Raw genomic sequence first — 49,185 nt, 5'->3', positions numbered from 1 at the left:
CTGTGTCTAGCTCTGTGTCTAGCTCTGTGTCTAGCTCTGTGTCTAGCTCTGTGTCTAGCTCTGTGTCTAAGTCTGTATCTCAGTTTGTGCTCTGGGTTTTGCTATTCTAATATTGCATCTAAGCTGCCCTGCCCAGGTTGGTTTACTAAGTTGATTCGCCTTCTAAGCAAAAATCTGTTTCTGAGCGTGTGGGAGAATGAGTAAAAGGTGATGAAGATGAGTACGGTAGCTGACGAGCTGGCGGGATGTTATTTGATGTTTATAACCTCTAACGGAGTGAGATGTGACGAGCGACAGAGCATTCATTGGAAAATGTGCAGTGGTTTCCCCTGCTTTAAACTGGCAATCTTCATTCCATTGGAAAACCTCCAGTCAAATCGGGCGGATTTCTGTTTTTCAGCCTTGTTGGGCGGAGCTGGCTGGATGAAATCCAATGACTTTCATACAAGACTCGCATTCGTCCCCGTCTCATTGGACAAAATCCAATGAAATCAAGAAATATAAAGATTCGCTGAAGCTAGGGGGCTCATAAGGCTCAGATGCATCATAAGTTCTATGCTCATTGTGCTCAGCAACAGACTTCCTTATCTTAACAAGTCGAACGGCAAAAAAAGAGCATACCCGCAGCGGCATGCCCCTTAAATAAAGCTTTTATAATGCTCTATACCCTAAGCTCTCTGTACTATAACGCGACCGGCTGGCCCAGCTTCACGGATTCATACGCTGCAAGCGCCACCTGCGTGGAACGCAAGCCGTCTTCGCCCGTGACCGGCACCGGCTCGCCCTGCAGCAGCGCGCGGACGAAGTCCTTCACCATGTACGCATCCATGTCGTCGCCCCAATACGTCCACAGTCCTTTGCCCGCTTCATCGCTGTACAAATCGTTATGCTGCGCGAAGCCATCGACGGAAATAACCCCTTTCGTGCCGACAATCTCCATCGTCACATCGCCCCAGGTCGGGAACGATTTCGGACGCGACCAGCTCGTATCGAGTGCGGCAAAGACGCCGTTCTCGAATTTGATGTGAACCATGCCGGCATCGTCCACCCCAAGGTCCTCTTGGAACAATGTAGCCGCATAAGCGTACACTTCGGTCACCTTGGACTGCAGCAGCCAATTCATCAGATCCATAACATGCACCGTATGGTCCATGGCTGCCCCCCCGCCGGACAGCTGCTTGTCAATGAACCAGGAGCCTGGATTGCCGCCGTGATTCGTGCCTTTGATGGCGACGATATCGCCAATGTCGCCCCGCTCCACCGCTTCCTTGGCGCGGACAACCGCCGCCAAGTACCGGCATGGGAACGCTGTCATTAGTTGAACGCCGTTGTCCTTGCAGGCAGCAATCATGCGCTCCATCTCTTCCAGTGTCGTGCCGAGCGGCTTCTCGCAGAGCACATGCTTCTTAGCGTTAGCCGCATCGATTGCCATTTGCGCATGATGTGCGTTCTCCGAACAAATGACGACGGCATCCACGTCCTGCGCGAGCAATTCGCGATAATCAGCAAAGTACGGCACCCCATATTCGCCGACGATGCTGTCTACGCGGCTGCGCACCTCATCGGCAATTCCGACGATTTGCACTTCAGGTATTTGTCTCAGGCTATGAAAATAGCTGTACGCATGTCCGTGCGCGAAGCTAATCATCCCTACCTTCAATCCTTTCATGTCACGAGCCCTCCCCCATTGAATTGCGGTTGCTTACAACAGAACCGCCTTGCCGGTGCGTATCGATTCCTGAGCAGCTGCTGCGATTGTGAGCGCCCTGCAAGCATCCCGCGCCGTTACAATCGGCTCAATGCCATCGCGAATGCATCCGATAAAGTGCTCCAGCTCCACTGTGTACGGATTGCGGTATCCCGGACTTTGCGGAATTTCAACGAAATTGCCTCCGTCCGCCTCCGCCTCGCTATTACGAATTTGCAGCGATTGGGTCTTCAGGCTATCACTCTGTACCAGTCCTGCAGTACCGGCGAATTCCGCCGTATAGTGAAACGATCCGGGATATCCCCAGAATGCTTCCAAATTGGCAACGGCGCCGCTCTCAAAGACGAGCGTTACTAGCGCATAATCCATGTCGTCATCATATTTGTTCATGCCGTATACTGACTTGACCTCGCCAAGCGCCCAACGCATGAAGTCGATGTCGTGCACCATCAAGTCAACGATGACGCCGCCACTTTTGTCCGCTTCCTTGTACCAGGATTTGACGTTGCCAGGGTGAGCGCCCACCCGTTTCGCGTTCGCGACACCGACTTTGCCTATCTGCCCGGCATCTATTTGATGCTTTATTTGCGCATATTCCGGGAAAAAGCGCACCACATGTCCAACGAACAACTGCACTCCGTTCGCTTCGCACACGCGGACCATCTCCTCGGCATCCTCCACATTCAGCGCAATCGGCTTCTCACAAATGACATGCTTTCCCGCTGCAGCAGCTTGAATGACAAGCTCTTTATGCAAATAACTCGGCACCGCCACACTAACAATGTCCGCTTCCACGGACGACATCATCGCATCGAACGAGGTGAACGCGGACGTTCCCGTCTGTTGCGCCAACGATTCCGCCAACTCGGGTACGATATCGCATACGCCGACCAGCTCGACGTTCGGCATTTTTGCAAACTCAAGCGCATGCACGTGCCCCATGCCTCCGCAGCCAACAACCGCTATTTTCATATGTGACTCGCTCCTTGTCTGAATTCGACCTGCTAGAGCAATTCTATGCGCAGACCGTCGTTTCCTTCCCGGAACAAGTAAAATGTTCCACCTGAAGCAGAAAAAAAACGAGTAGACCTTTGTCGTTGATGACAGGTTTACTCGTTAGCGGATGAGCGCATGCTCATCCTCATTCCACATATATTATTCAAAGCGCTTCATAATATCGTCCAGCAGCAAGTTTGCTGCTTTGATGCCGCCTGCGGTATTCCAGATCGTTTCGTTCACCTGAAATACTTGGTTCGTCTTGGCGACATTCAAGCTTTTGAAGACGGGGCTATCCATCCATTTCTTCGCATTGTCAGACACTTCCGTCTGTCCTTTCGATTCAGAAATCCAGTAGAACAAAATATCGCCGTCCATTTCATTCATTCCCTCTTCCGACAAAAACTCGGCGAAGTTGTCCTTGTCCTGCGAAGCCGGACGAGCCATGCCAAGCTGATCGAGCAGCACGCCGCTGAAGGTATCCTTCTGGTAAATTTGAACGCCTTTCATCGAGAATTTGACCACCGATACTTTCGTCGCCGTTTTCGAACCGAGCTTCGCTTTCGCGTCGGCCACACGCTGGTCGAACTCCGCCATAACCTTTTCTCCTTCGGCCTGCTTGTTCAACGTCTCGGCATACAGGTTGAAGTTCACCTTCCACTGACCAGACAGATCCTCGGAAAATACGGTCGGCGCAATCTTCGCCAATTGATCGTAAATTTTTTCATGACGCACTTTGTTCCCGATAATCAAATCGGGGTTCAGCTCGAGAATCGCTTCAACGTTCGGCTGGCTCTCATAGCCAAGATCCTTAACCCCTTGCATTTCATCTTTAATATGATCGTGCCATGGCTCGCCTTCCCATGATTGAATGGCTCCAACCGGCTTCACGCCCAACGCAAGCAATGCTTCAGTGCCTTCATTGGTCAAAATGACGACACGCTGCGGCGTCCCCTTTATTTTCGCTGCACCCATAGCATGTTTGATCTCCCGCACTTCATCTGCCTTAGGGGCAGCGGTGTCCGCAGCAGCTGGGGCAGATGCAGATGACGGCTGCACCTCGTTCGGCTTGCTTCCACACCCCACGAGTACAAGCACTATAGCTGCAAGCAACATGCATGTCATTTGATTTCGAGTCAGACTAGATCCCCTTCTTCTCTTCATCTCTATAAGCCTCCATACTGTTAATGATAATCATTATCAATGATTATTGTATAGAGAAGCACCCAGCTTTTCCATACACTGCATTGCCCGTTTTATATGGAGGCTATTGTCACCTGCATTGCTGCTGAAAATATTTTACGCTTTCCCGAATCATATGCGCCTGGCCGAACGGCCCCCACGGATCCCATTCGAAGCTATCCGGAACATAGACCCGGTTCTCTCGGGCAGCACGTAATTCCCTCCATAAAGGATTGCTCTGCAATTTCATCACATCATCCCGTTGGCTCCAGAGAATAATTATCCTTTCTGGGTTCAGTTCAACCAACTCGGAAAGCGCAATACATTTGTAAAAGGAGTGCGTCACCTCGGCTTCCGGTTGAAATCCGAAACTGCCGTAAAACAAATCATTGATGGCATGTCCGCTAACCCCTTGGATCCGCAAATCATTTTCATGAATACGAACGATGGTCCATTTGCCAGTGCGGGTTATCGGCCTCAATATCTCTTTAGCCTGCTCCTCCATGTAAGCGATGTTGCGGATGACCGCTTCCGCTTCCTGCTCCTTGCCGACCATCTTGGCGATATAACGCTGATAGCCATGCCAGCTGGCAAAGCCGTCAAAGCTTATCGTATTGGCAGTCATGTCGGTCCATACTTGATTATCTTGATTGAGCTTGAAGTTCATCTTGAGAATATAATCAGGCGCCATCGTCAGAACTTCGCGCGGGTGAATATGCTGTTCCGCATTCAGAGGCTTCGTGCCGTGAAGAAGATGATGCAGATAGACCGGGAAGCCAGATGCTGTCGAGCAATAATTCGGAAAAGACGGCGCTGCGATTGGCTTGATGCCTAAAGCAAGCAAATGATCCTGCAGAAACAGCTTGCTCACGACGGCTATTCGTTGCCCGTATTTTTTCATATAAATGGTCGGAGATAATCCGGCCGATTTTTTGAAGACGCGGCTAAAATATAGCTCGTCTTGAAATCCGACGCCTTGAGCGACATCTTTAATAGAATGGTGCGACATGGACAGCAAGTCCTTGGCCCGCTGCACGCGCACATTGGTCAAATATTCGCCCGGTGTCATCCCCGTCTTTCGTTTGAAGGCACGGCAATAAGAGCTCGATGTCATGCCGGCCATGTCAGGCAGCTTGCCTACCTGCACTCTCTCCATATAACGCTGTTCCATGAAGTCAATCGTGCGCTGGATCGATTCATTCCGATTCTGTTTCTGTGATTCATAATCCGAATGAAGGACATAGAGAAGCTCATACAACATCGCCTGTCCACACAGCCATGCCCCATGCCCGCGCTCCAGCATCAATTGCTCAAGCTGCTCCAACACAGATAAGACCGTAACTTGAGCCACGACAAGGAACGCAATAGGCCGGGATTCCCCATGCTGCGGATCAGCTGGCTTGATACGAATATTTCGCTCCGGGACAGGCAGCTTGACTTCGATGTATTGCAACAGGAAGAAATGAACATCGTTGTCTTGCGCAGCACTTGCTTCGATGAACATGCCCGGTTGAAGCATGAAGCATGCTCCGGGTTCGATATCATGCGGCGTATCATCGATCAACACGGTGCCGCTGCCCTTAGTTATATAACACAGCGCTACCGTATGCGGCCGGATCGGTCTTAGTCTGAAGCCTGCTTGAAAACTATGTCTTTTGCACGAAACAAGAGCGTAGGAGAATTCGAACGGTGCTCTCATCCTATTCACTTCCTAACCCGGGCGCGCCGGAATATACAACGTTCTTCCATCACTTAAGAGCTTCATCAAATGCGCCATCAATTATAGCAGCATCTTTTGATACGACGAACAAAATATAGTTATCTTTCATTTTTAACACGTGCTTCTCGATTAGAAAGTACTCATCTGGAAGAATAGCTATAATTTTAAACAAACGAGTAAGCCTTGAAGTAGTTCCACACATTTTTTATATGTCCCACACTTTTTCCTCAGACACAAATTACCTGCCTTTAATGTCTCTGATCAGTGTTAACCTAGTTACCATACCAAGTCCACTACTAAACCCTTGATCCATCAACATTCTGACGAATCAAGGGCCCAGCCTTGTCTCAAACATGTATTGTAAATAGTCTCATTTATTAACCAAATTAGTCTCAACTATAGCTGCTACTCACACCTACCACATCGCCCTTAAATCTTGTACGCCTTCATCGCCTTGCGAATTTCTTTCCATGATGGGCGCTTACCGTACATGAGCACGCCAGTGCGGTAAATCTTCGCGGACAGCCAGCCGAAGAAAACGACCGACACGAGCATAATCAGGACGCCGACCCAGAATTCCCACCATGCCGAGTTGCCGATTCCAATCCTCAGCAGCATCGACGTTGGTATGAAGAACGGGATGTAGGAGGTGACTTTCACCAGCATCGAGTTCGGCGTAGATACGCTGAAGATCGCGATGTAGAAAGCAGCCATCGTCAGCATCGTAATTGGCATAATTGCCTGTGCCAAGTCTTCCGTACGGCTCACGATCGAGCCGACTGCGGCGAACAACGTTGCGTAGAGGAAGTATCCCAAGACGTAGAGCAGCAATCCCCCGCCTACTACCGACCAATCAATCATGGAAATGTCGAAGTTAAGCTCCTTGAGCGGGCCTGCATTGTGCGGCAGCATCAGGTTCAAAAGAACGACCGCAAGGAAGATTCCAATCTGCAGCAATCCTAGCAGGAACATGCCGATGATTTTACCGAACATTTGCGCAAGCGGCGACACGCTCGTAATGAGAATTTCCATAACGCGTGAGCTTTTCTCCTGTGTTACCTCGGATGCAATCATGTTGCCGGTCATCGTATTGGTCATGAACAAGAGGACGATAAGCACCATGACGACCACAATGGATATGCCTTTGTTCGCCGGGTTCTCTTCCGCTTCTTCTCCTGCCTTCGCGATCGTCTTCGAGTCCAGCGAGACCGGCTTGCTCAGCTCCGCGATTTGTTCCGGAGTAAGTGAATCTTTCACGAGCCACTCCGTCTTAATTAACGTCAACGCGTTCGTCAACGTCGACTGCTTCTCCATACCGAGTTCATCTTCCCCGTGATATATAACCTTCGGAAACGACCCGGCTTGCTCTGCTTCCAATGTCAAATAGCCTTCTATCTTGCCGTCTTCCACCTGCTTGTTCAGCTCTGCTTCGGAAGTATTGGCATAAGGAACGATTTTGAGATCACTCTTCTCTTGTTTCGCAAAATACTGCTCCAGCGACTGCTCGATTTTCGTATCCTTTCCTTGCATCAGTCCAATGGAAGTCGGCTCGTCACTCGAAAACAATGAAATGATGTAAGGCAAGTTCACACCTAAACTAATGATGAGCGCCAAAATAATCGTAGTGACGAAAAAAGCTTTCGTCATCATCTTCGTGCGCAGCGTAAATCCGATTACGGTCCGTACATTATGCATTTGATTCACTCCCAACCGCCTTAATGAAGATTTCGTTCAATGTCGGCTCCTTCAGCTCGAACTGCTGTACATTCACTTGTGTCATAGCCGTCTGCAAAATATGCTGAGCAGATCCTTCATCGGTAATGCGGATACGGTATCCATCATCTGTCCGCTGCACATCACTCACGCCTGCAATGCTCTGCAGACCTTCCACCGCTCCACTTGTGCGCAAGACGACATGCTCACGCGGATAACGGGACTTCAAATCGCGAAGCGAACCTTGCAGGACCGCTTTTCCTTTTTGCAAAATAGTCAGGTTGCGGCACAATTCCTCGACATGCTCCATCCGGTGCGTCGAGAACAGAATGCTCGTGCCTTGATCGCGCAGCTCCTTGACCGTCTCCTTCAACAGCTCCACGTTCACGGGATCAAGACCGCTGAACGCCTCATCCAGAATGAGCAGCTTCGGTTTATGAACAATGGAAGCGATAAAGCCGATTTTTTGTTGGTTCCCTTTGGAGAGCTCTTCAATTTTCTTATTATAATTTTCCGGAACGTTGAATCGCTCCAACCAGTACTTCAGGTTGCTGTCAGCATCTTTGCGTGACATTCCACGCAACTGGGCCAAATAAGTAACCTGCTCACTTACCTTAATCTTCGGATACATCCCGCGCTCCTCTGGCAAATAGCCGAAAATTCGGGATAAACCGCTATGGAATGGTTTGCCGTCATATTGGATAGTTCCCCCATCAGGATAAATGAGTCCGAGCACCATCCGCATCGTCGTCGTCTTGCCGGCCCCGTTCGCCCCGAGCAACCCGTACATTTCGCCCTCTTCCACATCAAAGCTAAGACCATTAACGGCGGTCTTGTCACCGTATTGCTTGACGACTTCTTGTAATTGTAACGGCTTCATCGATTTGTAGCTCTCCCTTCGTTATTCAGCTCAATCAAATAGGCTAATATATCATCCAGCTCCAGACCTTTGGTCTGCAGTGTGGGTATATCATTCTCCTGCAAAAAGGCCTCAAGCTGGGCCGCATCCTTCGCAATGAGACGTACGCCATACCGCTCCTGAATCGCCTTCGCCAGGCCAGGAATGCGGTCATAATCTGCAGCATCGCCATCAACGAGGAACTCTTTCCAAGCGTCGAACATCGCATCCTTCTCGACCATTTGCAGCACCTGTCCCTTATTCATGAACAGGATATAATCTGCAAGGCGCTTCACTTCTTCAATAATGTGTGTAGCGATAACAATCGAACGCTGACCATCCTGCAAATAGCGGTGCATGTCCTCGATCATCATGCGCCAGGATAATGGATCCAAGCCTGACGATGGCTCGTCGAGCAGCAGCAATTCAGGCTGGGGGCTCATGGCGATAATCAAGTCCAGCTTTCTGCGCATCCCCTTCGACAGTTTGCTCAGCTTCTGCTTCGGCGGGATTTCGTATTTCGCCATATAATGCTGGTAAAATTGCCAATCCCACTTCGGATACCACTGTGCCGTAAATGAAGCCAGCTGATCTGCTGTCAAATCGCTATCATCCGGATTCGGATGTTCACCGACGAATCCGATGCGTGCTTTCAACGCGGCATCGTACTCTGGTTGAACCTTCTCTTGAAAGATGGTGATGCTTCCTTGCTCCGGGTGAACGAAGCCCATGCACATGCTTAACAACGTCGTCTTCCCCGAACCGTTCGTGCCGACAATCGCCGTGACACAGCCTTGCGGTATGTGGATATTTAGCGGACCTATTTTTATATTTTCCCGCGTCTTCACAATATCTTGCAATGTAATGACGTTGTTCTCCTCCACTTGAGTTCCCCTCCTTTCTCCAAATAGACTCAATGCCATTTTCGCTGAATTACTTCTTGCATCAGCTGCTCTAATTCCTCTTTCGTTATATCGACACGCAGCGCGGCATCAACCGCTTCTTCCAATGCTTGCTCAACGGCTTGCCGCCGATAACGAGCACGCTCTTCCGCATGAACCTGTGCGACAAACGTTCCCGTCCCCTGCTTCGTCCGGAGCAATCCTTCGCTTTCTAAATCTTGATACACCCTTCTTACCGTAATCACGCTGCATTGCAGTTGATTGGCGAATTCGCGTATGGACGGAAGAAGCATACTCTCTTCAAGATGGCCGCTCAAAATGAGCGCTCGAAGCTGGTGTGTAATTTGCGCATACAGCGGTTCCGAACTGTTATCATTGATTTGAATGGGCATAAACACCGCTTCTCACCACCTCCTGCTATATGGTTTTCTGCTCATTGTCATACGCGCTATACCAAATCTCGCTTACGAATCGCATTCTTTACCATGGCGATACCGAGCGTCAACACTTGTGTAATCACACCCAATGCAAGAATGCCGCCTAACCAAGGGTAATATTTTGCGACATACACGATCGTCAGAACAAAGCTTCCACCAGATAGAGCAATAGCTATGGCGAGAGCGGCAGTGAAGGCAACTATAATTAACGACCTCTTAAAATATTTGCTGCCGCTGTAGCTCATCTCCATAATAATGAACATCATATTAATAATCATAGAAAATGCAATGAGCATGAACGCAAAGGCGATTATGGATACCGGCGCCAGCTCTGCTCTCAACGCGGGACTGAAAATAACCTGAACGGCAATGAATAGGGTCATGTTCAACACAAACGCAACGAGCATCATCATGATGCGTGATAAGGCAATCGTATGAATGTCAATCGGCAAGGTGCGCAGCTTCACCATCCATTTCGTATATGAATCTTCCTGAATGTAACGCATCGAGCGGCGTGAAAAGAAAAACCCCATATTGGGCAGCGTAATCAAATAAACAAAGTCCAACGTTCCGTTTAGAAATCGATGCATCTCTCCGACTTCACCCAGTACGCCATTCATCATGAACATGCTCGTTACGCTCATGTACATATTGAATAGCAGCGTCGTAACCAATCCCCACTTGAAGCGTACGAGATCATTTTTGACAAGCGCCCATGCTTGTTTATATTGATTGCCCAATGTTTATCCCTCTTTCTACAACGGATTCAGCTCCGTATGTATGTGCAACGCGCCACACTTGCTGTGCTGAATATCATGCATACTGTGTTCACTGTGCTTACTGTATATATCTTTATATACAGTATAATCACTGTGCTGTTTTATTGTCAATATCTTAGAAAACCTTTATCGAGGCTTGAAAATGGGCGACCGAGTTTGAGACAGGTTTAGGTTTTATCGCTGACTCTCCATCATGAACGGCAAGTTCCGCTCTTGCTAGTTGCTCGTTCAGACTTACAGGGATTCGCTTCATCCGTCTCTTTGCTTCATTCTCCCCTTTCATCAGGAGGCGCCACGCCCAATGACGGCTCTGATTAACTGTGAACATGATCGGCCGCTTCATGGCATGGTATACGAAACGACATGTTCTTATTCTCGGTGTTATCCCTCCTGACTATATGGGAGAATGGAGCTAAGGGCCATTATAACGGAAGCCCGACATTGTGTTTTCGTTTGATAGGAGAATGGCGGCTGTCATTCTGAATGAAAGGTAGAGTGTAGCAAGGGATGGAACAGAGTTACCTTCTCCGGAAAGGACAACGTGACGTGAACATAAAAAAACCGTCCCGCCGTGAACGCATCACAGCAGGACGGATTTTACGCAGAATCGTTATGGTATTACAGACCAAAAATCGCATCGATGACCGGCTTGGTATGACCGCCCGGATACAGTAAATACAGCAAGCTATATACCGTTACCCCCGTAATTGCCGTCGCAAACCAAATGATAGATGTGATTTTCCCCAGCTTGCGGTGTGTTTTAAACCGCGATTTGAAACCAGTATACAGCGTTACAAGACCGAATACGGCTGCAACCGTCGCCAGTACGATATGAAATAGCAGGAAGACCAAATAGAAAACTTTCAGGTCATCTGGGCCTCCCCATGCCGTATTGCCGACAAAAATCGTCCGGGATACATAAATAATAAAGAACAGAAGTGCCGCCACGGCCGCCGCCACCATCGTTTTCTTATGCTGCTCCCGTTTGCCTTTGATGATTTGCGCCCAACCGATAGCAACGAGAATCGCACTGATGGCGATGAACGATGTGCTTACCGCGGGCATCAAATTATATAAATCCACGAAAGTAACGCCCTCCTCAACTCATTCAACAAGGTGCTTCATGCTATCCCTTGCGCTAGTCTTCGTTATCATTATAAAGGATTTCTACGAGTTCATCTGCCCCTCTGGCATCAATTCCACAAAATCGTCATCATCTTTGCCTTCTCTGCGGAACCAATGCACGAAGACATATCCGAGTATACAGCCGTACATCGTCTCTTGAATCAGCTTCATGAGAATGCCCCCCAACTGTTGATCCTCAAGCGGATTGAACCAGTTGAAAAATTCCGGCCCGTCGAACGCCGCCAGCATAGCTGCCGGATCCCCTGAAATGCAATACCCCATCGCTTCAACCCAGGCATCCTTGTCCACATAAGTGGCGAACAACGGATCACTTGCAAAAATGATGAGTGCACAGGCTGGTGTGATGAGAAGTCCGTTCAGAAAAATGTAGCCCATCTTCTTCACATCGGCTAGGGTGTTCCACTCGGGAACCGGGGCGACGACCCACCACCACATGAGCGTCGATGCAATGAACAACACAATATAGTAGATGATATGTTCTGTGTAATGTGTCATGACATAGTCGTGCACGACAGGCACATGATAGAAAGAGAACAGCACATTGAACAGCACTGCGCTCAATATAGGGTGAGTGAACTTTCTCAATCGTCTAAGCGGCTTCCGATCAAGCAGGTAACGCCATAGCCAGCCCGGCACGGACAACAAAATGAGCGGCGGCACGATAATATATGATATGGCCATCATGAGCATATGAAACGTAAACATCATATGGCTCATCATGTTAATGGGTCCGCCTTGGGCGAGATACAGGAGCAGTACGCCCGTGCTAAACATCACTTTCTGCTTCACAGATACCGGCTCTGAATTAGCAAAGCGATCTCGAAACGGCCCTGTCACCCCAAGATACAAAATGATGACGAGCACCGAAGAGACAAGAAACAACGGACTCCACACATCATACAAACTGAAGTATTTCGTTAAACCGAACATGAACGTTCATTCCCTTCTCTCGTTGGCGCCACCATTTCGCCACAATTTGTCCCATTATGGAAAAAGAGGCGACGCTAAATGCGTCCCCTCTTGTGCAGCATGTCTTGCCTTCGCTTACCACCATACCCAGTATACGGACATGACAATTGCTGTAAAGGCAATGATAACTCCGCCTATCATAAATACAATTGGCAGCACATGACCTTTATCTTTCATGTGCATCCAATACGACATTTGAATAACAACTTGCAGTACCGCCATAACAAGAAGCAGGATTACCGTAAACGTCGGGTTCACTTCGCCTACCGAGGCTACGGTTACAAAAGCGATTAACGTTAACACGATGGAGAAGATAAAAGCTATAATATGCTTCTGTTTACCTTCATGTCTATGACGGCGTTTCGAGTTGTCCGGTGCCATATCATGTGCTGTCATTCGCTTAGCCCACCTTTCCCATTAAGTAAACGACGGTAAAGATGAATACCCATACGACGTCGATAAAATGCCAGTAGATAGCCGACACATACACCTTCGGCGCCGTTACGAGGTTCAGTCCTTTTTTGCGAACTTGTGCAATCAGAATCGAAATCCACGCCACACCAAATGCCACGTGAGCCCCGTGAAATCCAACTAACGTATAGAAAGACGAACTGAAGGCGCTTGTCGTAAACGTATGGCCTTCATGCACATATTCAACAAACTCGTAAATTTCCATACCGAGAAAGCAGAAACCAAGAATAACGGTTACGATAAGCCAGTTAAGCATCGCTTTGACTTCCTTGCGATGCATCGCCTGAATGGCGAACACACTCGTTAAGGAACTGACCAGCAAAATAGCGGTAACTGTGGCAATCATCGGCAGTTTGAACAGTTCGGCTGCAGAAGGCCCGTCACCGATTTGGTTGCGGAGCGCTAGGAACGTAGCAAACAATGTGCCGAACAGTACCGCTTCCCCACCAAGGAACAGCCAGAAGCCGATCACCTTATTGCGGCCTTCTAAAGTCGCTTTTTCCGGCTCGTGAGGCCATTGGTCATCTACGTGATGTGCAGGCGCGCTCATGCTTTAACCCCCTTCTGCTCCAACTCTTCCGGTTCAATATGATAGCCATGATCATCTTTAACCGAGCGCAGGAACATGCAGCCGAATGTAATCAGCAAGCCGAACGCTGCGATAAGATGATTGCCAAACAAGAAGTTCAATGCCGTGTTGCCGAAGTCATCCTTCGCGAACATAAAGCCGAAGCCTGCTACGAACAAGCCGACGGACATCATGAACGGCAGAATGGATGGGGACGGCATATGAATCGAACCAACCGGCTCAGCGGCAGGCATTTCTGTGTTGCCTTCCATTTTTTCTTTCCACCAAGCATCATAACCACGCACAAGCGGAGTCTGCTTGAAGTTGTATTCCGGCACCGGAGATGGGATCGTCCACTCCAAGGTGCGTCCGTCTCCCCAAGGATCGTTGCCCAAGTTCTTCGGCTTCGTCGACGTAATGACGACATTGACCAGGAACAAGATAACACCGACACCCATCATGATAGCACCGATCGTGCTGACCAAGTTCATCTTATCGAAGCCTTGGTTAGGCAAGTACGTGAAGACACGGCGCTGCATACCAAGCAAGCCCAAGAAGTGCTGGATAAAGAATGTCAGTTGGAATCCAATCCAGAACAACCAGAATGTTACTTTGCCCAATGGTTCATTAAGCATGCGGCCGAACATCTTCGGCCACCAGTAGTGGAGACCTGCGAACAGCCCGAGCACGAGACCGCCTACAATTGTGTAATGGAAGTGCGCTACGACGAAATACGTGTCATGGAACTGGAAGTCGGCCGGCGCGGATGCCAACATGACCCCGGTTACGCCCCCCATAACGAACGTTGGAATGAAGCTGATCGCGTACATATTCGCCGCTGTGAATTGAATCGAACCGCCCCACATTGTAAATAGCCAGTTAAATATTTTAATCCCCGTCGGTACCGCAATCAGCATCGTCGCGATGGAGAACAACGCGTTCGCTACCGGACCGAGGCCGACGGCAAACATGTGATGCGCCCAAACCATGAAGCCCAAAAATCCGATCAGCACCGTAGCAAATACCATGGAGCTGTAACCGAACAGACGCTTGCGCGAGAACGTGCTGACCACGTCGGAGATAATCCCGAACGCCGGAAGAATGAGAATGTATACTTCCGGGTGACCGAAAATCCAGAATATATGCTGCCATAATACCACGTTACCGCCATTCGGCACATAGAAGAAGTTCCCGCCGAAGAGACGATCGAACATCAACAGAATCAAGCCTACCGTAACGGCAGGGAAAGCGAACAAGATCAATGCTGACGTAATGAATGACGCCCAAGTGAACATCGGCATGCGCATGAAGGACATTCCTGGCGCGCGCATGTTGATAATGGTTGCAAGGAAGTTAATACCGCCTATTAGAGTACCGAGACCGGATATCTGCAACCCTATCGTATAAAAGTCAACTCCGTGCGAATTGCTGTAATCCACCGACGCGAGCGGAAGATAGGAAGTCCAGCCCGCATCAGGCACGCTGCCGATAAGCCAGCTCAGGTTCAGGAGGATCCCCCCGAAGAAAAATGTCCAGAACCCCAGCGCGTTCAGGAACGGGAACGCAACGTCGCGTGCGCCAATCTGCAGCGGAACGATGACATTCATCAATGCAAGAATAATCGGCATGGCGCCTAGAAAAATCATCGTCGTGCCATGCATCGTAATCAGCTCGTTGAACGTCTGAGCGTCAACGAAATCATTCATTGGTTTAATCAATTGAATCCGGATTAAGATAGCCTCAATACCACCTATCCCGAAGAACAATGCTCCGGCTAAAAGGTAGAGAATACCTATCTTCTTATGGTCGACCGTCGTCAGCCAATCCATAATGCCGCGATGACGCTTCACCGTGTGAGCCAAGGTCGTTACCTCCCCTAGAAGATGCTATACTATTGCTTATTGAATTCTTTCAAGGACTCTAGCTTGTACTCCGCCAAGTACTTCACAATGCCATCCAGTTCTTCTTCTGACAACTGTTCTTTGAACGCAGGCATCGTGTTGCCCGGCTTAACCTTTTGCGGTTCTGTAATCCATTGGCGTAAATGTTCTTCTACAACCGCTTGCTCAATGGGTTCATCCGCCGTTTCGCGATTAAGCATAATTCCAGCAACAGCCTCGCGGCTGCCGAAGCCCTTCAAGTTCGGCCCAAGAGCTGGCGCATTGTCAATTGCATGGCAAGTCAAGCAGTTCTGCTTGAAGCTTTCAGCAACTTTCAGGTCACCTTCAAATGCTTTCGGTTCAGCTTTCATCTCAGCTACCCACGCCTTGAACGTTTCTTCGCTTACAGACTTCACTTTAAACTCCATCAATGCGTGCGATTGTCCGCAGAATTCCGCACACTTGCCTCGATAGAGACCTGCCTCGTAAGCCTCGATGAACATCTTGTTCACATTGCCTTGGGGATTGGTATCCATCTTACCGGCAATAGCTGGAACCCAGAAGGAGTGAAGCACGTCTGCCGTTCTCAATTCGATTGCAATCTTTTTGCCTTTCGGTATAACGAGATCGTGGGCCGTATTAATACCTAAGTCAGTATATTCGAACTCCCACCAGAATTGATGACCGGTTACCTTCACATTGACTGCATCCGGGTCGCCGCTGTAATCCTCGGCAAATGCAAAAACGTATTTCACAGTCGGTACAGCCAGAATGATAAGGAGAAGAATCGGAATTACTGTCCAGATCACTTCCAGCTTGTGGTTCCCTTCGATTTGTTTCGGTATTTCCTCTTGTCCTGGCCGTCTGCGGTAGCGAATGACGACATAAATTGCAATCCCAAAGACGGCGACGACAACAATCGTCATAATCGTAATCGCCAACAGCATCAGATCAAACTGTTTGTCTGCAACCGGCCCTTGCGGGTTGAGAGTAGACAAATCCGAGCGACCACAAGCGCTTAGGAGCAAGACGAGCCCGGCAAACAACGGAAGGAGTCTCTTCACTGCATGCCACCGTTTCATCATTGATCAACCCCACTTTGTACATTTTCGCTGATTACCTCATCTCATGCCCTTGCGGACCTCTCGTGGCATATGCGCGTTCATGGTGAGTGAACATATGCTCCTGCTTGCCCCACGGAAAGCCCAGGTTGGCCGTGTCTAACATACGAGTTCCTTGGATAAGGTCATATGCGCATGCAGATCCGGCCGGTCAGATCGAGTCACCGGCTCTAGCACGGATGTTGTAATCCTGTCAATTAACACAATCACTTACCTAAATATAATTTCCATAATTTTATTTGTCAATGTTTCCCGGGGAGTTCACAAAGTGTTCAGATTCTAAAATTGCCGCGTCATATCAATGTTTGTAATCGGTTACAGACGACAAAACATATTTGAACATTGTGTCGAAGGACGTCATTTTCTGTAAATTCGCCATCGTTTTCTAATATCCTTCTTTACTGCCTGCATACTTATCACGATTTTTCAGAAAAATAATGTGAACTGTTAAGGAGGGATAAGCCATGTTTTCAAACCGCGTTCATAATTCAGACAACTCAAAACGCCGCGTTCACTCTTTTGTCACAATTGCCGCAATCATGATTTGTTCCAGTTTACTCTTTACCGGCTGTGCCGGGGCCCGCACTGAGCTGTCAAAATCACCAGACGGCAACACGAAGGGAAATTATGCAGACCGAAAGGTCAAGCCGTCTCAAACGGCAAAATCGATGCAGTCCTCATCCCAATCAGATAAAAAGGAAAATCGATACCGTGCTCAAAGCGGGCAACAGCCGCACCGATTGGACGGTTCCAATGGACATAACCTCTCTACGATGTTCATCAATCGTCCTGTAAGCAACGCAGTCGGTAATATCGACGGTGTCGCGGTTGCTTACGTACTGCAGCTGCACGATAATGCTTATGTCTCCCTCACGCTGGATGGCGCCGGGCTTGGCACGAGCGGACGCGGGGATAAAGATACGCGTGAGCAGCAAGGCATCGGACGGATTGAAACGAGCTGGCAAATGGAGCAAGAAGCGAAGGGCAATCCTCCGCGCTTCGTGACACCAACCAGTCCGATGCGTACGCTGAAGCGAAGCGACGACTTGGCCGATGAATTTATACACACGATTGATGTGCTTATTCGAGAGCGCGCTCCGGAAGTAAAGCACGTCTACATTAGCGCAAATATGGACTTGTTCAATGCCCTGACCCCATACATTATGAAGGCCTATCCGGATGAATCGCTTCAGTGGGCGCAGGATGATATCATGTATCATATTCGCCGCTACTTGTAATCAATTATTTCCTATTTAAATAGAAGGTTTTAATCATCAGTGGAGCATGAGCACCTCTTTTAGGGGAAGGATTATGAGTTCTTGTGCTTTCCGCCAGGTGTAAACGGGAGCATGGTCAGGACGCGCGGACCGCTGTCCGTGACGGCGACAGTATGTTCGAAATGCGCCCCCCACGTTCCGTCGCAGGTCAGAACCGACCATCCGTCATGTCCTAGCATGACGTCTCCGGGAACACCCAGCGTGAAGATGGGTTCCAGCGTGATGATCATCCCCGTCTCTAGTACCGGGCCCGTGCCGGGCCATCCATCATTCGGCACTTCCGGCGGCTCGTGCATGTCCTGACCGATGCCATGCCCGACCAATGCGGTTACGATTCCATAACCGTGCGTGCGGGCGATTTGTCCGATTGTACTTGAAATATCGCCGATCGAAGTGCCCGGTTTGACCAACTTAACCGCTTGGCGGAGCGCATATAGCGTATGCTGAACGAGACGCTTCACTTCGGGGCGCACGTGTCCGATTGGGTATGTCCAAGCCATATCGGCAAGCCAGCCTTTATAATTAACGACGAAATCAATCGTCACGATGTCACCCGAATTCAACTCACTCGCGTCTGGAAATCCATGGCACACCACATCGTTAATGGAGGCGCAGATGGCATACGGATATCCGTAGTAGCCTTTTTGTTCTGCCACAGCGCCGTTCTTCTGCAGCCACCGTTCCACAAACAGATCGATTTCCTGCGTCGTAACACCCGGAGCGAGCCGCGAAGCAACTTCCCGGTGACAGCGCGCCGCCATATGTCCTGCCTTCTGCATCATTTCAAGCTGTATGTCGGTTTTTATCTCGCTCATGTGAGTCCCTCCTTGACAGTTTCCCAATGTTTAATATATGACCTGACCTATTCAGGGTAGAAGTCATTTCCAAATATTATTCTATTTCCATATATTATATTTCCATATTCAAAGACCTATAGCCTGCATTAGCTCTAATATTATAAACAGGGCGCAGCCGAGTTCATCGGTGCGCCCTGTTCATTATTGCCATATGTCAAGTCGAAACGAAAGCGTAACGCCCTCTATCCAATTCTCTATCTTCTGTCGTATCAAGCCATTGTTGCCTAGGAAACACTTGTGTCTATCCTTCCCAATTCCAACTCTACAAGCTGAGTTAATTCGTCTTCATAGCCTCCCATAATCCGGTATTTCCGGATATACTCCTTCACAAATTTCCGAGGATTTTTCGGACGGAAAATGCGTGTCATCTCCAACAAGCTTTCTTTCACTTCGTTGTGACCTTTTGTTGCCATGAAAATTCCCTCCCAAAGCGTTGTAGATCGTGCTCCGCAACGGAGAATCAATTAGACTTATCGCTTAGCATTCTGGAATTTGCAACCTTTTAGTCCTATTATAGCATATTCATCAGAGCTGCAAAATCACACAATCTTTCTTAACCAATTCTTCATTGGGCATCCTAGATAACATACACAACGCATACTGACCATTGCATTGCTCTCATCGATATCACTATAACAACTATAAACAGGAGTGCTCAGTATGAATCAGATCAGCACATTCCGCGTGTCTTCTGTGATGCCGGCAGAGGTAAATATCGATGCAGTCAAGCTGCAAACAGCATTGGAACAGTTGCCTAAGCTGTTTCCACGTCTATATTGCTGCCTGATCGCCCGTCACGGCCATATCGCAGCGGAACAATATTACAACGGCGGAGAGCCGGAAAGACTGAATGATTTGCGATCGGCCACGAAGAGCGTTCTATCATCCTTAATCGGTATCGCGGTGCACCGCGGTGACATGCCGCCGCCAGATCAGCCAATTCTCCCCTATCTGGAAGAAGACATGCCCGTTCGCTCAGTAACCGATGAAGGATGGCGCCGCCTTACGTTTCGACACCTGCTCACGATGACATCTGGTCTGCATTGGCAGACAGGCAACAGACTGGGGGAACGCTGGATCCACCACTTCCATAATAGTTCGAGCTGGCTTCGCTTTGCGTTGCGGCTTCCAGTCCAGCCCGAACGGCATGGTCAGTTCCAATATCGCAGCATCGATTCCCACTTGCTGTCCGTGTTGCTTACCCGTTGCACCGGCATACGCGCGGACGAATATGCCGCGCGCCACCTGTTCCGTCCCCTAGGCATCCCGCAATACCGTTGGGGCTTGTCACCAGACGGCCACGCCGCAGGTCATATCGGCCTCCATCTGACGGGAAGAGACATGCTTGCCTTCGGCCAGCTCATCCTCAACGAAGGCCAATGTCTTGCAGACAGCATGAATGAAGGAGCCCCTTCATCTACAGCCGTCATACCTCTGGAGTGGATACGCGAATCACTTCAGCCGCACGTCACCGGTCTGCCGGCATTCGGCCATTATGGATATCAATGGTGGGTTCATCAGGTTGGTTCGCATGATGCGGCCTGTGCTATAGGGCATGGCGGACAGCTAATATATGTCATTCCCTCCCATGCATTGACCGTTGTATTTGCAAGCAATCCACGGGTATGCCGCTGGCGGCATCCGAAGCGTTGGCTCGAAGAGTGGCTGCTTCCTTCCTGCCGTTAGCTTGCACAAAGCAGGCTGCATAAGGCGTATTGCATATAGCAGCGTCCATATAATCTTTTAACATGACCGTAATGTAGGTTTGCTGGAAACACTTGTAACCCCGCGTTATAATGGTACAAGCAAGAAAGGGGCATTCACGTTTGAAAGGGATTCGCGCGCTAGGCTTAGGCCGGGATATTGTACTGCTGGCCGTTATTTTATTTTTGGTGGAGTTTGTACGTGGAGCAGCATTGGTATCGTTCATGCCAATTTACGGAAAAGACGTGCTGCATATTAGCTTGGCCATTATCGGAACGGCCATCACCGCGCATTATTTAACAGATACCGTTCTTAAGACCGGAATCGGCTATTTGCTTGATCGGCTATCCGCCCGGCTCATCATAAATGTCGGATTGCTTATATCGCTTATCGGCGTTGCTTTGTTCCATTTTGGGGAGAGTAATTGGATATTTATCGCTGCCGCTGCGCTGTATGGAGTCGGCATCTCTCCGGTATGGATCGTCTGCTTAACCAAAGTAAAAGAAGAGCAGCGAGCCGCCCAGATGGGCTTTCTCTATATGATATGGCTGGTCGGCATGGGTGCCGGGCCGGTTGTGCTTAATCTTTTGATGGATTACCGTCCCGAGCTGGCATTCTATCTCATCGTCAGCCTCGCCGCGATCGCTTGGCTGCTCAGCTTCTTCATCCCCGGCGGGAAGCAGACCGATTCGAGCGTCAACACCGTCCCATTCAAGGAACAGTGGGAAGCACTGCGTGTCAAGCTGAAGGCGATGAAGCCGCTTCTTCCGGGAATGATATTACAGACGTTAGGTGCCAGCATGCTGGTGCCGATACTGCCGACCTTCGCTTCGGATACGCTCTCGCTATCAAGCAGCCAGTATTCCGTGCTGCTCTTGCTTGGAGGCGGCTGCACAGTGCTTGGACTTGTCCCGATGGGCAAATGGTCTGATAAAGTCGGGCGCAAACCTTTCCTCATCACGGGATTCGCCATTTTTGGACTGACGCTTGCATCGTTGTCGTTGCAGCCTTCCACACTTGTCGCCTATGGGTTAGCTGTCGTGCTCGGTTTGTCGTATTCTGCCGTGCTGCCAGCGTGGAACGCGCTGCTCGCACTTTATGTGCCGCCTGGCCAGAAGGGGCTTGGCTGGAGTCTGCTCTCCACTGTGGAAGGCATTGGCGTGCTCATCGGACCAGTCGTTGGCGGCGTACTTGCCAGCGCATTCTCGGCTGCGACCGTCGTATGGATTAGTGCTGGTCTCTTTGCCATTATTGCGCTTGTCTATACACTGTTCCCATCGCGCTGGTTCGCAGAGCGATAGCAACCTTTTGCATATATACACGTAATGCCTATGTAACAGATTAGACGCAAGCCATTTAATGAGGTGATTGATGTTGTGGCAGTGGCTGCATGATATGATATCCATGCTCAAGCATCTGGATATGAAGCAAGTTGAAAGCTTGCTTGAGCAATACTCGAACTTAGGACCTTTGCCAGGTATTATACTTCCACTGGTGGAAGCATTTCTTCCTTTTCTTCCACTTATCGTATTTGTGATGGCTAACGCTGCTGCATACGGGCTATGGCTCGGTTTCTTGTATTCATGGATTGGCGTGTGCGCGGGATCGTGCATTGTATTTTGGATCGCACGCAAGTTCGGGGGACGATTCGGGATGTATATTCAGAAACGTATGCCTTCGTCTCAACGTTTTTTTAACTGGATGGAGGAAAAGGGCTTTACTCCGCTCTTTATTTTGTACTGCTTCCCATTTACGCCTTCCTCACTCATCAATATTGCGGCCGGCATCAGTACGGTTCCGTTCCGCACGTTCATAATCGCGGTAATGTCAGGCAAGTCAGTCGTCATTTTCCTGATGGCCTTCATCGGCCACGATTGGCAGGGATTCATTCATCAGCCTTGGCGGATTGCTATCGCGATACTCCTTTTGGTCTTGTTATGGCTCGGGGGCAAGAAGCTTGAATCGCGTTATCAACTATAAGCACGGATGCTATTAACGCCGCTAATCGTTGATGGCGTGAAGGATATTTTCTCGGCAACAGGGCAACTTATGCATACACAGCCTGCATTGACCCTTTCAGCACCATGAGCACCTGAAATGTTTCCAAAGGAAAGGAGCAACTTAACCGTATGTCGAAGGAAAATCAGAAGATGCATCCGATATCACGTGATCGTGTGGAAGTAGATGGGATATATGCGAACGAATGGGGACGCGAAGAGGTGCTGCATCGCGACCAGACCTTTCCTTCTGATCCGCAGCTTGGGGCGACGGAATGGGAACTGAAGCAGTTCATGTTCGATAATCATCATGACGGTCAGACCGATCCTCGGCTCGTTCCGAAGGCGGAAGACAAGGAAGAGCCTCCGAAGCAAACACATCCGCGTAAGCACCAGGATCGCGGAGATAAGTAAACTGTTTCATTTTCTACCTGAAAAAGGTCGTTCGACAGCAATAGGGGGCATTTGAGCCCCCTATTGTCGCGCTCCATACTCCATGGACCTGCACTTTTGCAGTTTATCGTAACTTTTTCACCGGACTTCTAAAGCATACGCCGAATCCGTTCGGCCAATTCTCCGGCAAATCCTTCCGCTCCGAGCATCCTCCACTCTGTATTCGTTAATCGAAATGTAGTGAAGCTTTCATCTGTGGCTGCCACTTCGTTCAACCAACCCGCAGCGCTCCTCGCCGAGCGGTCAATCTGAATAAGCAGACCCAGTTGCTGTTCCGTTCCAAGAAACACCATCTCAAGTTCATCCAAATCTCCGCGAAAGTAACTGGTAGGCACAAATTCAAATTCCTGAACAAACGGATATCTCCCCCCAAGACGAGGGGCGTACTCGCATTCCGCTTTCCGCAAGCGGAATCCAAGGCGGTTGACCGCATCGATGACGATGCTTTGCTCCACACTCGGAATGAGTTCAATCCGGTCATTGTCCGTTGGATCCAATGCGCTCGTCATATCCAATTCTGTCTTGAGCCAGACTGGCGTATTGTCAATGCTTAATGGGGTCTGCGGCGGCAGCACAATCGAAAATGGGACGTCTCTCGTCTCGTTGGCATCAATGGTAAATGCCTCGCTGATGTCGTACCGCTGCAATTCGCAATGAATGCATTGCCGAATGCAATCAGCTTCACGGGTATATTGCGTCATGAGCAATATGCGAATTCCCTCCATGTGTTGAGCGCCTTGGCCACCGCGTATCTTGACGACGCCGCGCACCTCTTCTCCCGGAGCATAACGCCCCCGCTCAAGCATCGTGTCGACCTTGGCCGCACCGATGCCGATGCTCGTTAAGAAACGGTTGAACATGGACATGTCTATGTTCCCCTCCCCTGAACTCTTCACCAACATATATGAGTGAAATTGGAAAATGTTTCCCCTTCATCCATTCGACGGATACACATTTTTTCCCTGCTATATGAAATGTACTTCCTTACAAATAGTTCACGCAAACTCTATTCATTTTGTTATTATGAAAGAGCGACAAATCAATGTATACAACGAGTTTCATTCAAATATGTCCGTATGAAACGTCTATGATTCGGCTAACATGGGAGAGATGGAATATTGATGTTGTTTGTAGTAAATCGAAATGCAGGGAACGGGAAGGGAATACGGGTATGGCGTGAAATCGAAGCCCGTCTCCAACGGTTCGGCACCTCCTATACCGCTTGTATTACTGCTACCGCGGAAGAAGCCGAATCACGCGTTAGAATGCATATCGATCGTCACCCACGAACTTCGGTCATCGTCATTGGCGGAGATGGAACTATACATCGTCTATTGCCCCTCTTAACAGGCACAGAAGTCGCACTGGGCATTATTCCTGCCGGTTCGGGCAATGATACGGCGCGCGGCTTCCATTTACCCACTGAACCGTTAAGCGCATTAAATACAATATTGCATGGACGACGCCGTATCGTCGACCTCATACAACTGAACGGAGAATGGACGTTGACGGCGCTCGCCACAGGCTTTGACGCTGACGTCGCAGAAGCGGTCAATCGGAGCTCCTATAAGCGCTGGTGCAACCGATTGGGCTTAGGCTCGGTCGCTTATTTACTAGGTGTGGTGGAGACGCTCTCCAGATTCAAGCCTGCCGACGCGATTGTGCGCGTCAACGGTATAGATCACCATTACAAAGACGTATGGTTGACGGCGATTGCCAACGTTCCCTCCTATGGAGGAGGTATCCGGATATGCCCTCAGGCAGCTCCGGATGACGGGGAGTTGGACATCTGCATCGTACATGGATGCAGCCGCCGGACACTGATGCGTCTCTTCCCGACCGTCCTTACAGGAAAACATGTGGGATTGCCCTATGTCACCATGCTGCGCGGACAAGAGGTGCATATCGAATCCTCCATCCCCCGGGTCACTTATGGAGACGGAGAACGCTCGGGAACGACGCCGCTGCATGCCGCTATTGTACCGGGAAGACTGCAGCTGCTTGTGCCGCCGAAAGAGTAGCCCAGTCACACTTAGCTGCTCTCCGGACGTAAGGCACCAACCATTATTCCTTATATTGGAACGTGGAACAAGCCGTTTCTGAGTAATAAATCGGGGTAAGTATTATGTGGAACATTTTGAACGAGAAAGGGGCAACACCCAGTGGGAGAACCCAAAGTAAAAGTATTTTTTCAAGAATTTAAGCAATTCGCCATGCGCGGCAACGTCATCGATTTGGCAGTCGGTGTCCTGATCGGGACCGCCTTCAACAAAATCGTCACTTCTATTGTCAATGATGTAGTCATGCCGCCCCTCGGTGTATTGCTAGGCGGGGTGAACTTCAAAGATTTATTCATCAATCTTGATCCAGACCAGACACTTGCGAACGGCCAATCGATACAATCATTGGCACAGGCTCAGGAAGCTGGCGTGCCCGTCATCGCCTACGGGCAGTTCATCAATGTCATCATCGATTTCATTATCGTCGCTTTCTCCATCTTCCTTATCGTCAAGGGTATCAACGCCATGCACCGTAAGAAGGAGCCCGAAGCACCGGCAGAACCGGCAACGAAGGATTGCCCCTATTGCTTGTCCAAAATACCGAAAGAAGCGGTACGCTGCGGACATTGCACGTCTATGCTGAATGAGGCTGAGGCAAAAGCATAAGCAAGCTTATTCGCAAACTGACGACCGACGCGGTTCAACAGTTCTTCCCAATGGGCAGAAATCCGTAATCTAACATAAAAAAGGCCTTCCACCTGCTGTACAAGCTAGTACGAGCAGGTGGAAGGCCTTTATGTTATGGGCATGACGTCCGACGTTACATCGGTCGATTCGGCTTGCTCATCAACTGTTCCGCAATGGCACGCAGATGCGCGTCCGGGGTGAATGTTTCCTCCCCCATATCAAGTTTCTTGACGCGTATTTCCTCGACATCGCTTCCTGCGCCTCGGGGCAGGAACACGAGGCTGTCTTCATCCTCACATGCAACATCATACCCCATGGAGCTGAACATCTGCTCTAAATCAAGCGGGGATGGTTTCTCTCCCTCAGGTGTCATGACCAAGCCGCGAAGCTTAGCAACATCCCCTGCGCCGTGATGAACGACTTCAAAATGTACGATGCATTCCATTCCGTGTCCTCCTCATTACTGTCGCTTAGCTCGGTTCCCTATATAAGAGGATATTCAAAAAGTTAAGGTTGCTGTTCGAACATTTATATAAGTCGATAGCTTATCCGAAAGCCTTGCAAACCATACACTGATTTCCAATATGCCATGGCCTGGCAAAGCGACGCTGGTGTTGTATCCTATATTACGGAGCACATCTGCCTTCGTTGCAGGAACTTGTTGTAACTTTCACAAATGTCGCCAATTAGTCAAAATATTTGTGTATGACATGTTCAAATCGCTCTCCGAATGTCCGCCTCAGATCCAGTCCCATCTCCTGCTCCAATTCATATAGCACGATGTCCTGTACAAATCGGCCGAGCACCAAATTTGTCACGGCGTCATGTTCCGTCAGCAGCGCCTTGGTGGCCAATCCTTCACCACGGGCACCGATAAGCGTTTCTTTGCGATCGATAACGAACGCGAAGTGACGTGATTCACTCTGTATTCCGGATTCATCTGTACCCGCTTGCATCCGAATAAGCTTTCTTCCTTCCGCATCTGCATCGACGATAGACCACAGCACTTTCACTCCGCGCGCCTCCGCCAGCTCCAGTTCCTCCCTCAGCACAGCGGCCTCCTCTGGCCATACATCAACGATAATTTCCCGTTTTGCTTCGTGAAGCGCCCGCTTGATCGTTTCGTTAACAGCCCGCTCCCCTTCCACACTGTAAAAGGAAGTTTCATCCACTTCGGTAGCTGGCATATGATGCTTGACATAGCGAAGCGATGACTCCAGCCGGGATGCTAAAATGCGCGTAAGTTCTTCGGGCTGCAATGCAGCGTAATAAGACGGTTCGCCGTCTTGATGCAAAATAAGCCCTTGATCGACTAACCTCTGCAATGCAGCATACACATTGGACCGGGACACACCTAACTTCTTTGCTACTTCATATCCAGTCATCGCCCCTTGCTCGGATAGGCTGACGACAATCTTCGCTTCCATTTCCGTAAATCCGAGCGAGCGTAAATGTAAAATGAGTCCTTCCATAAGACTGCCTCCTATAATCCTTGCGAGTCTTTCTCTTAGCAGGGTACGAGGCTGTCCACCCAACGTTTCCCCAACATCTATTGTATCGCAGTTCGTTTCCAGTTTCATCGAAAAAAGTCGCAAATTGTCGGTTGTACCATGCAAAAAGAGGAGCCCCGCAGCATTTATGCTCTGCCTCAGACTCCTCTGATCAACGAATTGAGCAATTATAAATCTTCTAAATAGAGAGCGTTCCTCTTATACAAAGGGCGTACCGCAGCGTTCACACCATTTCGCTTCCACATCCGCATAGCTGTTGCAATTCGGACAGCGACGGATCGACAGCTCCCCATCAGGTCCAATGGGAAGACGGCGGCCGCCTACTGTGACATTCAGATCCCGTTTTTTGTGAGCTTCCTCGTACATAGGCTTGACCATGTCAGCCGAATGAGGCTTCTCCGCATTCGGTTGGGGGGGATGGGATGATTTGTACGTATAACGTTCCGGTTCATCCTCGTACACATCAAAATCGGGAGCTTGATATGCCTTCTCCTGCGAATAAAAAGGCTCATATCGTTCGTCATCTTCTACCTCCACGAACGATGGCTTTTTCATTTGTATAATCAATTCTTCCTGCTCCTCATCCTCCTCTAGGAGCGGAGCAGGTGGTTCAGGCAATTTACTTCCGCACGAAGAACAGAATTTAGAAGTAATCGGAGCGATCTCGCCGCATTCACATCGCTTCTCATGTCGAAGCTCACTCGTCTTCCATTCCAACTGCTTGATCTCTTCTTCGAGCGCCAAATTGGCTTTGCCGATCTCCATAATGTCTGATTCGGCTATCGTTAAATCATTCTTTTTATAAGCATCGTATACAAGTTCTCCAATGTTATAAATGTTGCTCTCGATTTCCTTACGACGGGCCGTAATTTGGGCTTGAATCCGATTGATTTCCATTACATTTTGCGCTTTTTCCGATGCCTTGGAGGCACCCTCTTTTAATTTTTGAATCAGGCGGTTCATCTTAAAGCCCCTCCTTTCACATACCACGTAGTTGACACAGCTTCTCGGCACTCTACTCAATTACATTATGCCTGTAAACATATACACTCGATGATATGAATCGAAACTTCCCCTTACCCCTTTAAGAGATATGTATGTTTCCTTTTTTGATACGCGTATTAGGGCCAACATGTTGCGCAAAACTGCCATTGTCCTACAACAACGTATGCATCCGTGCAAAAAAACATGTATACCATGTCCGATCCCACTCAAGTTATAATAGAGACTGCCGCTGCAATACGGATCACTGCCATGGCGTTCCACATCGAATTGAAACAAGTTAACATAAACGCGAGTTCAAAAAGGTCAATTTTCAGCACCGGGAAGGTTGTAAGAACTCGAAGAAGGAGGAAGCGCTGTGTAGGCAACTACATGAGCACCTGAAATGTTTCCAAAGGAAACATACTTCGGAAGCATAAGCTCCTCAAGAGTGATTGCAAGATTCGATGTCGAGTGACTTCATAGGATGCTTCGTGATCAAAAGGGAACTTTTTGAACAACCTCTATTAGCATATTTCTATCATAAAGGAGATGCACGACATTGACCACTCCCACTTCATCAAGTCCGGCAGCATCCCATTGGCGCACTCGTCCCGTCGGAGCCTTGAAGGAGCGCGCAATTCCTGCTGCAGATCAAGTTGCTCCAGCCGCGCAGAACAAGAACGGGAGAACAAGGAACGATGACTCGTTCTTCACCGCTCTTGCACAACAGGGAATCCATCTGCATGAAGCACAGCGGCATGCCGTACGCCACGACGAGGGCCCGCTGCTCTGTCTTGCCGGTGCCGGTTCCGGCAAGACGTCGGTATTGACGGCGCGTGCGGCTTATCTTATGGCGGTGCGGGGCGTGAAGCCGGAGGCGTTATGGCTGGTTACGTTCACGAGCAAAGCCGCACAAGAAATGCGCACGCGGCTCGCCCGGCTCCCCGGCGTAACTGCCGCCATGGCGCGGCGCGTGCAAGCCCGCACCTTCCATTCCTTCGCGCTCGTGCTGCTGCAGGCGTATGCCCCGCCATTCAAGCTGATGACGGAAGAGCGGATGCGCCACGGCATGATGAAGCGTGTGCTCCGGGAGCTCGGACTTCATGATCAGATGCAGGCGGAGACCGTGCTCGCCGCGTTGTCCTCATTGAAGTCACGCCGCACCCTGCCAGTGGAATGGCACCCACAGGATGTCGGTGAGCGGGATATGAAGCGGGCGATGCTCCGCTTCGAAGAACAGAAAGACAATCAAGGAGGCAAAGACTTCGACGACTTGCTGCTGGACACGCTGCGCCTGCTGGAAGAAGACAAGAACTTGCTGCAACGCCTGCGACGCCGCTTTCAATATGTAATGGCCGATGAGTTTCAAGATACGACGCCTGTTCAATACGAACTACTTCAACTTCTATCCGATGAGCATCGCAACTTGGCGGTGTTCGGTGATGACGATCAGACGATATATACGTTTAATGGTGCGTGCCACCACTATATCACCGGCTTTCAAAAACGGTATCCCGATGCAAAGCAGATTACGTTAAATATTAATTTCCGTTCAACCGCTCCCATCGTCGGAATCGGGAACGCCATTATCGCTTGCAATCAGGAACGTCTGCCTAAGCTTATGCGCACTCCGGTCGGGTTGCATGTAAAGACCAAGCACATGGCAAATATGACGGATGGCTCAACAGAAGGCAGTGAGGTGGTCACCCCTCTCTATCTTCGACCGCGGGACGCAGAGGAAGAAGCGCAGCGCATAGCGGAACAGATACAAGCCTCCGTTGCGAATGGACAGCATGCTTGGCGTGACTTCGCAGTGCTGTATCGGACCGCGAACACAAGCCGGGCGCTTGTAGAGCATTTCACGATGCAGGGCTTACCCTTCCGCCAATTCGGCGCGGAGCCGCTCTTCTACGATCATAGCCAGGTGCGGCCGTTGATCGACCATTTACGGCTCGCCTTGGAACCGCGCAATATGAATGCTATGGAAAGCGTAGTTGCTGCGTTATATATATCACGAGAGGCGGGAATGCGCGCTATCCGCGATGGCGAACAACAGAAAGCGAAGAAATATCCGCTCATCCATCTGCAATATTGGATGCAGTTGGCCGAATTCCAGCGGGACGCCATCAAACCCCGCATCAAGCTGATTAAGAAGCTCGCTGCTATGAAGCCTCATCATGCCATCCGGGAGATGCGGCGCGAATTCTACGATAAGTTTACGGCAACCCTATCCGGTGAGCAGGCTACCGCTCATCAGGAGGGCGCGGCGGATACGCTTGAAGAGCTTGAATCTTCCGCCCAACGCTTTGATTCCATCGACGCTTTCATTCGCCATATCGACGTTCTGAAGGAACGATACTTGGCGATGCATCCGGAGCATGCGGCTCAACGGGCGTTCCAGTCCGGCAAGGCTGCAGGACAGAATAGTACAGGACGTCGCATCGCCGACCCTCAGGAGGATGTCATTACGCTCATGACGATTCATCGCGCCAAAGGGCTGGAATTTCCAGCAGTGTTCCTTATCGGCGCCTCAGACGGCATTCTGCCTCACCGCACTGCGCTGCGCAAGGAGACGCCTCCAGACCGACAGGCCTCGGCACACACCGCAGCGATATCGCCAGACGGGGTGAAGGAAGCGCTGCTTGAAGAGGAGCGCCGGTTAGCCTATGTTGCGGTCACCCGGGCCAGAAATTGGTTGTATATCAGCTCCCCCGCCGTCGTACACGGACAGAAGGCGGAAGTCAGCCGATTCGTGCGCGAGGCATGGGGAGAAGCCGTGGCTTTGAAATAGGCACCCTGTTTCCGTTACAATAGAAATAGAACAGATGTCTTGCTGGTGGACGTATAGAAATAATCGCATTTACAATACCGTACCAATTGAGGGGATACACATGTCGATGACAGAAATGATCAAGAAGCAGTATGAGCAAGTGAAGCAGCTGCCAACATTGTATCAATTAGCTCTAGAAGAATTGGAAACGAAGATTAAAGTCATTCAAGCCGAGTGGAAAATACGAAACGGATATGCGCCATTCGAACATATTAAGACGCGTCTGAAGGAGCCGAACAGCATTTTCAGCAAGCTGCAGCGCAAGGGCTATCCTTTAACGTTGGATTCCATCGTTAACCAAATTTATGACGTAGCTGGCATGCGCATCGTGTTCGCTTTCATCAAGGATATTTACATGGTTCTGGATCATTTGAAGACACGTGACGATATTCGCATCGTAGAAATCAAGGATTATATCGCTAATCCGAAGCCGAACGGATATCAGAGTCTGCATGTTATCGTTCAAGTTCCGCTCGTACTGTTTGATGATACGCGCTGGATTTATATAGAAATCCAAATGCGCACGCTGGCGATGGATTTCTGGGCCAGTATGGAGCACATCATCTACTACAAGTTCGAGCAGCAGGTTCCACCGCATGTAACCCAAGAATTGACCGAGGCTGCCAAGGCTGTCGATGAACTGGATCGCAAAATGCTGGATCTCCGCAAAGAGATTCTGTCTTACAATAGTGAAGATTGGGTGCAGAGCATTCAGGGCGGGCTATCGATTGAGAATGCAAAATAGTCTCTTTTCTATTTTCTACTGGGACGTGTTATGGGAATCCCTCCGTAGTCACGGAGGGGTTGCCATGCGCGTCTCCACCATTTCCCCTGTTTTTTACCCCTATCGCGCTAATGATGTCACATATATCCCGAACGGCTTGCACCGTCTCTTTTTTTATATGGAATGCTTGACACATAACTTTCGTACTGGTATACAAACTGATAGTAAGAAGAAAGCGGGTGAATCGCTGTGAAAAAACGCAAGCTGCTGCGAATCGGAAACAGTTACGGCCTTATTCTTCCCAAAGAAATTTTAAGCAAATTACATGCTCAATACGGGGATACATTCGAGATGGAAGTAAAGGAACAGACCGGGGAGCTAATCATTCGTAAAATAAGACATGCCGAGTCCGCCTATAGACCTACACCGACACGCCCTCCGTTAACGTCCTAATCTCTACGCATTTCCTAGATCCCCCATCCGCAATTCCAGATGATTCAAGACGTTTCCATGAGAACCACTCAACTTGGTTAGTCATTACCTATTATTCGGTGTAACCGGTTACCAGGCGATTGGATAAAAAATGGACGGATTACATAACTTAATCGTGACGCTGGAGCACGTGGTTACCCATGTCTTCAGCGTCCCATCGTTATCATTTCTGGAATGCTAAGGAGGACCACGCCATGGCCAAGCCGGATAACCGCGCAAACAACGCAGTGCGTCAACAGCATGTCATCGACAATACCGTACAGAAGCTGCATCAGACTGATCAGTATTTGTCAGAGCATGCCGATGAAATCAGTGTAACGGAACGAGAAGCGCTTCAAGCAAAAAATGAACGCCGCCGTTCCAGTATTGAAGGGTTGGCCGAAGAGCGCCGCGACGAAATCTCGGATGCTCAGTCGTAGTTCACACCGGATGAACACAGGAATGATACGTAAGTAGAGACGGATATACATCCTTGTCCTTCCCGGATGAACCGTGTCTGCTAAGATGAATCGGCACTTGCACCAAGTGAAGCCGCTCCGGCCCGATTCATAACAGAAGAGCCCGAAGCTAGCTTTGTCCGCTAAGCTTCGGGCTCTCATATTATCGAAATGAATATAACCGAAAAATTATTGCAAAAACTGCTCCAGCGTCGTTCCCTGCTTATAAATCTCTTCTGCAGCGTCCTTGCCTACATAGCGGATGTGCCAAGGCTCGTACACATAACCGGTAATGCCCTCCCCATCCTTCGGATAACGAATAATAAATCCGAATTCATGCGCATGCTCGGCGAGCCACTTCCCTTCTGTCGAATCACCGAACTCTTCTTCCAATACGTTATTTACGCTCGGACTGGACACGTCAATCGCCAACCCCGTCTGATGCTCGCTCGTTCCCGGAATGGCACTTACACGAGAGGCGTATTCTTCACCCTGCGTGTCCACATAGTGATTAAAGAGCGACTTCTGCCGCTTATAGGAACGATAACCGGATACCGCATTGAGCGTAATGCCATCCTGTTCCGCCTGGGCAAATAACGACTCTAATGCATCGGCTGCTTCCTTGCGGAGGTGCCGCTTCTCATGCTCTTCTGCAAAAGAGAACTTCACATTCGGTTCAACTAAATCAGATGGCTCGTATCCATCTGGCAAATAGCGTTGTTTGTTCACCACGACCATAGTGGAGTCCGCGTTCGTAACGACCGCTTTCCCATCCGTCTCTTCCGTCGTAGCCGCTAACGCATACTGGGATTTCATCTGGGCCACCGCATCCTGCTCCGTTTCGTTCGAAACGTTTTCTCCAGAATCGGTATCATTTTCATTTCCTTGTTCCTTATTTTGTGACGGCGTCAGTGCCGGATTAACCTGTTCTTGTCCGGATTGTGCAGAAGTTCCTTCCGCAGCTTTGTTGTCAGCCGCCTGACAGCCGCTGAGCAATATCGCCGTGCCCATAGCAAAGACGATACACTTGGCCGCCATTCCGTTCTGGCTCATGTCATATTCCCCTCTCCCAGTCTCGTATTGATAGACTGAGAGTCTATTATATCGTAATTCATAGTCTATTACGAATAGGCGCACAGCAATGATAAAACAACAATATTATCTATATTTGACTGCATATCTTGTAATAGAATCTATCAAAGGGAGGCGAGCTAATGAGCAACTGTATCGCAATCTCAGCTCCGCCGAAAGTAGATGCCGAATCCAGCAGCAGGAACAATTGCTCCATACAAATACACCTCCTCTAAATCGTTGCCTGCGATTTAGGGAGGTGTATTTCCATCGTCATTATACCGTAACGGCACCTTTATCGACAGAAGTGTCATGGCCATATTCGATGTCATCGTCCGCATCGCGATTGAATGCTTCACGGTCGAACTCTCCTTCGCTCTTTCCGACCAACAGAGAAGCTACCGTCGTTCCAGTCGCGTTCACTGCCGTGCGCGCCATATCGACAATAGCGTCTACACCAAGCACGAGCGCAAACCCCTCTAGCGGAAGTCCCGCTTGAACTAAGACAACCGTCGTCGAGATCGAAGCCGGGCCAGGTACGCCCGCAACACCGACAGAAGCGATTGTCGCTGCACCGATGATGAGCAAGTAATCGGCAATGTTCAAGTCGATGCCATACACGCGGGCGATGAACACGGCCACAATCGCTGGATAAATGCCCCCGCAGCCATTCATGTTAATCGTGGCACCGAGCGGAGCAACGAAGCTCGCAATTCGTTCGGACACCTTCATCCGCTTCGTAATGACTTCCAAATTCACTGGCAGCGTCGCATAGCTGCTGCGGGTCGTAAAGGCGACCGCCATCGTCGGATAAGCCTTCTTGAAGAAGCGAATCGGGTTGACGCGGGCACCGAAGGTGACCAGCGATCCGAACGTCACGATCATATGAATCAAGCACGCGACATACACCGCGATAATGAACCAAGCCAATTCTTTCAGCGTTGATAATCCATACTTGGCTGACATCGCCGTCATTAATCCGAGTACTCCATATGGTGTAAGCTTAATAACAAACTTCGTGACACGGAACATAATATGTGAAAAGGATTGGAAGAAGGCTCTCATCGGCTGTACCCTATCCGGATTGCGCAGCCCTTCTAACGTAATCGCAACTGCAATAAAGGCAGCGAAAATGATAACCGGAACTACTTTTCCCTGAGCCATCTCATTCACCGGATTGGACGGAACCAAGTCGAGCAGCACTTGCTTGAATGTCGGAATTTCGCGTTGTTCAAAGCTTTGCGCCGCTTCCGTACTTTGCGCGATGCCAGAGCCTGGGTCGATGACCAACGCCGTGCCGAGACCAATGACGGCGGCTATCGCGGTCGTAATAAGAAAGAGCGCAATGGTCTTCGTTCCGAGCTTCTTCAGCACGTTCGGGTCTTTGACCGAGGTGATGCTCGTAATAATGGTCGCAAAGACGAGCGGCATAACGACCATTTTAATGAGGCTGACATAGATTGATCCCAAAATGCTGATGTCCGCAGAAGCAGGTCCGAATATGGCTCCAAGCGTCAAACCGAATGCCATTGCCAGCAGCACTCGAAGTCCGAAGCCGACTTTCTGTTTAGCGAGCCACCAGAGTACGATAACGAGCAGCAATGCAGCTCCCCAACTCGCATAGACGTTCCAGTCCTGCAGAGTAATCCAAGATTGTTCCTTCATGGTTATGCCCCTCCGCATGTTTGTCTTATAATTCCTACTTGTTTAATAGGTATTATAGAAACGGGGACGGTTATCGTCAACCCTTTTTTTCGCGCTGACGCTTCCGTCGCCAATCAGGTCCTATTTTGTTTCATGGTTCACATTCAACCTTCTCAGAGATTCCCGCCGGCTAAGCGGCATCAGATCATGCTCCTCCACATAAGCCAGCACCTATTCCGAATTCGTCTTCGCATATTCACGCAGCACCCAACCAATTGCCTTCTGAAGAAAAAACTCCTTAGAGTTATGATGCGTCTCGATGGCCCGCCTAAGCAGACCGGTATCTGTCTTGCTTTTGTACTTAAGTTGGAACAAGATGCCCGTGCGGTTAAGCCACATGTTATCGGATGTTATCCAACGCTCGGCGCGCGCTGCCCAAGCGTCCGGGTAACGGCTCATCACTCCCCCCACCGTACATACATGTCGCCAATCCGTCTACGGTGTCCCACCACGAATTCGCCACGATAAAGCGCTCTATTCGATGTATATGTGATAAATCGAAAAACTTCACTCCGTCTTCGAGCAATCCCATCGCGATATAGGCAAACTCCCGTTCCTCCTGCACCCACAACTCCTCGGCCGCGTGTAATATTTCCTCGGCTGTTGTGGGCTTTTCCCAGTCACACATGCGGTACTGCATTATCGAAATAGAAAAAAGCCGTCTCACCGTCTTGAAAGACGAATGAGACAGCCCGTATATTATCGTTGTGGCATCATCGTTGACGTACAGCTGAGGCGGCGTTGAACACAGTTTGCTTATCTCCTTCATAAACGACGGCGGATTTCGCCTTGACGGTGTCATTTCCGTATACTGCATCCTTGTCCGAGAAATTGGCGACCACTTTCAGATCGGAGCCGTACTCTGCGGACTGCACCAACCGATCTGGGGACAGCACCTGGAACGCTGTCATCTCCTTCGTCGCAGCCTTGGCATGGAAGGGCGACCATACAGCCAAGTAATCTGTGATCATCTTTTTATGGCTCTCCCATTCTTCCTTATCGAGATGATAGAGCGGAGGCACGTTGTACAGCAACTCATACAGCATGCGTTCGGCGGCCTCGTCCTTAATTTTGAGACTGCCCCACTCCCAATGATGGGTCGTTATCACCGAATCGTTGTAGACTAGCTTGAACAGCGGCAATGTATACGCCGGGTCAACATAAACATGTTGATACAGCTCCTTGATCGGAACCTGCTTCGCATACCGTTCAGGAATGCCGCCCTGTGCTGACCAATATGCGCCTACATAATATGGGCTGTTCTTGTCTTCCCGCATATCCTTGTCGCTCCACTTAATGACCGGCGTCTCCAAGCCATGGGCAAAAGCGATAACCCTGCTTGCAAAGTCATTCCCGCCTTCTGAGCCGATGACCATATGCTTTTCCTTCGCGATATAATCCATCCGTTCGAGACGCGCATCCATATCCTGCTCCTGCGTCGTCACATGCCCTGGTGAATAGTCGTCATATATTTCCCCTGTCGCGTCACAATCGATGAACCAAGAGATATACATGATGCCGTCCTGCAAAATACTATCCACGCGCTGCTTCACGCTCGGAAGCGATAAGGTAGGATTCAGCTTGCGCCCCCGATTAAGGAAGCCGCCGATTTTTTTGCCTTTCTCGTTCGTGATGGTCGCTTGTTCATAGAGTGAGTTATCTGAAAAATAAGCCGTATTCCAATCTTTATTTTCCTGTTTCTGAATGGAGTGATAGGAATCGTACGGTCCAATCAAGTAACCTAGCTTGGCAGCCTTCTCGACAAAAGCCGGATTCATTAGCCCGTCTGCCCAGTTCGGCAGACCAATCCACGCCTTCGCAATTCCCGCTTGATGCATGTCCTCCACCAGCTCCGTCGAATGGTCACGCCCCCACTCCGAAGGATCGTCGACCGCATCCTGGAATGCGCTCTTCAGCAGGTTCTTGTTGAACGCATACAGCTTCTGCTCACTCAGCTTGTCCACGCCATCGGCAATTGTCTTAAGCAACGCAGCATCTGCCGACTGACACCGGTCGGGACGGTACAGCTGCTCCAGCTTTATCACCTGATTCAGCGCCTTCACGATGACACGCTTGTGATAGGCGTTCAGCGACTCCTTCTTCACCTCTTGCAGCACACTGTTCAACTCCTGCGCGCCATCCTCGGTGTAACGATCCGCGAGTACCGCAATCCACGTCCAGATCGGGTCATTCAGCTTCTTTTTCATCGCTTGCCAACGAATGTTGCTATCCGTCAGCAACTGATTGTTCCACATATAAATATGCGGCGCCCCGTACAGCTTCTTGATTTCTGGATTGTCCTGCGCCTTCTCGGCCAGCGTCTTGAAGCCCTGCTTCTCCTGCACATACCCCCGGTACAGCTTCGCTATAGCGACAGGATCATTGTTCGTCACATAGAGCCTGAACCCATATTCCTTTTTCGGATTAATGGAAGGAAACTCATGGGAGAACGTCATGCCAATGTTCGATTCTGTGTCGAACGAGACCTCGTTGTTGAACGGATTCTCGACTATATAGAGGAGCGCGTAATGCTTCATATTCATGGCCATAAAGTTCATCGAGAACGACTCGCTCCACGTGAACGTCTCATCCTGCAAAAATTGCTTCCAATTCGGGTCGCTGCTCGGAATTCGTTTGCCTTCCCACATCGGGAGCATATAGCTGTCCGCCTGTACGGTTGGCCATGCGAATTGTTCCGCACCAATCGATTGAATGCGAATGTTGAGATAGTCCTCCTTTTTTTCGATGATTACCTTCACCTGTTCTTCGGGATACGTCCATTCCATGCGATTGGCTTCTTTCTTCAATTCGGTGAAGTTGCGCCGCTTCATGGGCACGGACGCATGCTCCTTCAATCCGTCTCTGTCGATCACGATATCGAACGTTGCCGGGTCCACCTCATACGTAAAGTCGCTGTGAGGCGCCTTGACCGTCTTCGCAATCTGCGAAGCTGCCTCTGCCTTAACGGCTTCCTGTCCGCTGCAGCCGGTGAATATACTCAAAGCCATGACGGCCGCCAATATGGATAGTAATGTTTTTCTCATGTGTGCATGCCTCCTGTACTGATACTGAATGCATGCATCATCATAGCCGTTCTCTGTTACGCCAATGTGACAGGAAGAGTAAAATAAAATTCAATCATGCCTTCCGAAGCGCGGACACCGTATAGCGCATCGTGCTTCTGCATAATGGTTCTGACGAGCGACAGGCCGAGTCCGGTTCCGCTCAGCTGCTTGCTGCGTGATCGTTCCGCCACGCTGAACGGCTCCCAGATTCGCTCCAGCTCAGCTTCGCTCCACTCGCCGGTGCTGTTTTGGATACTGAATGTGAAGCGTGAGTCCTGCAGCCGCACCGTAATGTGAATATCCGTGCCTGAAGCATATTTGATCGCATTCGTAATCAAGTTGTTCAGCACGATCTCTATTTTGGCGCGATCGGCTATTACGTGCACCTGGCGTATGCCGCCGTCGTCTACTGCAACCGTCAAGCCTTGCTGCGTCATGGCTGCACGGTATTTGCTTACCGTCTCTGCCAACAGCTCCATAAAATCAAATGAAGTCATTTGATAGGTCTCGGCTTGAAGTCTGGACAGCTCTAACAAGCGCTCCACGAGCCGTGTCATATCGTCAGCCTGATTCTCGATTACCGTGGTGTAGGTTCCATCGTCTAAACCATCCTTTATGCCTGCCGCATATGCCTTGATTAGCGCGAGCGGTGTTTTGAGCTCATGCGAGATGTCGGAGATGAAGCCACGCAGATTCTCATTGCGGCTGTGCAGCTCCCGATGCGCCCGCTCCAGCTTGTCGCTCATCGCATTGACACTTGCCGCTAACGATTCAATCTCGTCACCGGTCTGGATATCAGCCTTGCGGAACGATAACTCGGCAATATCCTCGGCCGTCTCCTTCAGCTCGGCAAGTGGCCGAAGAATCCGCCTTGCCGACCAGGCTGACAGCAGCAAGGTCACGAGCAGCGCCCCGGCAGAGATGAACAAGGCGAACCGATTGACGATCTGGAGCGTCTCATCGGAATGGGCGACCGACTCCCCTATCGCGTACAGCTCGTTCTCCTTATTCATGAACGTGACGAGAAAGCTCGATTTCAGCTTCGCTTGACTGTATATTTTGTGAACCATTTCTTGCTGCGCTAGCTTCGCCACATTGTCATCCGTAATCCAGAACTTGCTGAGCGTAATGCCTTTGCGGCCGAGCGCAAGCTTTACATTTTCATTCAGCTCGTCAATATGCATCATGAACGGGACATGCACGATCGTTACACCATAAGCTTGTTCCAGCCGTCGGATATCTGACAACAGTTCATTTCCTTCCATCTTATCGAGCATCGCCGTCAGCTCAGCTATGTTGGCCTTCTTCTGATGCAAATAATATTTGGGCAGCAAAAACGTATTGGCCAGATAGGTCAGCACCACCACCAGGCCAACGATGAGTGAAAAGCGGACAAATAGCTTGCGGCTCAGCTTATTCATCGTCTTCCATCGTCTCCTTGGGCACCTCGAGACTGTATCCCACTCCACGATGCGTCTTGATGAAATGCTCTCCTATCTTCTCGCGCAGCCTGCGTATGTGGGTGTCGACCGTACGGTCATCGCCGAAGTAATCGAAGCCCCATACTTGGTCAAGCAAGGTTTGCCGCGTTAAAATACGGCCTTTGTGCTCGATAAACGTCTTCAAAAGCAGGAACTCCTTGTTCGTCGCTTGAATGTCCCTTCCGTTCTTGTATATTTTGTAACCCTGCATGTCTACGGTCAGATTGCCTAAGCGGACGCCGTCCTCGACTTGAAGCAGCTTTTTGGCCCGCAGCATCAGAATGCGCGGATCGAACGGCTTGCGCACATAGTCGTCCGCCCCGGACTGCAGCGCTTTAAGCTCATCTTCCGTCTCACCTTTGGCTGTAAGCAGCAGCACCTTCGCGCCTCTGCGCTGCTTCATCTCCTTGCATATGTCAATGCCGCTCACCTTCGGCATCATCCAATCGAGAACAGCCAAATCGATAGCTTCGCTGTAGAACACGTTCAACGCGGCCTCGCCGTCTGCGGCAATATAAGTCCGGAAGCCTTCCCGGTCGAAATATGCTTTTATAATGTTCAACATATGCGGCTCGTCATCCGCAATCAATATGTTCATCTAGTATCTCCTTGCTGTGTAGATGGCAATATGGATTTATGAATCCCATTTTATTTATGATACAAGAATTCATAGAGAATCCCAAACCGAACACAAACAAAAAGACAGCCGACATATCGTTCTGCTGTCCACGCAACCTTTATTCGTCGTAATCCAGGATAGGAAGGAGTATTCTGGTAGATTAGACACCGGATCGGACCAAGGTTATATTGAAATAAATGGAATTCATTGCGTGTTAGATATCCTAGGATTAGCCCCCTTAATCATTAACCATATTGAATACATTGACTCTTCTTCATGAACGAAATATTCTGTTCGTGCAATCACGCTTCAGACGTACGGTGCTCCACTTCATCCGCCCCTTTGCTTCATTCTCCCCATCCTTCAGGGGGCCGCACACTCAACGACGACTCTAGTTATCTGTCATTATGAGCGACCTCTGCCTGGCATGGTATATACGAATCGGCAGGGAGCTCGTCCCCCTCGTCATCCCTCCTGACGATTTGGGAGAATGGACATAAGGACCATTTGCTTAGTACCCGACAATCTATTCTCATTCGAAGAGGAAAGGGGCTGCCATTCTGAATGCCATTCATTACGCAATCTGAATCATGGGGAGAGTGAACAAAAGGGGGAATCGAACAGGGTTGAGGAACCACGAATGCTAGTTTGGAGATGCGCAATGAAATGCGCAAACAGAAGAGGGAATCCGAGCATTCAGGTCCACACCGATTGACCGGGCTACGGATTTAGTCGGCTCATCCACACTCATTCCACAGCAAGCGATGAATATAGCCAGATCCACGTTACAAAATACAGTCCACATACCGCTTAGCCGTTCAATCAGTATGTGGACTGTATAGATCGCTCATTTGAAATGTTCCGTAAGCGAGCCCAGCGGCGGATTGAAATCTTCGCCGAATAGTTCGAAATAGACGGTGTCGCCGATGCGCTCAACGACACGTGTGCCTGCTATCGTGGACTGATACGTCTTATAGCAGGCCAGAGCGCGCTCCATCGCGTCGATATCGGCGGCGCTAAGCTTCTGCACGACATCGATACGCTCGGGCGCCGACAGCTTGAAGCGGAACGTGCCGTCCGCGTTCATGCTCGCTCCGCCCGGATCGGGCATCGCGAGGAATGCGAGGCGCTTCAGCGGCGCCGCCCCTTCGTCGCGCAGCTCCAGGAAGACGCGCTTCACGGCCGCATGCGTGACGAGATGATCGTGGAAGCCGCTCATGCCATGAACGGCGTAGGTGACCACGACGTCCGGCTGGAGGCGACGAATGGCGTCAGCCGCCGCGCGCTCGACGATGCGGGGATCGATGTCCTGCAGCCCGCTGTCGGGCAGGTCGAGCACCGTCATCTCCGTCAAGTCGAGCGTCTTCGCCACCTCGATCATTTCCCGGTAGCGGATCTCGCCCATCTCTTCGATAGTGAGGCCGAGCTTGTGGCGCTGCGAGGTGGCGCCGCCCTTCGTCAAGGTGAGCAAGTACACTTCATGCCCCGCTTGGCGCTGGGCATGAATTGGGCCTGCCGGACCGAACGATTCATCGTCGGGGTGAGGGAATATATACAGAATCTTCGCCATGCATCATCATCTCCTTCACCCCTAGTATAAACGTTTGCCACGCATTAGGAAGCGGCAATCCGCAGCCTACGCGCTGGACTGTCAGCGCCATGATCGAACAGTGGCCCCTACGCAACGTAGAGGCCACATGCATTAAAAAAAGTTATTTTTTCAAATTGTCCCAAGCTTTTTGGAAGTCGTCCAGCATCTTGCCATTGTCCGACTTGCCTGCGATGTAAGCCTGGATGGCATTACCGAACTCTTGCGTGGCGCCGTCCGGATATTTGAACCAGTTCCAGCTAAGCACCTTGTTCTCTTGGCTGTACTTCATCACATCAGCCGCAATATCGCCGAGATCGTCTGCTGTCGCCGTAATCGTCGTCATCGCCGGAATGAATTTGAACTGCTTCGCAATATATTCCTTACCGATGTCGGAAGTGACCATCCAATTCAGGAATGTCTTCGCTTCCTCTTTCACCTTCGAATTTTTGTTCACGACCCAGTTGTTCGGAACGCCGACCAAAAGCTTGTCGTTCTTCGCGGCATCCTCATCAATCGGCATTGGCAGCACACCCAAATTCAAGTCAGGATTAATGCCATCGATTTGCACCTGCGTCCAGTTGCCTTGCTGCATCATCGCCGTTTCGCCTTTTGCGAACAGTGTAACTTGCGTATTATAGTCTGTCGTGAGCGGATTTTTGTTACCGTATTTAGCGGTCAAATCAAGCATTTTCACCCAATTTTCAAATTCTGCATTCCCTTTGAACTTCGCGCTTCCATCATTCAAGCCCTGGATGAAGGCATTCGGATCCGGTTGTTGTTGCGCAAAAGCCACGTTCAAGGTGTGGATACCTAGAATCCACCATTCCTGATACCCGTTCGCGAACGGTGTGATGCCAGCGTCCTGCAGCTTCTTCGCTGCTGCATCCAGCTGCGACAACGTCTTTGGCAGCTCCGTAATTCCAGCTTTTTGGAATAAATCTTTATTATAAATGAAGCCATAGCCTTCCAGGTTCATCGGCATGCCGTACAGCTTTCCATCCTTCGTCATCGGTTCTTTCGCGAGCGGAATGACATCCTTGACCCACGCCTCGCCCGACATGTCTTCCAAGTGCTCCATCCACGTCTCCATCTCTTGGAAACCGCCGTTATTGAAAATGTCCGGCGCGTCATTGGCCGCGAATTTAGCTTTCAGCGCTGCGCCATAATCGGCACCGCCGCCGACAGTCTGAATGTCCAGCTTAATATTCGGATGCTCTTTCTCAAATTCCGCCTTCAAGCGGTTAAGCGCCTCTGCGATTTCAACTTTGAACTGAAATATTTTAACTGTTTTGACTTCCTGTTTTCCTTTATCACCGTCTGCCGAACCCGTTGCATCACTAGAGCTGCTTTCCTTGGATCCGCAGCCCGCCAGCATGACGGATACTGCCAACAGCATAAGCATTGACCATTTTGCCATTCGTTTCATTCGAAAGACCTCCCTATCTGTGTACGTAACGATGTTGCTTCATTGTTGACATGCTAATCTTCTGATTCTGACATTATTTTCGGAACGCTGCATTCTTTCTTTGAACATTCCTTTTCTTCTATTGTGTTACAAGCTCAGTATAGCTTCCTTCGTGCAAACGTTTACACCGAGAGAATTGACCGAACAGGTGGAATTCATTGACCTCTGCAGCCACCTGTTCGAATGTGTACATCTTATTATCCTTTCACAGAGCCTGCCGTAATCCCTTCGATAATATATTTCTGCATCGCGAGGAAGAAGGCGACGATCGGAGCAATTCCAAGTACGAGCGCTGGCAGCGCCAAGTCCCACTGCTTCGTATATTGTCCGAAGAATGCGTATGTCGCGAGCGGAATCGTGCGATGCTCTGCGCTTTGCAGCACCAAGGACGGCAGCAGATAGTCGTTCCAAATCCATAAGCTGTTCAGGATGACGACCGTGACGAACATAGGCTTCAAAAGCGGAAACACGACGCGCCAGAATACGGCATACGGCGAGCATCCGTCCACTACCGCCGCTTCCTCAATTTCTACTGGCACAGATTTCACAAATCCGTGGAAGAGGAAGATCGAGAGCGGAGCGCCAAAGCCAAGGTAACAAATAATAAGTCCGCCAATGCTGTCCGTCAAGTGAATCATTCCCGTAACTTTCACAAGCGGAATCATAATCGATTGAAACGGAATGACCATCGCGGCGACAAAAATCATGAACAGCGCCTTATTAAATCGACTGTTGTGACGAACCATACGGTAAGCGGCCATCGCACTCAAGAGCGCAATTAGCAAAATACTTGCGGCCGTAATGATAAACGAATTCGAGAACGCCTGCGGGAACTTCGTAATCTCCCACGCCCGCTGGTAGTTGCTCCATTCGAACGCGGCCGGCCAGTTGGCGGCGTTCGACAGCAGATCGCCGAACGACTTCACCGAGTTCACAAGCAGGAAGTAGAACGGAACGAGAAAGACTAATCCGACGATAATCATGACAACTTCCGTAACAAACGTGCGGCCGCCGTATTTTTTTCCTGATTCCATTACACCTCCACCTCCTTGCTCTTCGTGATGCGTACTTGGATAAGCGTAATGACAGCGACGATGATAAAGAATAAGAACGCTTTCGCCGTGCCGAGACCGTAGCGGTTATTTTGGAAAGCTTCTAAGTAAATGTTCAACGCGACCGATTCCGTCGACTTGAACGGTCCGCCCTTCGTGAGCGACAAGTTCAGGTCGAACATTTTAAAGGACCACGAAATAGCCAAGAATAAACATACCGTCACTGCCGGCATGATGAGCGGAACGATAACGTGACGCAGCACCTGCCCACGGGTCGCGCCATCGATCTCCGCGGCCTCCATAACATCCTTCGGCACGTTCGTCATCGCGGCGATGTAAATAACCATCAGGTAGCCGGCCGTCTGCCAGACGAACACGATGATGATGCCCCAGAAGGCGGTAATCTCATCACCGAGCCATGGAAGGTTGAAGAACCCAATTCCCGTTGCATCGCCGATGGCTGAGAAGCCTTTGACGAAGATGAACTGCCAGATGAACCCGAGCAAGAGACCGCCGATTACGTTCGGCATAAAAAATATAGTCCGCAGCGCGTTGCGCAGCTTGAGCGGCTTGGTGAGCACATATGCGAGGCCGAAGCCGAGCAGGTTCGTCAGCACGACGCCCACAATCGTAAATTTGGTCGTAAACCAGAAGGCCGGAAAAAAATCCGAGTCTTTTGCAAAAATTTGTGTAAAGTTATCCAATCCGACCCAAGCAACTGTACCCGATACCCCATTCCAATCGGTGAAGGAATAGTACATGCCAAGCAGGAACGGAATGACGACAATTAGTGTAAAAAAGAATGTCGCCGGTCCGATGAAAAAGAGCTGCTGTCCGACTTGTGACCATGCTTTGCGCGACATCCGACTCTCCCCTTTGCGTGTAAAGTTAAGTGTTTGTACATTCAGTATGGGGTTTTATGAAAGCGGTTGCCACTGATGCTGGTGAACGAAAAGGTGGAATATATTGACCTGACCCTGAGGAAAAAGGTACACTTTGAACCGGAGGCGACGTTGTTATGCGATGGAATAGTATTCGGACTAAGCTCATTACATTTATGCTGATTGCAACGATCGTCCCTACGGTAGCGACGATGATCATTTCCTACAGCTACACGACGGACTCGCTGAAAAAACGCGCCATACAAGAAAATCATCAGTTGATTTTCCAAGGTAAGACCAATCTTGCGAACTTCCTCGAAAATATAAATCGCGCTTCGCTGATGGTCTATACCGATTTTGAATTTTTTCGCCAGTTAAGCCGGGGATACGACGATTACACGTTCGAATCCTATTCGTATATCACCTTGCAAAATATTGCGGCTTCCATGCGCGACATCTGGCAGGTGTACTTGTACCGCAACGAGGTCAAGCGCGCCACGCTCGTCATTCAGAACGTGCCCCGCCGCTTGCATGACGAGGAGCCGAATGGTTCGGCGCTGGAATATACGCGCGACGGCGACGGCATCGGCATGCAGCCGACACATTTGAGCCAGACTTATGGCTTCGCCACTTCTCCCTATTATTTTCCAAGTGTGCAGGTGTTTTCTTTGCATCGGAAAATTTACCGCGTCCCGTCCAAGGAAGAGATCGGGCTCTTGTCCATCGATGTGAAGCTCGATGCGCTCGCCGCAATTATCGATCAGTTGTACCAACGGGACAAAGAGCACATTTATTTGCTAAATGATGACGGAAACGTGTTCTATTCCGATGATCGCAGGCTCATCGGACAGCGTCTCCATGAAGGCTGGTATACTTCTTCCCATTTTCAGAGCAATGGAAACGGTCATTTTGAAAAAGATGACGCTATTTTCATACATGAACGCATTGATACACCGATCGCCAACTGGACGCTGGTCAAGCAAATACCGAAATCGTATCTGCTGCGGGAGGCTAACCGCGCCGCGGTCATTAATATGATGCTCATCGCCCTGTCGCTCGTCGTCATTATCGCGGCCACCATCATCGTCTCACTGCGGATTACGAAGCCGATTAGCCAGCTTGTCCGCTACATCAATCAGGTTCAGACCGGGAACTTGCGTGTGGACATCCAGCCGGTCAGCAATGACGAAATCGGCGTCGTCTCGAAGCGGTTCCGCAATATGATGGACATGATTAACAATCTCATACTGCGCGAATATCAGCTTGAGATTGCCAATAAGACGAACCAGCTCAAGGCGCTGCAGGCGCAGATTAACCCGCATTTTATGAACAATGCGCTGCAATCGATTGGCACACAGGCGCTGCAGTTGAACGCACCTCACATCTACAAGCTGGTGACAGCACTGGCGAAGATGATGCGCTACAGCATGTATACCGATCAGAGCACCGCCACCCTGCACGAGGAAATCGAGCATGTGAAGGCTTACTTGCAGCTGCAGGCGCAACGGTTCGAGAACACCTTCGATGCCGCCTACGAGAATGAAGCGGCTACCTTGAACGTTCTCGTGCCCAAGATGACTCTGCAGCCGCTCGTCGAGAATTATTTCAAGCATGGGCTCGACCGCGGATTGACAAGCGGGAAGCTCATTGTTCGCAGCCGCTTTATCGATGAACCGGACGGGCTTATCGAAATTACCGTGGAGGATAACGGACGCGGCATGCCGCTTCAGCACCGGATTAAGCTCAACGAGAAGCTGCGGGAACTGTACCCTGAACAGCCCGGTGTCTCGACGACACACGTGTTGTCACGCAACGATTTCGTGACAGGGGAAGCCTCCTCCGGAATCGGACTTGTGAATGTGCTCACCCGGCTCAAGCTGTTCAGCGGCGGAAATGCCAACATGCATGTGGAAGCTGTGGAGCCGCAAGGCACCCGCATCGTCATACAAATGAAGGTGGAGCGTGATAACAATGAAGGCATTGATTGTTGACGACGAGAAGCATGTCCGTGACGCCATCAGGCTGCTTGTGGAATGGGATGCGCACGGCATCGACCATCTTTATGAAGCAGCCGACGGGCAACAGGCCGTGGAGCTGCTCTCTGCGCATAAGCCGCAAATCGTCATGACAGACATGATGATGCCCAATATGAGCGGCAGCGCCTTAATGGAGTGGATTAGCCAACATTCCCCTACAAGCAAGCTAATTGCGATAAGCGGGCATGATGATTTTGCGCTGGTGCGGCACACGATGCAGCACGGAGGAATGGACTATATACTGAAGCCGATCGATCCCGACACAATCAATGCAGCTGTAGCCAAAGCGGTCGCCGCCTGGCTTCAGGAGGAGAAAGAGCGGGCTGCGCGTCACCAGCAGCGAATGCAGGTGAACGAATTCAAGCCTCTCCTGTCGGAGAAGCTGTGGTCGAGCCTGCTCGATGATCCTTCCGTCTATGAGGCCAATATGCGCCGGCTTGAATTGGAGTTCGGCTTGCCGGCTGGCATAGATGAAGTGCGGATCACTGTTGCGGTGATTAATGTATGCCATCCGACGTTCCGCCATAAATTCGGCGATAACCGCCAGCTGCTGTATTACTCCCTGCTCAATATCGCCAACGAGATCGTGAATCGTGGTGCGCAATCGCGTGGCGCCGCCTTCCGCTATGCCAGTGCACCGAACGAGCTGGTGCTCGTCATGTGGAAGCAGGCGGACGAGCTTGAAGCGGTGCTGCACCAGATGAACGAAGGCTTGCAGCAGACGATGCAGCGCAACCTGCATTTCGGCGTAAGCGAGAAGGTGGCCTTTCCAGCCGGAATGCAGGACGCTTATGCCAGAGCCAAGGCCGCGCTGGCACAGCGCAACCTGCTCGAACGCGGCTCACATATTCATGCTGCGCGGGAACTCGCTGCGCCGGAAGAAGCTGGCGCTTCCGCTGCGAGCAAAGCCGTGCGGCTCTCGTCTTATGACGAGGCATGGAAGCTGGCCGTACAGAGCGGCCACGCCGAGCAATTGAAGAGCGCCGTCCGCCGCTGGGTGGATGCCGCGCGCTCCCTGCAAGCGGTAACGCCGCATATGCTGCAAGCTTGGTTGAAGGAATGGGGGGCGTTCCGTATGCGCATTGCGCAAGAGGTGGCCCCCGATGCCGCGGATCAGATTATCGCGCAGCTGACGCAGCATGATTCGTTGACCGAAATCGATTGCACGGAGGAGTTGCAGTGGGACGTATGGGAAGACGCCTGGCAGACAGCGTTGACGGAGCTGTCTACGGCCCTGCTCAGCCATCAAGGACAGGAGCAGCACATTATTTTTGACATCGCCAAATATATCGAACAGCATTATCATGAGGAGCTGTCTCTGCAGGATATGGCTGGGCGCTTCTATGTGAGCCGCGAATATATTTCGCGCAAATTCAAGCAGCAGTTTGGCATCAACCTATCGGATTATGTAACGCAAATTCGATTAGAGAAGGCGAAAATGCTGCTGTTGAACCCGCACCTTCGGATCGTGCATGTCGCCGAAATGGTCGGCTATCAGGATGAGAAATATTTCAGCAAAGTGTTCAAAAAAGTGATGGGCGTATCGCCGAATGCCTATCGAAAGCGGCAATCTGAGCTATAATGCAGAAGAAAAATGCCTGTGCAATCCTATCACAACAAGCGAAAACAGACACTCCGTTCCATACAAAAGGCACTGCGTTTCTCTTGGGAAGTAGAGACGCAGTGCCTTCTTGAAGTTGGCTAACGTTTACGCATGCTTCAGCTTGCGCTTGCGCGAGCGGACGAGCCATAGAAATCGATGACGATAGCGATGCAC

The 49,185-nt window shown here is 50.2% G+C and carries 47 protein-coding genes and 1 pseudogene (1 of these 48 cut by a window edge); 13 read left to right on the top strand and 35 right to left on the bottom strand.

Annotated elements, in window-relative coordinates; genetic code table 11:
* Positions 1-682: 682 nt before the first annotated feature.
* The 16 genes and pseudogenes from LQV63_RS04630 to coxB all read right to left on the bottom strand — a co-directional run bounded on the left by LQV63_RS04630 (position 683) and on the right by coxB (position 16,454).
* Complete coding sequence (locus LQV63_RS04630; protein WP_233695827.1) at positions 683-1,669, bottom strand: Gfo/Idh/MocA family protein; 987 nt, start codon at positions 1,667-1,669, stop codon at positions 683-685.
* A gap of 33 nt (positions 1,670-1,702) precedes the next feature.
* Positions 1,703-2,680 (bottom strand): Gfo/Idh/MocA family protein, encoded by a 978-nt coding sequence (locus LQV63_RS04625; RefSeq protein ID WP_233695826.1) that lies wholly within the window; start codon positions 2,678-2,680, stop codon positions 1,703-1,705.
* A 183-nt stretch (positions 2,681-2,863) separates the two neighbouring features.
* Positions 2,864-3,868 (bottom strand): ABC transporter substrate-binding protein, encoded by a 1,005-nt coding sequence (locus LQV63_RS04620; RefSeq protein ID WP_407672885.1) that lies wholly within the window; start codon positions 3,866-3,868, stop codon positions 2,864-2,866.
* 109 nt (positions 3,869-3,977) lie between these two features.
* Positions 3,978-5,585, bottom strand: coding sequence for a helix-turn-helix domain-containing protein (locus LQV63_RS04615; RefSeq protein ID WP_233695825.1), 1,608 nt, complete (start codon positions 5,583-5,585; stop codon positions 3,978-3,980).
* A 49-nt stretch (positions 5,586-5,634) separates the two neighbouring features.
* Positions 5,635-5,757 (bottom strand): annotated as a pseudogene (locus LQV63_RS32345) (DUF4358 domain-containing protein); the annotation flags it as partial.
* A 278-nt stretch (positions 5,758-6,035) separates the two neighbouring features.
* On the bottom strand, positions 6,036-7,301 hold the full coding sequence (locus LQV63_RS04605; protein ID WP_233695824.1) for an ABC transporter permease: 1,266 nt from the start codon (positions 7,299-7,301) through the stop codon (positions 6,036-6,038).
* On the bottom strand, positions 7,294-8,199 hold the full coding sequence (locus LQV63_RS04600) for an ABC transporter ATP-binding protein (protein WP_233695823.1): 906 nt from the start codon (positions 8,197-8,199) through the stop codon (positions 7,294-7,296). Before LQV63_RS04600 ends, LQV63_RS04605 begins: the two co-directional genes overlap by 8 nt.
* A complete protein-coding gene (locus LQV63_RS04595) occupies positions 8,196-9,101 on the bottom strand; it encodes an ABC transporter ATP-binding protein (RefSeq protein ID WP_233695822.1) in 906 nt (301 codons plus the stop codon). The genes LQV63_RS04600 and LQV63_RS04595 overlap by 4 nt, the downstream gene beginning before the upstream one ends.
* Before the next feature lie 29 nt (positions 9,102-9,130).
* Positions 9,131-9,517 (bottom strand): GntR family transcriptional regulator, encoded by a 387-nt coding sequence (locus LQV63_RS04590; RefSeq protein ID WP_233695821.1) that lies wholly within the window; start codon positions 9,515-9,517, stop codon positions 9,131-9,133.
* Between the two features lie 50 nt (positions 9,518-9,567).
* Positions 9,568-10,296 carry a hypothetical protein gene (locus LQV63_RS04585; RefSeq protein ID WP_233695820.1) on the bottom strand — a complete coding sequence of 243 codons (729 nt, stop codon included), beginning with the start codon at positions 10,294-10,296 and terminating at the stop codon, positions 9,568-9,570.
* A gap of 657 nt (positions 10,297-10,953) precedes the next feature.
* A complete protein-coding gene (locus LQV63_RS04580) occupies positions 10,954-11,418 on the bottom strand; it encodes a DUF420 domain-containing protein (RefSeq protein ID WP_019420017.1) in 465 nt (154 codons plus the stop codon).
* A gap of 84 nt (positions 11,419-11,502) precedes the next feature.
* Positions 11,503-12,411, bottom strand: a complete 909-nt coding sequence (gene ctaG / locus LQV63_RS04575; protein WP_233695819.1) for a cytochrome c oxidase assembly factor CtaG — start codon at positions 12,409-12,411, stop codon at positions 11,503-11,505.
* Between the two features lie 114 nt (positions 12,412-12,525).
* The gene (locus LQV63_RS04570; protein WP_019420019.1) at positions 12,526-12,846 is read right to left on the bottom strand and encodes a cytochrome C oxidase subunit IV family protein; all 321 of its coding nucleotides are present in this window, start codon (positions 12,844-12,846) and stop codon (positions 12,526-12,528) included.
* Positions 12,847-12,850: 4 nt separating this feature from the next.
* Positions 12,851-13,471 (bottom strand): cytochrome (ubi)quinol oxidase subunit III, encoded by a 621-nt coding sequence (locus LQV63_RS04565; RefSeq protein ID WP_019420020.1) that lies wholly within the window; start codon positions 13,469-13,471, stop codon positions 12,851-12,853.
* On the bottom strand, positions 13,468-15,318 hold the full coding sequence (gene ctaD, locus LQV63_RS04560) for a cytochrome c oxidase subunit I (RefSeq protein ID WP_051004472.1): 1,851 nt from the start codon (positions 15,316-15,318) through the stop codon (positions 13,468-13,470). Before ctaD ends, LQV63_RS04565 begins: the two co-directional genes overlap by 4 nt.
* A gap of 62 nt (positions 15,319-15,380) precedes the next feature.
* Positions 15,381-16,454: a cytochrome c oxidase subunit II gene (gene coxB, locus LQV63_RS04555; protein ID WP_233695818.1), complete on the bottom strand. Its 1,074-nt coding sequence runs from the start codon at positions 16,452-16,454 to the stop codon at positions 15,381-15,383.
* A gap of 500 nt (positions 16,455-16,954) precedes the next feature.
* Between coxB and LQV63_RS04550 the strand changes: the two genes are divergently transcribed.
* Positions 16,955-17,728, top strand: coding sequence for a hypothetical protein (locus LQV63_RS04550; RefSeq protein ID WP_233695817.1), 774 nt, complete (start codon positions 16,955-16,957; stop codon positions 17,726-17,728).
* A gap of 71 nt (positions 17,729-17,799) precedes the next feature.
* Here LQV63_RS04550 and map read toward each other — a convergent pair whose 3' ends face one another.
* Positions 17,800-18,582 carry a type I methionyl aminopeptidase gene (gene map / locus LQV63_RS04545; protein WP_233695816.1) on the bottom strand — a complete coding sequence of 261 codons (783 nt, stop codon included), beginning with the start codon at positions 18,580-18,582 and terminating at the stop codon, positions 17,800-17,802.
* 266 nt (positions 18,583-18,848) lie between these two features.
* Positions 18,849-19,037 (bottom strand): hypothetical protein, encoded by a 189-nt coding sequence (locus tag LQV63_RS04540; protein WP_019420025.1) that lies wholly within the window; start codon positions 19,035-19,037, stop codon positions 18,849-18,851.
* A gap of 247 nt (positions 19,038-19,284) precedes the next feature.
* On the opposite strand from LQV63_RS04540, the gene LQV63_RS04535 reads away from it, so the two are divergent.
* From LQV63_RS04535 to LQV63_RS04520, 4 genes are all read left to right on the top strand, one after another.
* Positions 19,285-20,310, top strand: a complete 1,026-nt coding sequence (locus LQV63_RS04535) for a serine hydrolase domain-containing protein (protein WP_233695815.1) — start codon at positions 19,285-19,287, stop codon at positions 20,308-20,310.
* A 140-nt stretch (positions 20,311-20,450) separates the two neighbouring features.
* Positions 20,451-21,629, top strand: coding sequence for an MFS transporter (locus LQV63_RS04530; protein WP_019420027.1), 1,179 nt, complete (start codon positions 20,451-20,453; stop codon positions 21,627-21,629).
* Positions 21,630-21,699: 70 nt separating this feature from the next.
* Entirely contained in the window at positions 21,700-22,308 is a 609-nt protein-coding gene (locus LQV63_RS04525) for a TVP38/TMEM64 family protein (protein WP_019420028.1), read from the top strand.
* 149 nt (positions 22,309-22,457) lie between these two features.
* Positions 22,458-22,739, top strand: a complete 282-nt coding sequence (locus LQV63_RS04520) for a hypothetical protein (protein ID WP_019420029.1) — start codon at positions 22,458-22,460, stop codon at positions 22,737-22,739.
* 128 nt (positions 22,740-22,867) lie between these two features.
* Here the strand turns inward: LQV63_RS04520 and LQV63_RS04515 are convergent, their stop codons facing one another.
* Positions 22,868-23,644, bottom strand: coding sequence for a sporulation protein (locus LQV63_RS04515; protein WP_019420030.1), 777 nt, complete (start codon positions 23,642-23,644; stop codon positions 22,868-22,870).
* 255 nt (positions 23,645-23,899) lie between these two features.
* On the opposite strand from LQV63_RS04515, the gene LQV63_RS04510 reads away from it, so the two are divergent.
* Both LQV63_RS04510 and mscL read left to right on the top strand, forming a co-directional pair.
* Positions 23,900-24,799, top strand: a complete 900-nt coding sequence (locus LQV63_RS04510; protein WP_233695919.1) for a diacylglycerol/lipid kinase family protein — start codon at positions 23,900-23,902, stop codon at positions 24,797-24,799.
* A 141-nt stretch (positions 24,800-24,940) separates the two neighbouring features.
* A complete protein-coding gene (gene mscL, locus LQV63_RS04505; RefSeq protein WP_019420032.1) occupies positions 24,941-25,444 on the top strand; it encodes a large conductance mechanosensitive channel protein MscL in 504 nt (167 codons plus the stop codon).
* A gap of 154 nt (positions 25,445-25,598) precedes the next feature.
* On the opposite strand, the gene LQV63_RS04500 is transcribed toward mscL, so the two are convergent.
* From LQV63_RS04500 to LQV63_RS04490, 3 genes are all read right to left on the bottom strand, one after another.
* Positions 25,599-25,910: a hypothetical protein gene (locus LQV63_RS04500; RefSeq protein WP_019420033.1), complete on the bottom strand. Its 312-nt coding sequence runs from the start codon at positions 25,908-25,910 to the stop codon at positions 25,599-25,601.
* Between the two features lie 241 nt (positions 25,911-26,151).
* On the bottom strand, positions 26,152-26,937 hold the full coding sequence (locus tag LQV63_RS04495; protein ID WP_233695814.1) for a TrmB family transcriptional regulator: 786 nt from the start codon (positions 26,935-26,937) through the stop codon (positions 26,152-26,154).
* Between the two features lie 237 nt (positions 26,938-27,174).
* Positions 27,175-27,939: a zinc ribbon domain-containing protein gene (locus tag LQV63_RS04490; protein WP_233695813.1), complete on the bottom strand. Its 765-nt coding sequence runs from the start codon at positions 27,937-27,939 to the stop codon at positions 27,175-27,177.
* Between the two features lie 580 nt (positions 27,940-28,519).
* Between LQV63_RS04490 and LQV63_RS04485 the strand changes: the two genes are divergently transcribed.
* From LQV63_RS04485 to LQV63_RS04470, 4 genes are all read left to right on the top strand, one after another.
* On the top strand, positions 28,520-30,751 hold the full coding sequence (locus LQV63_RS04485) for an ATP-dependent helicase (RefSeq protein ID WP_233695812.1): 2,232 nt from the start codon (positions 28,520-28,522) through the stop codon (positions 30,749-30,751).
* A 100-nt stretch (positions 30,752-30,851) separates the two neighbouring features.
* Positions 30,852-31,535, top strand: coding sequence for a GTP pyrophosphokinase (locus tag LQV63_RS04480; RefSeq protein WP_233695811.1), 684 nt, complete (start codon positions 30,852-30,854; stop codon positions 31,533-31,535).
* Between the two features lie 228 nt (positions 31,536-31,763).
* A complete protein-coding gene (locus tag LQV63_RS04475) occupies positions 31,764-31,967 on the top strand; it encodes an AbrB/MazE/SpoVT family DNA-binding domain-containing protein (RefSeq protein ID WP_019420039.1) in 204 nt (67 codons plus the stop codon).
* Between the two features lie 233 nt (positions 31,968-32,200).
* Positions 32,201-32,425, top strand: coding sequence for a small acid-soluble spore protein Tlp (locus LQV63_RS04470; protein WP_019420040.1), 225 nt, complete (start codon positions 32,201-32,203; stop codon positions 32,423-32,425).
* Between the two features lie 207 nt (positions 32,426-32,632).
* Here LQV63_RS04470 and LQV63_RS04465 read toward each other — a convergent pair whose 3' ends face one another.
* The 12 genes from LQV63_RS04465 to LQV63_RS04420 all read right to left on the bottom strand — a co-directional run bounded on the left by LQV63_RS04465 (position 32,633) and on the right by LQV63_RS04420 (position 45,354).
* Positions 32,633-33,496 carry a M15 family metallopeptidase gene (locus tag LQV63_RS04465; protein ID WP_019420041.1) on the bottom strand — a complete coding sequence of 288 codons (864 nt, stop codon included), beginning with the start codon at positions 33,494-33,496 and terminating at the stop codon, positions 32,633-32,635.
* 109 nt (positions 33,497-33,605) lie between these two features.
* A complete protein-coding gene (locus LQV63_RS31310) occupies positions 33,606-33,731 on the bottom strand; it encodes a hypothetical protein (protein WP_267933881.1) in 126 nt (41 codons plus the stop codon).
* A gap of 59 nt (positions 33,732-33,790) precedes the next feature.
* Positions 33,791-35,179: a dicarboxylate/amino acid:cation symporter gene (locus LQV63_RS04460; protein WP_233695810.1), complete on the bottom strand. Its 1,389-nt coding sequence runs from the start codon at positions 35,177-35,179 to the stop codon at positions 33,791-33,793.
* Between the two features lie 210 nt (positions 35,180-35,389).
* A complete protein-coding gene (locus tag LQV63_RS31305; protein ID WP_267933880.1) occupies positions 35,390-35,617 on the bottom strand; it encodes a DNA alkylation repair protein in 228 nt (75 codons plus the stop codon).
* Positions 35,559-35,846 (bottom strand): DNA alkylation repair protein, encoded by a 288-nt coding sequence (locus tag LQV63_RS31300; protein ID WP_267933879.1) that lies wholly within the window; start codon positions 35,844-35,846, stop codon positions 35,559-35,561. The genes LQV63_RS31305 and LQV63_RS31300 overlap by 59 nt, the downstream gene beginning before the upstream one ends.
* Before the next feature lie 85 nt (positions 35,847-35,931).
* A complete protein-coding gene (locus LQV63_RS04450) occupies positions 35,932-38,262 on the bottom strand; it encodes a glycoside hydrolase (protein WP_233695809.1) in 2,331 nt (776 codons plus the stop codon).
* A 56-nt stretch (positions 38,263-38,318) separates the two neighbouring features.
* A complete protein-coding gene (locus LQV63_RS04445) occupies positions 38,319-39,704 on the bottom strand; it encodes a sensor histidine kinase (protein WP_233695808.1) in 1,386 nt (461 codons plus the stop codon).
* Positions 39,697-40,362: a response regulator transcription factor gene (locus tag LQV63_RS04440; RefSeq protein ID WP_233695807.1), complete on the bottom strand. Its 666-nt coding sequence runs from the start codon at positions 40,360-40,362 to the stop codon at positions 39,697-39,699. Before LQV63_RS04440 ends, LQV63_RS04445 begins: the two co-directional genes overlap by 8 nt.
* Before the next feature lie 868 nt (positions 40,363-41,230).
* A complete protein-coding gene (locus LQV63_RS04435; RefSeq protein WP_233695806.1) occupies positions 41,231-41,953 on the bottom strand; it encodes a PIG-L deacetylase family protein in 723 nt (240 codons plus the stop codon).
* A gap of 142 nt (positions 41,954-42,095) precedes the next feature.
* Positions 42,096-43,400, bottom strand: coding sequence for an ABC transporter substrate-binding protein (locus LQV63_RS04430; protein ID WP_019420049.1), 1,305 nt, complete (start codon positions 43,398-43,400; stop codon positions 42,096-42,098).
* Positions 43,401-43,636: 236 nt separating this feature from the next.
* A complete protein-coding gene (locus tag LQV63_RS04425; RefSeq protein ID WP_233695805.1) occupies positions 43,637-44,473 on the bottom strand; it encodes a carbohydrate ABC transporter permease in 837 nt (278 codons plus the stop codon).
* Positions 44,473-45,354 (bottom strand): carbohydrate ABC transporter permease, encoded by an 882-nt coding sequence (locus LQV63_RS04420; protein WP_233695804.1) that lies wholly within the window; start codon positions 45,352-45,354, stop codon positions 44,473-44,475. The genes LQV63_RS04425 and LQV63_RS04420 overlap by 1 nt, the downstream gene beginning before the upstream one ends.
* Before the next feature lie 155 nt (positions 45,355-45,509).
* On the opposite strand from LQV63_RS04420, the gene LQV63_RS04415 reads away from it, so the two are divergent.
* Entirely contained in the window at positions 45,510-47,363 is a 1,854-nt protein-coding gene (locus LQV63_RS04415) for a sensor histidine kinase (protein WP_233695803.1), read from the top strand.
* Entirely contained in the window at positions 47,344-48,990 is a 1,647-nt protein-coding gene (locus tag LQV63_RS04410; protein WP_233695802.1) for a response regulator transcription factor, read from the top strand. Before LQV63_RS04415 ends, LQV63_RS04410 begins: the two co-directional genes overlap by 20 nt.
* A 126-nt stretch (positions 48,991-49,116) precedes the next feature.
* Here the strand turns inward: LQV63_RS04410 and LQV63_RS04405 are convergent, their stop codons facing one another.
* Positions 49,117-49,185 carry the 3' end of a DUF2062 domain-containing protein gene (locus LQV63_RS04405; protein WP_233695801.1) on the bottom strand. 432 nt of this gene lie beyond the right edge of the window, so only the last 69 of its 501 coding nucleotides appear in the window; the start codon falls outside the window, past its right edge; the stop codon is at positions 49,117-49,119.

The sequence above is a fragment of the Paenibacillus profundus genome, assembly GCF_021369635.1.
Classification (GTDB): domain Bacteria; phylum Bacillota; class Bacilli; order Paenibacillales; family Paenibacillaceae; genus Paenibacillus_B; species Paenibacillus_B profundus.
This window is presented reverse-complemented; position numbering and strand designations above follow the sequence as displayed.

Excerpts from the sequence above, each read along its gene's own strand:
- map (WP_233695816.1), bottom strand. The coding sequence starts at position 18,582 with ATGAGCGAGATAAAAACCGACATACAGCTTGAAATGATGCAGAAGGCA.
- LQV63_RS04410 (WP_233695802.1), top strand. The coding sequence starts at position 47,344 with ATGAAGGCATTGATTGTTGACGACGAGAAGCATGTCCGTGACGCCATC.
- LQV63_RS04445 (WP_233695808.1), bottom strand. The coding sequence starts at position 39,704 with ATGAATAAGCTGAGCCGCAAGCTATTTGTCCGCTTTTCACTCATCGTT.
- LQV63_RS04440 (WP_233695807.1), bottom strand. The coding sequence starts at position 40,362 with ATGAACATATTGATTGCGGATGACGAGCCGCATATGTTGAACATTATA.
- LQV63_RS04430 (WP_019420049.1), bottom strand. The coding sequence starts at position 43,400 with ATGAAACGAATGGCAAAATGGTCAATGCTTATGCTGTTGGCAGTATCC.
- LQV63_RS04565 (WP_019420020.1), bottom strand. The coding sequence starts at position 13,471 with ATGAGCGCGCCTGCACATCACGTAGATGACCAATGGCCTCACGAGCCG.
- LQV63_RS04460 (WP_233695810.1), bottom strand. The coding sequence starts at position 35,179 with ATGAAGGAACAATCTTGGATTACTCTGCAGGACTGGAACGTCTATGCG.
- ctaG (WP_233695819.1), bottom strand. The coding sequence starts at position 12,411 with ATGTTCGGTTTAACGAAATACTTCAGTTTGTATGATGTGTGGAGTCCG.
- LQV63_RS04620 (WP_407672885.1), bottom strand. The coding sequence starts at position 3,868 with ATGAAGAGAAGAAGGGGATCTAGTCTGACTCGAAATCAAATGACATGC.
- LQV63_RS31300 (WP_267933879.1), bottom strand. The coding sequence starts at position 35,846 with ATGTGTGACTGGGAAAAGCCCACAACAGCCGAGGAAATATTACACGCG.
- LQV63_RS04605 (WP_233695824.1), bottom strand. The coding sequence starts at position 7,301 with ATGCATAATGTACGGACCGTAATCGGATTTACGCTGCGCACGAAGATG.
- LQV63_RS04435 (WP_233695806.1), bottom strand. The coding sequence starts at position 41,953 with ATGGCGAAGATTCTGTATATATTCCCTCACCCCGACGATGAATCGTTC.
- LQV63_RS04450 (WP_233695809.1), bottom strand. The coding sequence starts at position 38,262 with ATGAGAAAAACATTACTATCCATATTGGCGGCCGTCATGGCTTTGAGT.
- LQV63_RS04570 (WP_019420019.1), bottom strand. The coding sequence starts at position 12,846 with ATGACAGCACATGATATGGCACCGGACAACTCGAAACGCCGTCATAGA.
- LQV63_RS04525 (WP_019420028.1), top strand. The coding sequence starts at position 21,700 with ATGTTGTGGCAGTGGCTGCATGATATGATATCCATGCTCAAGCATCTG.
- LQV63_RS04480 (WP_233695811.1), top strand. The coding sequence starts at position 30,852 with ATGTCGATGACAGAAATGATCAAGAAGCAGTATGAGCAAGTGAAGCAG.
- LQV63_RS31310 (WP_267933881.1), bottom strand. The coding sequence starts at position 33,731 with ATGGAGCAATTGTTCCTGCTGCTGGATTCGGCATCTACTTTCGGCGGA.
- LQV63_RS04540 (WP_019420025.1), bottom strand. The coding sequence starts at position 19,037 with ATGGCAACAAAAGGTCACAACGAAGTGAAAGAAAGCTTGTTGGAGATG.
- LQV63_RS04515 (WP_019420030.1), bottom strand. The coding sequence starts at position 23,644 with ATGTCCATGTTCAACCGTTTCTTAACGAGCATCGGCATCGGTGCGGCC.
- LQV63_RS04500 (WP_019420033.1), bottom strand. The coding sequence starts at position 25,910 with ATGGAATGCATCGTACATTTTGAAGTCGTTCATCACGGCGCAGGGGAT.
- LQV63_RS04425 (WP_233695805.1), bottom strand. The coding sequence starts at position 44,473 with ATGGAATCAGGAAAAAAATACGGCGGCCGCACGTTTGTTACGGAAGTT.
- coxB (WP_233695818.1), bottom strand. The coding sequence starts at position 16,454 with ATGATGAAACGGTGGCATGCAGTGAAGAGACTCCTTCCGTTGTTTGCC.
- LQV63_RS04415 (WP_233695803.1), top strand. The coding sequence starts at position 45,510 with ATGCGATGGAATAGTATTCGGACTAAGCTCATTACATTTATGCTGATT.
- LQV63_RS04550 (WP_233695817.1), top strand. The coding sequence starts at position 16,955 with ATGTTTTCAAACCGCGTTCATAATTCAGACAACTCAAAACGCCGCGTT.
- LQV63_RS04615 (WP_233695825.1), bottom strand. The coding sequence starts at position 5,585 with ATGAGAGCACCGTTCGAATTCTCCTACGCTCTTGTTTCGTGCAAAAGA.
- LQV63_RS04520 (WP_019420029.1), top strand. The coding sequence starts at position 22,458 with ATGTCGAAGGAAAATCAGAAGATGCATCCGATATCACGTGATCGTGTG.
- LQV63_RS04420 (WP_233695804.1), bottom strand. The coding sequence starts at position 45,354 with ATGTCGCGCAAAGCATGGTCACAAGTCGGACAGCAGCTCTTTTTCATC.
- LQV63_RS04495 (WP_233695814.1), bottom strand. The coding sequence starts at position 26,937 with ATGGAAGGACTCATTTTACATTTACGCTCGCTCGGATTTACGGAAATG.
- LQV63_RS04490 (WP_233695813.1), bottom strand. The coding sequence starts at position 27,939 with ATGAACCGCCTGATTCAAAAATTAAAAGAGGGTGCCTCCAAGGCATCG.
- LQV63_RS04600 (WP_233695823.1), bottom strand. The coding sequence starts at position 8,199 with ATGAAGCCGTTACAATTACAAGAAGTCGTCAAGCAATACGGTGACAAG.
- LQV63_RS31305 (WP_267933880.1), bottom strand. The coding sequence starts at position 35,617 with ATGAGCCGTTACCCGGACGCTTGGGCAGCGCGCGCCGAGCGTTGGATA.
- LQV63_RS04625 (WP_233695826.1), bottom strand. The coding sequence starts at position 2,680 with ATGAAAATAGCGGTTGTTGGCTGCGGAGGCATGGGGCACGTGCATGCG.
- LQV63_RS04510 (WP_233695919.1), top strand. The coding sequence starts at position 23,900 with ATGTTGTTTGTAGTAAATCGAAATGCAGGGAACGGGAAGGGAATACGG.
- ctaD (WP_051004472.1), bottom strand. The coding sequence starts at position 15,318 with ATGGATTGGCTGACGACGGTCGACCATAAGAAGATAGGTATTCTCTAC.
- LQV63_RS04470 (WP_019420040.1), top strand. The coding sequence starts at position 32,201 with ATGGCCAAGCCGGATAACCGCGCAAACAACGCAGTGCGTCAACAGCAT.
- LQV63_RS04535 (WP_233695815.1), top strand. The coding sequence starts at position 19,285 with ATGAATCAGATCAGCACATTCCGCGTGTCTTCTGTGATGCCGGCAGAG.
- LQV63_RS04630 (WP_233695827.1), bottom strand. The coding sequence starts at position 1,669 with ATGAAAGGATTGAAGGTAGGGATGATTAGCTTCGCGCACGGACATGCG.
- LQV63_RS04465 (WP_019420041.1), bottom strand. The coding sequence starts at position 33,496 with ATGAGCCAGAACGGAATGGCGGCCAAGTGTATCGTCTTTGCTATGGGC.